General features: G+C 72.3%; 50 protein-coding genes and 1 pseudogene (1 of these 51 running past the window's edge). 18 read left to right on the forward strand and 33 right to left on the reverse strand.

Annotation, left to right across the window (positions count from 1 at the left end; all coding sequences use genetic code 11):
• Positions 1 to 233: 233 nt before the first annotated feature.
• The 7 genes from CLV43_RS40975 to CLV43_RS41005 form a co-directional block, all read right to left on the reverse strand.
• On the reverse strand, positions 234 to 881 hold the full coding sequence (locus CLV43_RS40975; protein WP_245887390.1) for an HAD family hydrolase: 648 nt from the start codon (positions 879 to 881) through the stop codon (positions 234 to 236).
• A gap of 10 nt (positions 882 to 891) precedes the next feature.
• Positions 892 to 2019: an AAA family ATPase gene (locus CLV43_RS40980; protein WP_106195388.1), complete on the reverse strand. Its 1128-nt coding sequence runs from the start codon at positions 2017 to 2019 to the stop codon at positions 892 to 894.
• Entirely contained in the window at positions 2006 to 2785 is a 780-nt protein-coding gene (locus CLV43_RS40985; RefSeq protein ID WP_106195692.1) for an RNA ligase family protein, read from the reverse strand. Before CLV43_RS40985 ends, CLV43_RS40980 begins: the two co-directional genes overlap by 14 nt.
• Before the next feature lie 63 nt (positions 2786 to 2848).
• On the reverse strand, positions 2849 to 3400 hold the full coding sequence (locus CLV43_RS40990) for a hypothetical protein (RefSeq protein WP_106195391.1): 552 nt from the start codon (positions 3398 to 3400) through the stop codon (positions 2849 to 2851).
• Positions 3401 to 3691: 291 nt separating this feature from the next.
• On the reverse strand, positions 3692 to 4282 hold the full coding sequence (locus CLV43_RS40995) for a regulatory protein RecX (RefSeq protein WP_106195394.1): 591 nt from the start codon (positions 4280 to 4282) through the stop codon (positions 3692 to 3694).
• Positions 4283 to 4290: 8 nt separating this feature from the next.
• Entirely contained in the window at positions 4291 to 5337 is a 1047-nt protein-coding gene (gene recA / locus CLV43_RS41000; protein WP_106195396.1) for a recombinase RecA, read from the reverse strand.
• Positions 5338 to 5503: 166 nt separating this feature from the next.
• Positions 5504 to 5698 carry a DUF3046 domain-containing protein gene (locus CLV43_RS41005; protein WP_106195399.1) on the reverse strand — a complete coding sequence of 65 codons (195 nt, stop codon included), beginning with the start codon at positions 5696 to 5698 and terminating at the stop codon, positions 5504 to 5506.
• A 23-nt stretch (positions 5699 to 5721) separates the two neighbouring features.
• On the opposite strand from CLV43_RS41005, the gene CLV43_RS50265 reads away from it, so the two are divergent.
• Positions 5722 to 5847, forward strand: coding sequence for a hypothetical protein (locus CLV43_RS50265; RefSeq protein WP_281262204.1), 126 nt, complete (start codon positions 5722 to 5724; stop codon positions 5845 to 5847).
• Here CLV43_RS50265 and CLV43_RS41010 read toward each other — a convergent pair whose 3' ends face one another.
• Together CLV43_RS41010 and CLV43_RS41015 are read right to left on the reverse strand one after the other, a co-directional pair.
• Positions 5848 to 7107, reverse strand: a complete 1260-nt coding sequence (locus CLV43_RS41010; protein WP_170156239.1) for an MFS transporter — start codon at positions 7105 to 7107, stop codon at positions 5848 to 5850. It abuts the gene before it with no gap.
• Positions 7108 to 7156: 49 nt separating this feature from the next.
• Complete coding sequence (locus CLV43_RS41015) at positions 7157 to 9298, reverse strand: Hsp70 family protein (RefSeq protein WP_106195404.1); 2142 nt, start codon at positions 9296 to 9298, stop codon at positions 7157 to 7159.
• Positions 9299 to 9549: 251 nt separating this feature from the next.
• Here CLV43_RS41015 and CLV43_RS41020 point away from each other — a divergent pair, with 251 nt between their 5' ends.
• Together CLV43_RS41020 and CLV43_RS41025 are read left to right on the forward strand one after the other, a co-directional pair.
• A complete protein-coding gene (locus tag CLV43_RS41020; protein ID WP_106195406.1) occupies positions 9550 to 14094 on the forward strand; it encodes an ATP-dependent helicase in 4545 nt (1514 codons plus the stop codon).
• A gap of 321 nt (positions 14095 to 14415) precedes the next feature.
• Positions 14416 to 14847 carry a hypothetical protein gene (locus CLV43_RS41025; RefSeq protein WP_146175111.1) on the forward strand — a complete coding sequence of 144 codons (432 nt, stop codon included), beginning with the start codon at positions 14416 to 14418 and terminating at the stop codon, positions 14845 to 14847.
• Positions 14848 to 14984: 137 nt separating this feature from the next.
• Here CLV43_RS41025 and CLV43_RS41030 read toward each other — a convergent pair whose 3' ends face one another.
• From CLV43_RS41030 to CLV43_RS41040, 3 genes are all read right to left on the reverse strand, one after another.
• Positions 14985 to 15983: a 1-aminocyclopropane-1-carboxylate deaminase gene (locus CLV43_RS41030; protein ID WP_106195410.1), complete on the reverse strand. Its 999-nt coding sequence runs from the start codon at positions 15981 to 15983 to the stop codon at positions 14985 to 14987.
• A 12-nt stretch (positions 15984 to 15995) separates the two neighbouring features.
• Positions 15996 to 16691 carry a GntR family transcriptional regulator gene (locus tag CLV43_RS41035; RefSeq protein WP_106195412.1) on the reverse strand — a complete coding sequence of 232 codons (696 nt, stop codon included), beginning with the start codon at positions 16689 to 16691 and terminating at the stop codon, positions 15996 to 15998.
• Positions 16692 to 16847: 156 nt separating this feature from the next.
• Positions 16848 to 17558 (reverse strand): VOC family protein, encoded by a 711-nt coding sequence (locus tag CLV43_RS41040; RefSeq protein WP_106195414.1) that lies wholly within the window; start codon positions 17556 to 17558, stop codon positions 16848 to 16850.
• 23 nt (positions 17559 to 17581) lie between these two features.
• On the opposite strand from CLV43_RS41040, the gene CLV43_RS41045 reads away from it, so the two are divergent.
• The gene (locus tag CLV43_RS41045; protein WP_211304807.1) at positions 17582 to 19201 is read left to right on the forward strand and encodes an alkaline phosphatase D family protein; all 1620 of its coding nucleotides are present in this window, start codon (positions 17582 to 17584) and stop codon (positions 19199 to 19201) included.
• Between the two features lie 294 nt (positions 19202 to 19495).
• On the opposite strand, the gene CLV43_RS41050 is transcribed toward CLV43_RS41045, so the two are convergent.
• Entirely contained in the window at positions 19496 to 20833 is a 1338-nt protein-coding gene (locus tag CLV43_RS41050; RefSeq protein WP_245887394.1) for an MFS transporter, read from the reverse strand.
• Between the two features lie 87 nt (positions 20834 to 20920).
• On the opposite strand from CLV43_RS41050, the gene CLV43_RS41055 reads away from it, so the two are divergent.
• On the forward strand, positions 20921 to 21814 hold the full coding sequence (locus tag CLV43_RS41055; RefSeq protein WP_106195416.1) for a LysR family transcriptional regulator: 894 nt from the start codon (positions 20921 to 20923) through the stop codon (positions 21812 to 21814).
• Positions 21815 to 21819: 5 nt separating this feature from the next.
• On the opposite strand, the gene CLV43_RS41060 is transcribed toward CLV43_RS41055, so the two are convergent.
• Together CLV43_RS41060 and CLV43_RS41065 are read right to left on the reverse strand one after the other, a co-directional pair.
• Positions 21820 to 22581: a maleylpyruvate isomerase family mycothiol-dependent enzyme gene (locus tag CLV43_RS41060; RefSeq protein ID WP_106195418.1), complete on the reverse strand. Its 762-nt coding sequence runs from the start codon at positions 22579 to 22581 to the stop codon at positions 21820 to 21822.
• On the reverse strand, positions 22578 to 23021 hold the full coding sequence (locus CLV43_RS41065; RefSeq protein WP_106195698.1) for an SAV_6107 family HEPN domain-containing protein: 444 nt from the start codon (positions 23019 to 23021) through the stop codon (positions 22578 to 22580). The genes CLV43_RS41060 and CLV43_RS41065 overlap by 4 nt, the downstream gene beginning before the upstream one ends.
• Positions 23022 to 23228: 207 nt before the next feature.
• Here CLV43_RS41065 and CLV43_RS41070 point away from each other — a divergent pair, with 207 nt between their 5' ends.
• Both CLV43_RS41070 and CLV43_RS41075 read left to right on the forward strand, forming a co-directional pair.
• Positions 23229 to 23729 (forward strand): YbaK/EbsC family protein, encoded by a 501-nt coding sequence (locus CLV43_RS41070; RefSeq protein WP_245887396.1) that lies wholly within the window; start codon positions 23229 to 23231, stop codon positions 23727 to 23729.
• Positions 23726 to 24292 (forward strand): GNAT family N-acetyltransferase, encoded by a 567-nt coding sequence (locus tag CLV43_RS41075; protein ID WP_106195422.1) that lies wholly within the window; start codon positions 23726 to 23728, stop codon positions 24290 to 24292. The genes CLV43_RS41070 and CLV43_RS41075 overlap by 4 nt, the downstream gene beginning before the upstream one ends.
• Before the next feature lie 415 nt (positions 24293 to 24707).
• On the opposite strand, the gene CLV43_RS41080 is transcribed toward CLV43_RS41075, so the two are convergent.
• Positions 24708 to 26402: a DUF885 domain-containing protein gene (locus CLV43_RS41080; RefSeq protein WP_106195425.1), complete on the reverse strand. Its 1695-nt coding sequence runs from the start codon at positions 26400 to 26402 to the stop codon at positions 24708 to 24710.
• 117 nt (positions 26403 to 26519) lie between these two features.
• Between CLV43_RS41080 and CLV43_RS41085 the strand changes: the two genes are divergently transcribed.
• Complete coding sequence (locus CLV43_RS41085; RefSeq protein WP_106195428.1) at positions 26520 to 27173, forward strand: DUF3153 domain-containing protein; 654 nt, start codon at positions 26520 to 26522, stop codon at positions 27171 to 27173.
• Between the two features lie 78 nt (positions 27174 to 27251).
• On the opposite strand, the gene CLV43_RS41090 is transcribed toward CLV43_RS41085, so the two are convergent.
• Both CLV43_RS41090 and CLV43_RS41095 read right to left on the reverse strand, forming a co-directional pair.
• Complete coding sequence (locus CLV43_RS41090) at positions 27252 to 27866, reverse strand: hypothetical protein (protein ID WP_106195431.1); 615 nt, start codon at positions 27864 to 27866, stop codon at positions 27252 to 27254.
• Positions 27867 to 27876: 10 nt separating this feature from the next.
• Positions 27877 to 28761 carry a methylenetetrahydrofolate reductase gene (locus CLV43_RS41095; RefSeq protein ID WP_106195433.1) on the reverse strand — a complete coding sequence of 295 codons (885 nt, stop codon included), beginning with the start codon at positions 28759 to 28761 and terminating at the stop codon, positions 27877 to 27879.
• A 105-nt stretch (positions 28762 to 28866) separates the two neighbouring features.
• Between CLV43_RS41095 and CLV43_RS41100 the strand changes: the two genes are divergently transcribed.
• The 4 genes and pseudogenes from CLV43_RS41100 to CLV43_RS41115 all read left to right on the forward strand — a co-directional run.
• Entirely contained in the window at positions 28867 to 29946 is a 1080-nt protein-coding gene (locus CLV43_RS41100) for a polyprenyl synthetase family protein (protein WP_245887398.1), read from the forward strand.
• A 2-nt stretch (positions 29947 to 29948) separates the two neighbouring features.
• Positions 29949 to 31469: a phytoene desaturase family protein gene (crtI, locus tag CLV43_RS41105; RefSeq protein WP_106195436.1), complete on the forward strand. Its 1521-nt coding sequence runs from the start codon at positions 29949 to 29951 to the stop codon at positions 31467 to 31469.
• A 164-nt stretch (positions 31470 to 31633) separates the two neighbouring features.
• Entirely contained in the window at positions 31634 to 33160 is a 1527-nt protein-coding gene (gene mptB, locus CLV43_RS41110; RefSeq protein ID WP_146175112.1) for a polyprenol phosphomannose-dependent alpha 1,6 mannosyltransferase MptB, read from the forward strand.
• Positions 33157 to 34047 (forward strand): annotated as a pseudogene (locus CLV43_RS41115) (phytoene/squalene synthase family protein); the annotation flags it as partial. The gene mptB and the pseudogene CLV43_RS41115, both read left to right, overlap by 4 nt.
• A 38-nt stretch (positions 34048 to 34085) precedes the next feature.
• On the opposite strand, the gene CLV43_RS48225 reads toward CLV43_RS41115, so the two are convergent.
• A complete protein-coding gene (locus CLV43_RS48225; RefSeq protein WP_211304808.1) occupies positions 34086 to 34451 on the reverse strand; it encodes an Rv2175c family DNA-binding protein in 366 nt (121 codons plus the stop codon).
• Between the two features lie 79 nt (positions 34452 to 34530).
• Here CLV43_RS48225 and pknB point away from each other — a divergent pair, with 79 nt between their 5' ends.
• Entirely contained in the window at positions 34531 to 36603 is a 2073-nt protein-coding gene (gene pknB, locus CLV43_RS41120; protein ID WP_106195442.1) for a Stk1 family PASTA domain-containing Ser/Thr kinase, read from the forward strand.
• A 326-nt stretch (positions 36604 to 36929) separates the two neighbouring features.
• On the opposite strand, the gene CLV43_RS41125 is transcribed toward pknB, so the two are convergent.
• Entirely contained in the window at positions 36930 to 38318 is a 1389-nt protein-coding gene (locus tag CLV43_RS41125; protein ID WP_106195445.1) for a class II 3-deoxy-7-phosphoheptulonate synthase, read from the reverse strand.
• A gap of 125 nt (positions 38319 to 38443) precedes the next feature.
• Between CLV43_RS41125 and CLV43_RS41130 the strand changes: the two genes are divergently transcribed.
• Complete coding sequence (locus CLV43_RS41130) at positions 38444 to 39451, forward strand: DUF2891 domain-containing protein (protein ID WP_170156240.1); 1008 nt, start codon at positions 38444 to 38446, stop codon at positions 39449 to 39451.
• Between the two features lie 51 nt (positions 39452 to 39502).
• Here the strand turns inward: CLV43_RS41130 and CLV43_RS41135 are convergent, their stop codons facing one another.
• The 3 genes from CLV43_RS41135 to CLV43_RS41145 all read right to left on the reverse strand — a co-directional run bounded on the left by CLV43_RS41135 (position 39503) and on the right by CLV43_RS41145 (position 41959).
• A complete protein-coding gene (locus CLV43_RS41135; protein WP_106195451.1) occupies positions 39503 to 40528 on the reverse strand; it encodes a 6-phosphofructokinase in 1026 nt (341 codons plus the stop codon).
• 137 nt (positions 40529 to 40665) lie between these two features.
• Positions 40666 to 41178 (reverse strand): polyadenylate-specific 3'-exoribonuclease AS, encoded by a 513-nt coding sequence (locus CLV43_RS41140; RefSeq protein ID WP_146175113.1) that lies wholly within the window; start codon positions 41176 to 41178, stop codon positions 40666 to 40668.
• 22 nt (positions 41179 to 41200) lie between these two features.
• Entirely contained in the window at positions 41201 to 41959 is a 759-nt protein-coding gene (locus tag CLV43_RS41145) for a lysophospholipid acyltransferase family protein (RefSeq protein ID WP_106195457.1), read from the reverse strand.
• A gap of 197 nt (positions 41960 to 42156) precedes the next feature.
• On the opposite strand from CLV43_RS41145, the gene CLV43_RS41150 reads away from it, so the two are divergent.
• A complete protein-coding gene (locus tag CLV43_RS41150; protein ID WP_106195703.1) occupies positions 42157 to 42618 on the forward strand; it encodes a hypothetical protein in 462 nt (153 codons plus the stop codon).
• A 474-nt stretch (positions 42619 to 43092) separates the two neighbouring features.
• Here the strand turns inward: CLV43_RS41150 and CLV43_RS41155 are convergent, their stop codons facing one another.
• The 6 genes from CLV43_RS41155 to CLV43_RS41180 form a co-directional block, all read right to left on the reverse strand.
• Positions 43093 to 44061, reverse strand: a complete 969-nt coding sequence (locus tag CLV43_RS41155; RefSeq protein WP_106195459.1) for an ROK family glucokinase — start codon at positions 44059 to 44061, stop codon at positions 43093 to 43095.
• Entirely contained in the window at positions 44055 to 44411 is a 357-nt protein-coding gene (locus CLV43_RS41160; RefSeq protein ID WP_245887403.1) for a hypothetical protein, read from the reverse strand. Before CLV43_RS41160 ends, CLV43_RS41155 begins: the two co-directional genes overlap by 7 nt.
• A 5-nt stretch (positions 44412 to 44416) precedes the next feature.
• Positions 44417 to 45649: an ArsA family ATPase gene (locus CLV43_RS41165; RefSeq protein ID WP_106195465.1), complete on the reverse strand. Its 1233-nt coding sequence runs from the start codon at positions 45647 to 45649 to the stop codon at positions 44417 to 44419.
• The gene (locus tag CLV43_RS41170) at positions 45646 to 46080 is read right to left on the reverse strand and encodes an SRPBCC family protein (protein ID WP_106195468.1); all 435 of its coding nucleotides are present in this window, start codon (positions 46078 to 46080) and stop codon (positions 45646 to 45648) included. Before CLV43_RS41170 ends, CLV43_RS41165 begins: the two co-directional genes overlap by 4 nt.
• Before the next feature lie 78 nt (positions 46081 to 46158).
• Complete coding sequence (locus tag CLV43_RS41175) at positions 46159 to 46947, reverse strand: metallophosphoesterase family protein (RefSeq protein WP_106195471.1); 789 nt, start codon at positions 46945 to 46947, stop codon at positions 46159 to 46161.
• Positions 46948 to 46957: 10 nt separating this feature from the next.
• Positions 46958 to 47338, reverse strand: coding sequence for a polyketide cyclase / dehydrase and lipid transport (locus CLV43_RS41180; protein ID WP_106195474.1), 381 nt, complete (start codon positions 47336 to 47338; stop codon positions 46958 to 46960).
• Between the two features lie 112 nt (positions 47339 to 47450).
• Here CLV43_RS41180 and CLV43_RS41185 point away from each other — a divergent pair, with 112 nt between their 5' ends.
• Together CLV43_RS41185 and CLV43_RS41190 are read left to right on the forward strand one after the other, a co-directional pair.
• Positions 47451 to 49262: an AMP-dependent synthetase/ligase gene (locus tag CLV43_RS41185; RefSeq protein ID WP_106195476.1), complete on the forward strand. Its 1812-nt coding sequence runs from the start codon at positions 47451 to 47453 to the stop codon at positions 49260 to 49262.
• Positions 49263 to 49556: 294 nt separating this feature from the next.
• Positions 49557 to 52619: an AfsR/SARP family transcriptional regulator gene (locus CLV43_RS41190; protein ID WP_170156241.1), complete on the forward strand. Its 3063-nt coding sequence runs from the start codon at positions 49557 to 49559 to the stop codon at positions 52617 to 52619.
• A 6-nt stretch (positions 52620 to 52625) separates the two neighbouring features.
• On the opposite strand, the gene CLV43_RS41195 is transcribed toward CLV43_RS41190, so the two are convergent.
• The gene (locus CLV43_RS41195) at positions 52626 to 53222 is read right to left on the reverse strand and encodes a TetR/AcrR family transcriptional regulator (RefSeq protein ID WP_106195482.1); all 597 of its coding nucleotides are present in this window, start codon (positions 53220 to 53222) and stop codon (positions 52626 to 52628) included.
• Positions 53223 to 53336: 114 nt separating this feature from the next.
• Between CLV43_RS41195 and CLV43_RS41200 the strand changes: the two genes are divergently transcribed.
• On the forward strand, positions 53337 to 54038 hold the full coding sequence (locus CLV43_RS41200; protein ID WP_106195485.1) for an SDR family oxidoreductase: 702 nt from the start codon (positions 53337 to 53339) through the stop codon (positions 54036 to 54038).
• Between the two features lie 6 nt (positions 54039 to 54044).
• Here the strand turns inward: CLV43_RS41200 and CLV43_RS41205 are convergent, their stop codons facing one another.
• From CLV43_RS41205 to CLV43_RS41215, 3 genes are all read right to left on the reverse strand, one after another.
• Positions 54045 to 55181 carry a glycosyltransferase family 4 protein gene (locus CLV43_RS41205; RefSeq protein ID WP_106195488.1) on the reverse strand — a complete coding sequence of 379 codons (1137 nt, stop codon included), beginning with the start codon at positions 55179 to 55181 and terminating at the stop codon, positions 54045 to 54047.
• 403 nt (positions 55182 to 55584) lie between these two features.
• Positions 55585 to 56844 (reverse strand): peptidase MA family metallohydrolase, encoded by a 1260-nt coding sequence (locus CLV43_RS41210; protein ID WP_106195491.1) that lies wholly within the window; start codon positions 56842 to 56844, stop codon positions 55585 to 55587.
• Positions 56845 to 56888: 44 nt separating this feature from the next.
• Positions 56889 to 57224, reverse strand: partial view of a C40 family peptidase gene (locus CLV43_RS41215; protein WP_245887405.1) — the end only. It continues 642 nt past the right edge of the window; 336 of the gene's 978 nt are visible here — the last part of the coding sequence; its start codon lies off the right edge, out of view — the gene reads right to left on this strand; the stop codon is at positions 56889 to 56891.

The raw sequence follows: 57224 nt of genomic DNA on the forward strand, positions 1-57224 counted from the left end.
ACTACAACACCCGACGGGCCCACAGCGCCCTCGGTGGTCGACCACCGATCAGCCGACTGGCCGCCTAACCGTCAACAACGTCACAAATCACTACACCTAGAGCCAGGAGCCGGGAGCCAGGAGCCAGGAGCCAGGAGCCGGGAGCCGGGAGCCGGGAGCGGAAAAATGTCGGTACCCCGCTGTAGGTTCGCAGTCGGGGGGCCCACCGGACCGGGGGACCCCTTCGTGGCGTGCTAGCGGACCAGGTGCAGCGCCTCGCTGATCGAGTCGGCCACGGGCACACCGGCGGCTTCGAGCTTGGCGCGGCTCATCACGCCGGTGGTGACGAGCACGCAGCTCGCCCCGACGTGCGCGGCGGCCTCGGCGTCGTCCACGACGTCGCCGATCAGCACGACGTCGGCCGGGTCGAGGTCCTGGGCGGCCAGGTGCTCGGCGAGGTGCGCGGCCTTGGACCCGCCGCCCACCACGCCCTCGCGCAGCCCGTCGATCCTGGTGAACAGCCCGGTCAGCCGGAACTCCTCGACCAGCGCGACCAGCTCGTGGTGGTACCACATCGACAGCAACGACTGGGTGCGGCCGAGGTCGCCCCACGCGTGCAGGTGCTCCGGCACGCCGTCCGCGAGCGTGCAGAGCGACAGCAGGTCGCGGTAGTGGTCGTGGTAGATCGCGTCGATGCGCGACCACGCCGCCGCGTCCAGCTCCTGGGCGAGCAGCTGCTCGTAGCACTGCTGCAACGGCCTGCTGAACGTCGAACGCCAGTGCTCCAGCGTGATCGCCGTGCGGCCGAACCCCGCGCACACCGCGTTGACGGCCGACAGGACGGCGTCGTTGTCGGCGAGCAGGGTGCCGTTCCAGTCCCAGACGACGTGCTTGATCTCCACGGCGAGCACCCTAACGCCCGGTGTCGACCCACCGGACCTCGTGCGCCTCGGTCGGATCGGGCGCCTCCCACTTGGCGATCAGCCGTTCCACGACGGCGGCGGGCACCGGTTCGGCTCGTGCCCGGTTGCGGGCCCGCAGCACGTCCGGCGGGGCTTCGAGCCCGACCAGCGTGACCCGTGCGCGGTAGTCGGCGGCCAGCCCGACGCACCGTTCCCGGAGCTGCCGCGACACGTTCGTCGCGTTCCACACGAACCGCTCCCCCGCCCGCAGGTGGACCCGCGCCTGGTCGAACGCCGCCGCGACCACGGCCCGCTGGTCGCCTCCGGGACCGATGCCCCGGCGCGCCCGGACCGCGTCCAGGCTCACCACCGGCCATCCCGCGCGGTGCTCGGCGATCCAGTGGTCCTTGCCGACGCCGGGCAGCCCGGACAGGACGGTCACGTCCACGCGCGTGTCGTCGTAGGCGGCGTAGGAGGGGTCGCGGCCGGGTGTGCGGAAGTACTGGAAGCGCGCGTGCGCCGACGGGAAGATGCGGGGCCGGTCGAGGCAGTCCAGCTCGCGGCAGTACTCGCGGAACAGCGCGATGTTCTCCACGATGCCCTCGGCGTCACCGCACACCCGGCCGAGGATGTCCGCGGTGGCCAGGATCGCCAGGTCGTCGTTGCGGGCGAGCAGGCTGACCCGGAACACGATGCGCTCCAGATCCGCCCGTTCCAATGCCCAGAACGGAACCTGGTGGTGGTGGACGAGCGCGGCGACGTGCTCCCGCCACGCGGGCGGCGCCCCGAGCTCCCACAGGATCCGCCGGGCCAACAGATCACCGTGCCGCGAGTGGCCGTGCGCGGTCACCCGCCCGTGCTCGTCGACCTGCGTCCGGAACGGCTTCGCGGAGTCGTGCAGCAGCACCGCCGCGAACAACAGCACCCGTTCGTGCGGCGGCCGGGCCCGCCACTCCGGCAACGCGGCCAGCGCCTCGCACGCCATCCGCGTGTGCGTGGCGACGTCGCCTTCGGCGTGGTGCACCGGGTCCTGGACGACTCCGCGCAACCGCCGGACCCACTCGAACGCCGCCTCGACCCGGTCCCACCGGACCGTCCACTCCGGACCGACCGGGCACAGTCGCTCAAAGACCTCCACGGGCGGCCTCCCCCAACCGGTTCGGCAGGATCGGCCGCGACGCCCAGTGGCTGCCCGAGTCCAGCACGGCGGTGAGGAAGCCGGGCCGCACCCACTTGTAGCGGTCGACGGTCTCGTCACCGACCTCGACCTTGATGTACAGCCCTTCCATGTGGTCGTCCCGGTCGGTCTCGGCCGCCACCTGAGCCGGGTCGAGCCCGGCGTCGACAGCCGTTTCCGCCAACGCGTCGCGCCACCGCGGGGTCCGGCAGGTCGACGGGCCCAGCAGTGCGGTGAGCGACGCCAGGTCCGACAACGGGCCGGAGTGCAGCACCGGGACCGACACCACCGACGTGCCTTCCAGCAGCCGCGCCCGCGCCGGTGTGGAGAGGAACGCTCCCGTCTCCCGGTCGAGGACGTCGAACTCGCAGAAGAAGTGCGGCAGCGCGTCGTAGAACACGGTGTGCTTGGCGTACAACCATTCCCCGTACAGCACGTACCGCGTGCCCAGCCGCTCCCACAGCACCGGCCGTACCCCCGCCGCCCAGGCCTTCAACCGCGCGAACTGCCGTTCGCGAGGCCCGCCGGTCAGGAAGTGCCCGCGACTCTGCAGCAACAACGACCCGTCGGTGTCGAAGCTGATCCCCGCGTTCGCCCCGTCCAGCTTCTCCTCGACCACGAGGTGGCACCCCGCGACCGCCGAGAACGCCACCGAGTCCAGGTCCTCGTCGCCGGGCTGGCGACGAGACCCTTCGAGGTGGCGGGTCCGGGGGTACTTGCGCAACATGGCGCCTTTGTAGCCGACCGGGCCGCGAGGGGCCATCGGATAACGCCGGACGTTTCCCTGAGTTCAGGCGACCCCGGCGGAGTCCACGTCCCAGACCAGGGTCTTCGGCGTGGCCAGGTTGAACTCGGCGGCGGTACCCAGCACCTCGAGGTGGATCGCGCGCCGCAGGAACAACGACCCGACCGCGGTGACAGCCCGGTCCGCCGTCTGCACGGCGATCCCCGTGACGGTGAACTGCCCGTACGGCTTCTGCTCGAACGTCGCCCGCACCACATCGCCGTGACCGACGCTGTCGATCAGCTCCCGCACCGACTCGTACTCGTCGTGGTTCGCGGAGACGGCCTCCCCGATCGACACCACGTCGTCCCCGCCGACGGCCAGCGCCAGAAGTCCCTTGTCCGGCTTGAGACCCGACTCGATGGTCACGCCGCCCACGAGGTAGTTCTTCACGCAGTCCGACCAGGACGCCTGGCCCTCGACGCGGAACACCCCGTACTTCTCGTACCGGATCGTCGCACTCACGTGGTGGCCCGCCTTGAGCTCGGCGAGCCGCGAGGTCATCGTCTTGACGTCCCGACGCGCGGGCGGCGTCAGCAGGTCAGCGGTCTTCACCATTCATCCCCCTTTTCGTTCCACGGCACGGTTCACCGCAGACGCGAAAGCCTAACGACCGACCGACCACCACCCCTGCGGTAGGCCTCGCCGCTGCCGACCGCCAGTGCCCGACCGACGACCAGGACCTGTTGACGGACAACGGCTACGACGTGCCGGACGTCGGCATGGGCGCGAACACGACGCCGGCCGGGACCCGCCAGGGAAACGACCGCACGCCAGGATCACCCAAGCCCGCTCCCACCGCGGCCGCGACTCGAGACCCGGATCACGACACCCCGGACGCAGCCGCCTTCACTCCGGAAGAGCGTCGTCCAACAAGGACGCGTCCCCACCCGCCGAACGCAGCTCCTCGCGCACCACCTGGTAGGCCATCCCGCCCGCGTACCCCTTGCGGGCCAACGCCCCCACCAACCGGCGGATCTTCGCGGCCTCGTCCACCCCGGCCATCCCGCGGAGCTTCTTGCGCACCAGCTCCCGAGCCCGGTCCTGCTCCGCCTCGTCGTCCACGGCGGACACGGCCTCGGCGACCAGCTCGTCCGCCACGCCCTTGCGCCGCAGCTCCATCGCCAACGCCCGGCGACCGAGCCCGTTGTAGGTGTGCCTCGACCGCACCCAGATCTCGGCGAACGCCGCGTCGTCGATCAGACCGGCCTTGTCGAACTTGCCGAGCACCAACTCGGCAAGTTCCTCGGCGATCCCCTTGCGCAGCATCGCGTTCTTCAGCTCGAGCCTGGTACGCGGTTGTGCGGCGAGTTGCGTGAAGCAGATCTCCTTGGCCCGCTTCTGCTCCTCGACCGGATCAGGGGGTGGGAGGTCGTGGCCCTCCTCGTCCGAGCCGAACCCGGCTCGTCGACCACGACCCCTGCCACCTCGATACGTCATGGTTCAGCTCAGAAGTCGACCGGGGTCGGTGCCGCGGTGACCTCGGCGTCGAGCGTGGCGCCGATGCCGAGCTTGTCCTTGATCCGCTTCTCGACCTCGTTGGCGACGTCCGGGTTCTCCAGCAGGAACTTGCGGGCGTTCTCCTTGCCCTGCCCCAGCTGGTCGCCCTCGTAGGTGTACCAGGCGCCGGACTTGCGCAGGATGCCCTGGTCGACACCCATGTCGATCAGCGAGCCCTCGCGGCTGATGCCCTTGCCGTAGAGGATGTCGAACTCGGCCTGCTTGAACGGCGGGGCCACCTTGTTCTTCACGACCTTGACCCTGGTGCGGTTGCCGACGGGCTCGCCGCCGTCCTTCAGGGTCTCGATGCGGCGGACGTCCAGGCGGACGGACGCGTAGAACTTCAGCGCCTTGCCACCGGTCGTGGTCTCCGGCGTGCCGAACATGACGCCGATCTTCTCGCGCAGCTGGTTGATGAAGATCGCGGTCGTGCCGGAGTTGCTGAGCGCACCGGTGATCTTGCGGAGCGCCTGGCTCATCAGCCGGGCCTGGAGGCCGACGTGGTTGTCGCCCATCTCGCCCTCGATCTCGGCGCGGGGCACGAGCGCGGCCACCGAGTCGATGACGAGGATGTCGAGGGCGCCGGAGCGGATCAGCATGTCCGCGATCTCGAGCGCCTGCTCACCGGTGTCGGGCTGGGAGACCAGGAGCGCGTCGGTGTCGACGCCGAGCTTCTTCGCGTAGTCCGGGTCGAGGGCGTGCTCCGCGTCGATGAACGCCGCGATGCCACCGGCCTTCTGGGCGTTCGCGACCGCGTGCAGCGCCACCGTCGTCTTACCGGAGGACTCCGGGCCGTAGATCTCGACCACGCGGCCGCGGGGCAGGCCGCCGATGCCGAGCGCGACGTCCAGCGCGATCGCGCCGGTCGGGATCACGGCGATCGGGGCGCGGCCCTCTTCGCCGAGACGCATGACCGAGCCCTTGCCGAACTGCTTGTCGATCTGGGCAAGTGCCAGCTCTAGGGCCTTGTCCCTGTCGGGTGCTGCGGGAGCCATCTGGTGTCCACCTCGGGTTGTTTCGGATCGCTTTTTCATGTCGGAGCCGACGCTACGGGGAGGGTCCGACAATTTTCGCGAAGGCCGGACGACGAGCGGATCGACCAGCCGGTCAGGACGGGATCGTAGCCGAACACGTGTTCGAGTGCAGCGGGGACACGCCCGGTCATCTCCGCTGCTCGGGAACGTCGAACGCGTCGCACACCGCGAGCCAGATCTCTTTCGGGGGAACGCCGGCCTCAAGGGCCTCGTCGGGTGTGAGTCCGCCGAGCGCGGACAGCACGTGGTCCTGGGCCACCATCTCACCGCGGACCGGGCCGAACTCCCCGGTCATCAACTTCCGGAACACCGTGATGCGCATCGGGTCCAGGCTAACCTCAGGGGGTGCCGCTGCTCCAGGAAGACCCCACCGGTCTGTCGTCCCCGGTCGGCCAGGTCGCGATGGTCGCCATGCTCCTGGTCGTCGTGGTCGTGGGGCTGCGCTTCTGGTGGGGCAACCGCCGGAAGTGATCAGGCCGGTCGGCGCAGGGTGCTGACGACGCACACCGCGAGCAGCGGCAGCGCCAGGAACCCGACGATCAGGCCGAGCGCCGCGAACGACCACGCGGTGACCACCAGGCCCGCCGTGACGCCGCCGATCGCGCCGCCGACGTTCATGCAGAGGTCCGACAGGCCCTGGGCCGCGGGCCGGTCGGGCACGGCGACGGACTCGGTGAGCAGCGCGGACCCGGACACCAGCCCCGCCGACCAGCCGAAGCCCAGCAGGGTGAGGCCCGCGGCGAGCTGCGGCGCGTTCTCCGAGGGCGCCATGCCCGTGATGCCGGAGGCCGCGACCAGCAGCGCGGCGCCGATGGCCAGCACCGGGACCCGGCCGAGGCGGTCGGCCATCCAGCCGAACAGCGGGCTGGCGCCGTACATGGCGGCGACGTGCAGGCTGATCACCACTCCGACCACCCGCAGCGAGGAACCCGCGTGGTTCATGTGCACCGGGGTCATCGACATCAGGCCGACCATCGCGGTGTGGCACAGCGCGATGGTGACGAGGGCGAGCTTCGCGCTCGACCGCAGCGACCGCCACACCGCGGCACTGCCCCTGGTCGGCGCCTGACCGCCCGCGCAGTGGGCGGGGACGACCGGCTCCGGTTCGGCCCGGCGGACGACGACCAGCGGGTCCGGCCGCAGGAACACTCCGATCACCAGCGCCGCCAGCCCGAACACGACGGCGGCCAGCAGGAACGGCCCCGAGCCGACGGGCAGTCCGACGGTCGTGGCGAGCCGTCCGGCGGGATCGGCGAGGTTGGGTCCGGCGACCGCGCCGATGGTCGCCGCCCACACCACGATCCCCACCGAGCGCGCGCGCCGGTGCGGGTGCGCGAGGTCGGTGGCGGCGTAGCGGGCGGCGAGGTTCGCGCTGGACGCGCCGCCGAACAGCACGAGCGCGGGCAGCAGCAGCTGCCACCACCCGAGCGCGACGGCGAGCGCCGCGACCACCGCCCCGAGCGCGCCGACGCCGTAGCCGAGCATGAGCGCCGGGCGCCTGCCCCGGCGTTGCGCCAGGCGGGCCGCCGGCAGCGCCAGCAGCGCCGCGCCGACGACGGCGCTGGTCTGGGCGAGGCCGCCGACCGCGTCGGACTCCGCCAGCGCCGCGGCGACCAGCGTGCTGAAGGCCAGCCCGATCGTCACGCCCGCGGCACCCAGGACCTGGGTGGTCGTGAGCACGCGGAGCACCTTGCGCTGCACGTGCTCGACCTCGGGCGCGGCGGTCTTCATGATCACGATGGTGACACGGCCGCGACCCCCGCTACCAGGGCCGTCCGGGTCAGGTACCGGGCTGGATGTGCTGCTCGAAGTAGGTCGCGATCTCGTCCGCGGTCAGCTTCTCGTCACCCGTCTTGGTGACGATGCCCAGCAGCGGCCGGTCCGTCGCGGTGAACGCGAGCAGCCCCACGCCGCCGTCGGCGGACGACCGGTACTTGCCCTCCAGGCCGTTGCCCGCCCACTGCGCCTCGACCACGTCGGCCCGCAGCGACTGCACGACGGCGTCGGCACCCTGCTGGGCACCGGTGACCGTGTCGGTGAGGACGTACTGGACGGCGTAGTCGTCGGCCAGCTCGCAGCTGACGACGCTGCCCTTGATCGCGTTGACGCCGGACACGCCCGCCGCGCCGCCGGTCTTGCAGGTGCTGCCGTCCGGCACGACGCCCGCGAGCTGGCGCAGGCACTTGGTGAAGCCCTTGTCGTCGGTCGCGGTGTCGGTCTTGCACTCCTGCGCGTTCGGGACGTCCGGGCCGCTCAGCGCGAAGATCCCGCCGACGACACCCAGCACCAGCACGACCGCGCCGCCCGCGGCCAGCAGCACCTTGCGGTTGGGCTGCTTCTTGGCGGGCTTGGCGGTGACGGTGCTGGGGAAGTTGAACTCCTGCGGCCCGGTCGTCGGGTACGGGGAGTTGACCGAGAAGGACGTGTTCACCGAGTACGGCGCGGTCACCGGGTGGCCGCCGGTGGTCGTGGGGTTGACCTGGTGGGGACCGCTCTGCACCTGGTGCGAGCCGGTGTGCACGGGGTGGGGGCCGCTGTGGACCGGGTACGGGCCGCTCAGCGCCGGGTTCATCGGATGGGGACCGCTGAGCGCCGGGTTCACCGGGTAGGGGCCGCTGAGCGCGGGGTTGACCGGGTACGGGCCGCTCAGCGCGGGGTTCGCAGGCAGCGGGCCGCTCTGCGCCGGGAACCCGCCGGTGGTGGGCATGTTCTGCGCCGGGAAACCACCGGTGGCGGGCATGTTCTGGGTCGGGTAGTCGCCGTCGTCGACGGGTTCCGTCACGACCGTGGGCACCTCGCTGTTGGACAGCGTCACGGTCGACGGCTCGTCGTCGGTCTCGCGGAGGTGGATGCCCTCCTTGGGCACGTGGTGCGCGCCGAGCGCGACGGCCGTCTCCGGCTGGTCGAGGCTGGTGGGCGCGACCCGGACCTGCTCGGTGATCATGGCGCTGATCAGCGGGATCCGGCTGGAGCCGCCGACCAGGTAGATGCCCGCGAGCTGGTCGGCGGACATGCCGGTGGACGCGATCGTGGAGGCCAGCAGCTCGGCGCTGCGCAGCAGGCGCGGCCGGACCAGCGCCTCCATGTCCGCGCGGGTGACGGCCACGTCGACGAACGGCGGCGGCATCGGCACCTCGGTCCGGAGGTGCCGCGACAGCGCCTCCTTGGCCGAGCGGACGTCGTCGAGCATGGCGCGGCGGGCGCGGCGGTCCGCGGTCGAGTCCGGCCGCATCAGCCGCTGCCAGTGGCCGGGGTCGCTGTGCGAGACCTGGCGGCCGACGTGCTCCAGCAGGGCCTGGTCGACGTCGAGGCCGCCGAGGTCGGGCAGGCCGTCGTTGGCGAGCACCTCGAAGCCGTGCCGGGTCACGCCGACGATGGCCACGTCGAACGTGCCCGCGCCCAGGTCGTAGACGGCCAGCGCCTGCCCGGTGACGAAGTCGCGCTCGATCGCCAGCGCGTAGTGCGCCGCGGCGGCCACGGGTTCCGGCACCAGCACGATCTCGGCGGTCACCCCGGCCAGCCGGGCGGCGGAGACCAGCACGTTGCGGCGGCTCGGACCCCACTGCGCCGGGTGGGTCAGCCGGATCTCGTCGAGCTGGGCGCCGTTGAGCTGGCGGGCGGTCTCCTCCAGCACGCGGCCGAGCACGGCGGCCAGCGCGTCGGTGACCGGCACGACGGTGCCGCCCAGGCGCAGCATCCCCTCGGCGATGCGGCGTTTCGGGTTCGGCTCGTAGCGCGACGGGTCGAGCCGGGCGCGGCGCTCGGCGTCGCGGCCGACGACGAGGGAGCCGTCCTCCTCGCAGTAGACCGCGGACGGCATCGCCGACGAGCCGTCCACCTCGACCACCCTGGGCGGGCGGCCGTGCGCGGAGAGCACCGCCACCGTGTTGGAAGTACCCAGGTCAACGGACAGGACGCGCACGTTCTCCCCTTAGTCGGTGGACCGGCTTGATGGTGCCACGTCGGGCACCGGCCGTGGTCGGCGGTTGACCGGATTGAGTCGTACGAGGTCACCGTGCGCCGAACCGGGCCACGAGGGCGTCCCGACAGGTGCTGGAAGGCCTCACCGCCGGCAAGTTCTCGTCGCGGACGCCGACACTTCCGGGGGACCTCGCCACCGGTGCTGAGCAGCCGCGACCGGAAAATGTCGGTGCTCTCGGTCAGGATGGGGGCATGGACGCGCTGGAGGCCTTCTCACCCGCGACCCGGCAGTGGTTCGCCGGGGCCTTCGCCGCACCCACGGACGCCCAGGCGGGGGCGTGGCGGGCCGCGGCCGCGGGCGAGCACACGCTGGTCGTCGCGCCGACCGGGTCGGGCAAGACGCTGTCGGCGTTCCTGTGGTCGCTCGACCAGCTGGCGTCGACCCCCGCGCCCGAGGACCCGAAGCTGCGGTGCCGGGTCCTCTACATCTCGCCGTTGAAGGCGCTGGCGGTCGACGTGGAGCGCAACCTGCGGGCGCCGTTGACGGGCATCCGGCAGGCCGCGCACCGGTTGGGGCTGCCGGAGCCGTCGATCGCGGTCGGCATGCGGACCGGCGACACGCCCGCGGACGAGCGGCGGGCGTTCATGCGGACGCCGCCGGACGTGCTGGTGACCACGCCGGAGTCGTTGTTCCTGATCCTCACCTCGGCCGCGCGCGAGTCGCTGCGGGGTGTGCGGACGGTGATCCTGGACGAGGTGCACGCGGTCGCGGGGACCAAGCGCGGCGGGCACCTGGCGCTGTCGCTGGAACGGCTGGACGCGCTGCTCGAGAAGCCGGCGCAGCGGATCGGGCTGTCCGCGACGGTGCGGCCGGTCGAGGAGGTCTGCTCGTTCCTCGCCGGCGGGCGCCCGGTGCGAGTGGTGCAGCCGAAGACCGCCAAGACCATCGAGGTGCGGGTCGAGGTGCCGGTGGAGGACATGTCGGTCCTCGGGCAGCCGACCGGCGAGGTGTCGGGCTCGGCGGCGGGGGCCGAGCAGAAGGCGTCGATCTGGCCCGCCGTGGAGCAGCGGATCCTGGACCTGGTCCGGGAGCACCGCTCGACGATCGTGTTCGCGAACTCCCGGCGGCTCGCGGAGAAGCTGACCGCGCGGCTCAACGAGCTGGCCGAGGAGGCCGTGGCGCTCGAGACCTTCCCCGCGGAGGCGATCGGGCAGTCCGGGCTCACCACGCAGACGGCCCCGGTCGTCGCGCGCGCGCACCACGGGTCGATGGCGCGCGAGCAGCGGACGGTGGTCGAGGAGGAGCTGAAGTCCGGGCGGCTGCCGTGCGTGGTGGCGACGTCGTCGTTGGAGCTGGGCATCGACATGGGGGCGGTCGACCTGGTGGTCCAGGTCGAGGCGCCGCCGACGGTGGCGTCCGGCATGCAGCGGGTCGGCCGGGCGGGTCACCAGGTGGGGGCGGTGTCGCGCGGGGTGATGTTCCCGAAGTTCCGCGGCGACCTGGTGTCGTGCGCGGTCGTCGCGGAGCGGATGCGCGACGGCGCGATCGAGGCCGTCCGGTACCCGCGCAACCCGTTGGACGTGCTGGCGCAGCACGTCGTGGCGATGGTGGCGCTGGAGACGTGGACGGTGGAGGCGCTGGCCGGGCTGGTGCGCAAGGCCGCGCCGTTCGCGGCGCTGCCGGAGTCGGCGCTGATCGCGGTGCTGGACATGCTGGCGGGCCGGTACCCGAGCGAGGAGTTCGGCGAGCTGCGGCCGCGGATCACCTGGGACCGGGTCACCGGTGAGCTGCGCGGCAGGCCGGGCGCGCAGCGGCTGGCGGTGACGTCGGGCGGCACGATCCCGGACCGGGGCATGTTCGCGGTGATGACACCGGCCGCGGAGAGTCGGCCGGGGTCGCGGGTCGGCGAGCTGGACGAGGAGATGGTCTACGAGTCGCGGGTGGGCGACACGTTCCTGCTGGGCACGTCCGCGTGGCGGGTGCAGGACATCACGCACGACCGGGTGGTCGTGGTGCCCGCGCCGGGGCAGCCCGCGCGGATGCCGTTCTGGAAGGGCGACGCGCCGGGCAGGCCGCTGGAGCTCGGGCGCGCGTTGGGGAAGTTCCTGCGGGAGATGTCCACGGCGGACGCCCCGCACGCGGCCGTGCGGGCGGCCGACGCCGGGCTGGACGCGTGGGCGGCGAGCAACCTGGCGAGCTACCTGACCGAGCAGCGCGAGGCCACCCGGCACGTGCCGAACGACCGGGTGATCCTCGTCGAGCGGTTCCGCGACGAGCTGGGCGACTGGCGGCTGGTCGTGCACTCGCCGTTCGGGGCGCAGGTCAACGCGCCGTGGGCATTGGCGATCGCGGCCAGGCTGCGGGAGCGGCGGGGTGTGGAGGTGCAGGCGGCGCACTCCGACGACGGCATCGTGGTGCGGCTGCCCGACGCGGTCGACCTGGACGGCGCGGACGTGGTGGTGGGCGCGGAGGACGTGCTGCTGGACCCGGAGGAGGTCGAGCAGATCGTCGTCGCCGAGGTCGGCGGGTCGGCGCTGTTCGCCGCGCGGTTCCGGGAGTGCGCGGCCCGGTCGCTGCTGCTCCCCCGGCGCGACCCGCGCAAGCGGTCGCCGTTGTGGCAGCAGCGGCAGCGGGCGGCGCAGCTGCTGTCGGTGGCGGCGAAGTACGAGAGCTTCCCGGTGGTGCTGGAGGCCATGCGTGAATGCCTCCAGGACGTGTACGACGTGCCGGGGCTGCGCGAGCTGATGGGTGACGTGCGGGCCCGCCGGGTGCGGGTGGTGGAGGTGGAGACGCCGACGCCGTCCCCGTTCGCGCGGAGCCTGCTGTTCGGCTACGTCGGCATGTTCCTGTACGAGACGGACACCCCGCTGGCCGAGCGGCGGGCGGCGGCGCTGTCGCTGGACTCGACGCTGCTGGCGGAACTGCTCGGGTCGGAGGCGATCCGCGAGCTGCTCGACCCGGAGGTGGTCGAGGAGGTCGAGCGCAGCCTGCAACGGCTGGTCGAGGACCGGCACGCGCGGCACGCCGAGGACGCGGCGGACCTGCTGCGGTTCCTCGGCGACCTCACCGAGGCCGAGGGCTCGCAGCGCGGGATCCGGCCGGAGTGGTTCACCGAGCTGGTGGAGCAGCGGCGGGCGATCCGCATCCGGATCGCGGGGCAGGAGCGGGTGATCGCGATCGAGGACGCCGGTCGCTACCGGGACGCGCTGGGGGTGGCGCTGCCGGTGGGGGTGCCGGAGGTGTTCACCGAGCCGGTGGCCGACCCGGTCGGCGACCTGCTCGGCCGGTACGCCCGCACGCACGGCCCGTTCCCGGCCGTGGAGGCGGCGGCCAGGTTCGGGCTGGGGATCGCGGTGGTGACCGGGGTGCTGGACCGGATGTCCGGGACGGGTCGGCTGGTGCGCGGCGAGCTGCGGCCGGGTGGCACGCACACCGAGTACTGCGACGCCGAGGTGCTGCGCAGGCTGCGGCGGGCGTCGCTGGCGCGGCTGCGGGCTGAGGTGGAACCGGTGGAGCCCGCGGCGCTGGGCCGGTTCCTGCCGAGCTGGCACGGCGTGGGCCGGAAGCCGCGGTCCGGGCCGTCGGTGGACGACGTGCTGTCGGTGGTGGAGCAGCTGGCGGGCGCTCCGCTGCCCGCGAGCGCGCTGGAGTCGTTGCTGCTGCCCGCGCGGCTGCCCGGCTACTCCCCCGCGCTGCTCGACGAGCTGACGGCGTCGGGCGAGGTGACGTGGACCGGGTGCGGTTCGCTGGCCGGTGGCGACGGGTGGATCGCGCTGGCGCCGACGGACGTGGCCGACCTGCTGCTGCCCGACCTGGTGCCGGAGGCGGCCCCGGAGTCGCCGCTGCACCTGGCGGTGGTCGAGGCGCTGGCCGGTGGCGCGCTGTTCTTCCGGCAACTGGTCGACCGGGTGTCGTTGCAGGGGCCGACGACGGACTCCGAGGTGGTCGGCGCGCTGTGGGACCTGGTCTGGGCGGGGCTGGTCACGAACGACACGCTGGCGCCGTTGCGGGCGCTGGTGTCCGGCAAGAGCGCCGCGCACAAGCCCCGGCGCACGGCACCGCGCGGCCGCTACGCCCGGATGCGGGCCGGGCGGCCGGACATGCCCAGCCGCAGCGGACCGCCGACCGTCGCGGGCCGGTGGTCGCTCGCCGTCGTGCCCGCGTCCGACCCGACTCGTCGAGCGCACGCCAGGGCGGAGGCATTCCTGGAGCGGCACGGCGTCCTGACCAGGGGCGCGCTGGACACCGAGCGGGTGACCGGCGGGTTCAGCGGGGTGTACCGGGTACTTCGGGCGATGGAGGAGTCCGGGCAGGTGGTCCGCGGATACGTGGTCGAAGGGCTCGGTGCCGCGCAGTTCGCCGCGCGCGGCGCGGTCGACCGGCTCCGCGCGCTGTCCAGGCCACCGGGCCAGGACCACCTGGGCACTCCGGAGTCGGTCGTGCTCGCCGCCGCCGACCCCGCCCAGCCCTACGGCGCCGCCCTGGACTGGCCCGACCTCGTCGGCGAGGGCAAACACCGACCCGCCCGCAAGGCCGGGGCGTTGACGGTGCTGGTGGACGGGGTGGCCGTGCTGTACGTGGAGCGCGGCGGGCGTTCGCTGCTGTCGTTCACCGAGGACGAGGAGGTGCTGCGGGTCGCCGCGCGCTCACTGAGCCGGGCCGTGCACGACGGCTGGCTGGGGCAGCTGGCCGTGCAGAAGGCCGACGGCGAGATCGCGCTGGGGTCCCGGTTGGCCGGGGTGCTCCAGGAGGCCGGGTTCCGGGCGACACCGAAGGGGTTGAGGCTGAGGACATGAGGGGCTGGGACTGCGCAGGCACCGGACCGCGAGGGGGGGCGGGCCGTGCCGTGGGCTCAGGGTGCGGGGGCCAGGCCGTGGGCTCAGGCTGTGGAGGGCCAGGCCGCGGGCTCGGGGTGCGGGGGCTAGGTCGTGGGCTTGTGCCGGCGGGCCGGGTCGCGGACTCAGGCCTGCGGGAGCCGGGCCGTGGGCTTGTGCCTGCTGGAGCGAGGACGCGGGTCCGCGGAAACCTGGCCGTGGGATTGTGCCCGCAGGGCAGGAGCGTGAAGGGCTGGGTTGTGGGAGTTCTGGGGGTGGGAGGGCTCTGGGAGACTGTGGGGCATGGGTAGACGGCGGGCGGTGTTGGCGGCGGTGGGCACTGTCGTGTTCACCGCCTTCGGTGCCATCGCCGCCAGTGCCGACTGGACCGACAGCGCGCATGTGGGTGCCTGCGAGTTCGGTATTTGCGGGACCGTCGTGAACGACCTGGACATCTCCGTCGACATCGCGTTGGACTGGTGCGAGTGGGAGTCGGCGCCGTGCGAGTCCAAGGGGGTTCGGACCTTGGGCGCCCAGACCAGCAGTGACGCGGCGGCGAAGGTCGACGTGGACGGGTTCCGGGTGCCGGACGGGCTGCGGTACCAGGTGGTGTTCACCTACGCGTTCAGCGGTGAGACCGTGTGGCTCGACCCCGGTTGGCACAAGATCAGCACCGACACCGTCGCCCGCATCGCCGCCTACCGGCCAGGCCCCGTGATCGGACCGGCCCAGTAGCCGGCCTTCCGGCACCGATCTCCTCAGCGCCGATCCTCAACACGGGCCCAGCGCTGGCTCTCAGCGCCGGCCCCAGCGCCGGCCCTCAGCCCTGACCTCCGACCTCACCGGCACCTGTCTTCCCCGTGCCACCTGTCTCAGGTGAACAGGGTGCTGTAGGCGTTGAGGGCGGGTTGGCCGCCCAGGTGGGCGTAGAGGACCTTGGAGTCGCGCGGGATCTCGCCGGTGGAGACCAGTTCGATGAGCCCCGCCAGGGACTTGCCCTCGTAGACCGGGTCGGTGATCATGCCCTCCAGGGAGGCACCCAGGCGCATGGCGTCCATTGTGGACTTGCCGGGGACGCCGTAGACACCCTCGTGGAAGCGTTCGTCGAGCAGGACGTCGGCGGCGGTCACCTCGGTGCCGATCAGGTCGGCGGTGGCGGTGGCGATCCTGAGCACCTGGGCGCGGGTCTCGGCGGGTTTGGCGGAGGCGTCGATGCCGAGGACGCGGCGGGCCGGGTTGGTGTCCGCGAAGCCGGCGACCATGCCCGCGTGGGTGCTGCCGGTGACCGAGCAGACGATGACGGTGTCGAAGAAGACGCCGAGCTGGGCTTCCTGGGCCTCGACCTCCTTGGCCCAGTTGGCGAAGCCGAGACCGCCCAGCCGGTGGTCGGAGGCGCCTGCCGGGATCGGGTACGGGGTGCCGCCCGCGGCGCGGACGTCGGCGATGGCCTGTTCCCACGCGGGCTTGACGCCGATGCCGAAGTCGGCGCGCACCAGGCGGATGTCGGCGCCCATCATGCGGCTGAGCTGGATGTTGCCGACCTTGTCGTAGCCGGGGTCCTCCCAGTCGACCCAGCTCTCCTGCACCAGCACGCACTTCAGCCCGGCCCGCGCGGCGGACGCGGCGACCTGGCGGGTGTGGTTGGACTGGACGCCGCCGATCGAGACGAGGGTGTCGCAGCCCGTGGCGAGGGCGTCGGCCACGAGGTACTCGAGCTTGCGGGTCTTGTTGCCGCCGTAGGCGAGACCGGAGTTGCAGTCCTCGCGCTTGGCCCACACCTCGGCGCCGCCCAAGTGGTGGGTGAGGCGTTCCAGCTTGTGCACGGGCGACGGGCCGAAGAGCAGCGGGTAGCGGGGGAAGTCCTGGAGCACCGGGGTTCTCCTCTAGTCGTCGGACTCGGGCGGGGCGGACTCGGCAAGGCCGGACTCGGGCGTGGCGGACTCGAGCAGGTCGGCGAGCGTGGCCCAGTTGAGGGACACCCGGTCGGCCGCGAGAGCGGGGTCCGCGGCGGCGCAGGCGGCGATCACGTCGGCGTGCATCGCCACCGAGTGGCGGCCGGGCGGAGTGGCGAAGCGCAGGCGTTCGAGCCTGCGGACGAGCGGGGTGTAGCGGTCGATTGTGGCGGTGACCGCGAAGTTGTCGGCACGGCGGACCGCGACGTCGTGGAACTCGTCGTCGGCGGCCAGCGCGGCGTTCACGTCGGCGGTGCGCAGCGCCTCCGCGAACCGGGTGTTGGCCGCGCGCATGGCGTCGAGGTCGGCGGGGGTCATCCTCGGGACGGCCAGTCGGGCGGCCAGTGCGTGCATGGCCTGCACCACGGCGTGCGCCTGCCGGACGGCGGCGGTGTCCAGCGGCGTGACCCTGGTGTAGCTGTGCGGCTTGGTCTCCACCAGGCCCTCGTCGGTGAGCCTCGCCAGCGCCTCGCGGACCGGGGTGCGCGACAGGCCGAGCTCCTCGGCCAGGTCGACGTCCTTGATGGGCGTGCCGGGCGCCAGGTCGCCGCCGACGATGGCCTCGCGGATCGCCGTCAGCGCCCGGTCGCGGTAGAGCGAGCGGTCCAGACGACCAATATATTGCATATCAGGACTGTCGCCGATGAAGCGCGCCAGGTCAAGGGGGTGCCCCAGTCCGGGAGGTGCGGGTTAGTGCGCTGACCGCGAACCCTTGCCGGAGAGTTCCGTCGTCCAGGCGGTCACTCGGCCCGGAAATGCCCGCCAAGGATCGTGGTCACCGCGTTAACGGGGCGAGAGGACGCAGAACTCCTGGCCCTCGGGGTCGGCGAGGACGACCCACGTCTGCTCGCCCTGGCCGATGTCGACGGGCTTGGCGCCCAGGGCGAGGAGGCGGGCCACCTCGGCCGCCTGGTCGTCGTGCGGGCCGGGGGCGACGTCGAGGTGGAGGCGGTTCTTGACGCGTTTGCGGTCGTCGCTGTGCAGGAACTCCAGCCACGGCCCCGACTCCTGGCGCAGCGAGGCGAACTCGGCGGTCCGGTTCACGATCGGCAGCCCGGTCGCGGCCGACCAGAAGTCGGCCTGGGCGCCGGTGTCGGCCACGTCCACGACGATCGCGGCGACCGGTCCGGTGGCGCTGTACTCGGGTCGGGGTTCGAGGACGCAGAACTCGTTGCCCTCGATGTCGGAGAGCACCACCCAGGGCACGCCGCGCTGACCGAGGTCGACCGGCCGGGCACCGAGTGAGACGGCCCGGTCGACGATCGCGCCCTGGTCGTCGAGGGAGGTGCTGGCCAGGTCGAGGTGCAGGCGGTTCTTGGTGGTCTTGGGGTCGGTGACCGGCACGAACACCAGTTCCACGCCCCCGGCGACGGCCACGTCCACCTCCTCGGCGGACTCGCCGGTGATGGGCGTCCCCAGCAGTGCCGACCAGAAGCGGCCCAGCGCGGCCGGGTCCGCGGCGTCGACCACGACGTCGTTCAGCCTCGTTGCCATCCACCAACGGTAACGTCTGTCCAATGGTGAAGCTGGTTCTCGGTCCGGTGCTGCGACACGTCAACGCGACGTCCGCGACGGTGTGGGTGGAGACGGACGCCTCTACCGAGGTGGAGATCGCCGGGCACCGGGCCCGGACGTTCCGGGTCGGTGAGCTGCACTACGCGTTGGTGCGCATAGAGAACCTGGAACCGGGGACGACCACCGAGTACGACGTGCGGCTCGACGGCGAGGTGGTGTGGCCCGAGCCGGGCTCGGAGTTCCCGCCGTGCCGGATCAGCACGAAGTCCGATGAGGACCTGACGCACCGGATCGTGTTCGGGTCGTGCCGGGCGGCGAAACCGGTGCAGCCCGCGACCGACGACAAGCTGGGTCCGGACGCGCTGGACGCCTACGCGCTGCGGATGGCGAAGCAGCCCCAGCACGACTGGCCGGACGCGCTGCTGCTGCTCGGCGACCAGGTGTACGCCGACGAGCCGACGTCGAAGACGAAGGAGTGGCTGCGCAGGCGGCGCGGCGGCAAGGACCCGGTCGACGAGGTGCTGCACTTCCGCGAGTACGCGCAGCTCTACCACGAGTCGTGGGGCGACCCGGAGATCCGCTGGCTGATGTCGACCGTGCCGACGTCGATGATCTTCGACGACCACGACATCCGCGACGACTGGAACACCTCCCGCCCGTGGCGCGAGCAGATGGCGGCCACGTCGTGGTGGCCCGAGCGCATCCGGGCCGGGCTGGCCTCGTACTGGGTGTACCAGCACCTGGGCAACCTCGGGCCGGACGAGCTGGAGCGCGACGACCTGTACGCGAAGGTGCTCGCCGCCGGGTCGGACACCGACGTGCAGCCGATGCTGGAGGAGTTCGGGGCGCGCGCCGACGCCGAGCTGGACGGCAAGAAGTCGACGTGGTGGAGCTACCGCCGCGACTACGGGCGGGTGCGGCTGCTGGTGATCGACACCCGGTGCGGCCGCATCCTGTCCGGCGACACCAGGCTGATGGTCGGCGACGAGGAGTTCGACTGGATCGAGCGCAACGCCGAGGGCGACTACGACCACCTGGTGATCGGCTCGTCGCTGCCGTGGCTGATGCCGCACGCGATCAGCCACGCGCAGTCGATCAACGAACGCGCCGCCGCCCGCCCCGGCCTGCGCGGCCGGTTCGGGGAACGGGTCCGCCAGGTCGCCGACCTCGAGCACTGGCCCGCGTTCCGCGACTCGTTCGAGCGGCTGGCCGGGTTCCTGGGCCGGATCGGCCGCGGCGACGACGCGCCGAGCACGATCTGCGTGCTCTCCGGCGACGTGCACCACAGCTACGCGGCCCAGGGCCACTACCCGGAGCCGACGGACAGCGCCGTCATGCAGCTCACCTGCTCACCGGTGCACAACGACCCGCCGAAGTTCTTCCGCCCGGTGTTCCGGCTGGCCTGGTGGCCGCCGATGGGCCGGGTGCTGCGCAGGCTGGCCGACCGCGCGGGCGTGCCCGCGGACCCGTTGAGCTGGACGCGGTTGACCGGCCCGCACTTCGGCAACTCGATCGCGGTGCTGGAGGTGGACGGACGGCAGGCCCGGTTCGTGCTGGAGTCCGCGACACCCGACGGCAGGGGTCTGGTCGAGGTCGCGAACCTGGGCCTGCCGCCCGCCTAGCGCGGTGGCCACCTTCCTCGGCGGGCATGTCCGCGTCTGGGCGGAACTCCTCGGCAAGGGGGGCACCGCGTCGGGAACCCGCCCCCGGTCCGCGGCTCGGCCTCCGTCGAGCGGGATCCGGGCGGCGGGCCGTGGCGCGGTGGGCAGGTAGTCGATCTTGAACGCGGTCGGGCACCCGGTTTTGTCGGTACCCGCCGGTAGAATTGACTTCGGGGGACCCCCTACCAGCGGTGGAGGGCATGGGGCTCCGATCATGACGGTAGTGGTGGGGTCCGACAGTTCCGCCGGGTTCGGCTACTCGACGGCCGCGCCCGCGATCACGGCACCGACCACGAGCACCGCGGCGGCTGTCGCCAGGGCGGTGCGCGGGCCTGCGGGGAGCAGGGTGCCGAGGACCGCGACGCCCAGCACGGCGCCGGTCTGGCGGGCGGCGTTGACAGCGCCGCCGCCGACACCGGCCAGGTCCTTGGGCACCGCGCCGAGCACGGCGGTCATCAGCGACGGGATGGCGAACGAGACGCCGAAGCCGAGCAGGGCGAGGCCGAGCGCGGCGAGCAGCGGGTCGGTGGTCGCCGCCTGCGCGGCCGTGCCCGCCGCCATCAGCAGGAACCCCGCCACCGCCGGGACTTTCGGGCCGGTCCTGGCGACGAGCCGTCCGGTGAGGACGGGGTTCAGCGCGGTGGGGATGGTGAGCGGCAGGAACGCGAGCCCGGCGGCCGACGCGGAGTAGCCGCGGGTGCCCTGCCAGGACAGCGACAGGACGAAGAGGACACCGGACAGCCCGAAGTTGACGATCGCGCCCGCGGCCAGGCCCCAGCCGAACGTCCGGTCGGCGAACAGCCGCGGCGGCAGCATCGGCGCCACCGGACCGGTCTCGGGGCGGCGTTGGGCGAGCACGAACACCACCGCGGCGAGGACGGCGACGGCCAGCGCGCCGAGCACGTCGGGGGCGGACCACCGCGCGCGCACCAGCCCGTAGGTCAGCGCGCCCAGGGCGACGACGGCCGAGACCTGGCCGGTGACGTCGGTACCACGCCCTGACGAGCGCGGGGTCTCCGGCGCGCGCCGCGCGACGACCACGACGGCAGCCAGCGCGACCGGCACGTTCACCAGGAACACCGACCGCCAGCCGAACGCGTCGGTCAACAGGCCGCCCGCGACCGGCCCCGCGACCAGTCCGGTGCCGCTGAGCGCGGCCCAGACCCCCGTCGCCCTGGCGCGGGCGGCGGGCTCGGTCCAGGCGGTGGCGACCAGCGCGAGCGACGTCGGCACGAGGAGCGCGCCCGCGACGCCGAGCAGCGCGCGCAGTCCGATGAGGACACCGACCGACCACGCGACCGAGGTCGCCGCCGAGAGCACCGCGAACGCGCACAGGCCGACCAGGAACACCCGGCGCGCGCCGTGGCGGTCCGACCACGCCCCCGCGGTGAGCAGCAGGGCGGCGAAGGCGAGCGGGTAGCCGTTGGAGACCCATTGCAGCGCACCGAGTCCGCCGCCGAGGTCGGCGCCGACGGCGGGCAGGGCCACCGTGATGACGGTGGTGTCCAGCAGGACGAGGAAGTAGCCGAGGGAGAGGCCGAGCAGCAGGAGCGCGCCGGGGCCTCGAGTGGTGGTAGCGGCGGAGGAGGTCACGCGGTCCAGCCTCGTGACAGGAGGATCTTCGCGGAAGCGGGGAGTTACGATGGCGGCGATCGGCCGGACCGATGGGAGTGGGGACCCGTGGAGCTGCGCCACCTCCGCTCGTTCAGCGTCGTCGCCCGCACGCTCAACCTCACCCGCGCCGCCGAGGAGCTGCACTACGCGCAGTCCAGCGTCACCGAGCAGATCCAGGCGCTGGAGGCCGAGCTCGGCACCCCGCTGTTCGACCGCACGGGCCGTCGACTGCGGCTCACCGCCGCGGGCGGACGGCTGGTCGACTACGCGCACCAGGTGCTGGCGCTGGTCGAACAGGCACGGGCCGCGGTCGACGAACAGCCCGACGAGCCCACGGGCGCGCTGGTGCTCGGCGCGCTGGAAACCCTGTGCGCGCACCGGGTTCCGGCGTTGTTCACCGACTACCGGACCCGCTGGCCCAAGGTCGGGGTCACCGTCGAGCAGGGCGACCGCGGGTACCTGTACGACGCGGTGCGCCGCGGCGCGGTGGACGTGAGCCTGACCTTCGGCGCGGCACCGACCGACCCGGCGCTGGCGAGCGAGGTGCTCGCCCACGACCGGCTCGTGGTCGTCGTGCCGCCCGGCCACCGGCTCGCCGCGCTCGACGAGGTGGGCGCGGAAGACCTGCGCGGCCTGGGTTTCCTCGCCACGCCGCCCGGCTGCGGGTTCCGCGCGATGCTGGAGGACGCGCTGCTCGGCGACGTCGTGATCGAGGCCGAGGTCGCCAGCCTCGCCGCCATGTGCGGCTGCGTCATCGCGGGCTCGGGCTGCGCGCTCGTGCCCGAGACGGCGGCCCGCGACCACGTGGCGGCCGGACGGCTGACCGCGATCCCGTTGCGGGGCAAGCACTCCCGGACCGCCGTCACGATGACCTGGCAACGCCGCTCGGCGGGCAGGCCGAGCGTCGCGGCGCTGCTGGTGTCGGCGCGCGCCGCGTTCGCCCGGCAACCCGTGGCCTAGGGCGGTCACTTGGTCGCCAGCCTGAGCAGCGCCCAGAGCTGGGCGATGGCGTCGTGGTCGCCGTTCACCTCCACCTCGCGGTCGGAGATGCGGCCCCACAGCCACTGGTAGACCTTGATCGGGTCACCCGTGACGTCGGCGTCGGCCGGTTCGGCCTCCTCCGGGGTGGCCCGCCACGAGGTGGAGCCGCGCTGGCCGGACGACGCGAGCCAGACACGGCCCGCGGTGCGAACCGCGACGACACCGTCCCTGGTGCCGCGCACGCCCAGCACGTTCAGCCGGTGCACGAACCACAACGACAGCACCTCGTCCACGCCGTCGGCGACCACGTCGTCGGCCACGGGGTCGAGCGGGATCATCGCGGCGGCCTGGACGTCCATCCGGTGCACGGTCGTCTCGTGCGCCAGCCTGCGCGCCCAGAAGCCGTAGTTGGGCTCCTCGGGCCACCACGTGCCGCACAGGTCCTCCGCTTCGTGCGCGGCGAGCTCGTCGAGCAGGGGCTCCACGCCCGCCCGGACGAAGTCCGCCAGGTCCTCCCCCGGCGCGGGGTTCTGCTGCCACGTCACGGGTTGACGGCCGTCGCGCAACCAGGACAGGGTCATCCGGTAGGTGCTGCCGACGTGCCTCGCCGTCTCGCCGAGGTTGAGGCCGGGGCAGGCGGGGACCTGGCGTTCGGGGCGCTGCCCCTCGGCGGCCGAGGCGAGCGTCTCGGCCTCGGCCGCGAGGACGTCCAGGAGCCTGCCGTAGTCGATCAGGGCCTTGGTCACGTGCGCGCCTCGTGCATGATCCGGTCGACCAGGGCGGTGAACTGGGCGGCCTGGCGGACCAGGTCGTCGGCGGAGCGGGCGGTGACCACGCGGGTGATGCCCGCCTGGACCGCGGCCCTGGTGGAGGACGCGGACGCGAAGAACGCCGCCCACTCCGCCAGTTCCGGCGCGATGCCCGCGAGCAGCACCCACACGCTGGTGGGCTTGGCGCGGCCCCGGTGCGGGCGGCCGCGCAGGGCGAGCACAGCGGCGCCCGCCCGCAGCGCGGCGAGGTAGGCGACGGCGAACCGGTCGGCCGCCTGGTCCGCGCGCTCGGCCTCGGCGATACCCTCGCGGGCGTGCTCGAGGAGTTCGACGGCCGCGGCCGGGGGCTGGGGAAGCGGGACGGGGACCGGGATCCTGGTCCTGCTGGGCTTGGGGAAGTCGATCGAAGCTGACATCGGCGGCCTCCTCGCGGCGTCGGTGAACTCGACGACCACCGCGGGGAGACGGCGGCTCCTGGCGGTGGGGCGCTTCCCCCGCCCCACCGCCAGGGCATCACTGATCGAACATACGTTCGATCGACCGAAGCCTAGCGCCTGGCGCGGGGATTCCTCAACCCAGGACCCAGCGACAACCCGATCGGGATCCGTGGTCTGATTGGACGTGTGAGCGAACTGGCCCATCCGGGCATGCAGAAGGTCGCCGCGGCACTGACCGAGGCGGGCCACCACGAGGCCGCGCAGGGCATCCGGGTGCTCGAGGATGCGGTCCGCACCGCGGCGCAGGCCGCCGAAGCCGTGGACGTCCCGGTCGGCGCGATCGCGAACAGCCTGGTGTTCACGGCGATCCGCGCGGACGTGCCCGCACCGCTGCTGGTGCTGACGTCGGGCGCGCACCGCGCCGACACCGACCTGCTGGCCGAGCTCGCGGGCGCCGACCGCATCGAACGGGCCACACCGGACTTCGTGCGGGAGCACACGGGTCAGGTCATCGGCGGCGTGTCGCCGATCGGCCACCCTTCGCGGATCATGACCTTCGTGGACACGGACCTGGAGCAGTACCCCGTCGTGTGGGCCGCGGGCGGACACCCGCACGCGGTGTTCCCCACGACGTTCGCCGGACTGGTCGAGCTCACCGGCGGCACACCCGCGCGGGTCGCCCGATGACCGCCGCGCCGTCGCCGCGCACCGAGCGGCTGGTGGAACTGACCCCGCAAGAGCTCAACGCCCGGCTGCACGAAGCCCTGCGGCTGTACGTGACGGCGATGAACTACCCGCCGGGGACGGTCGAGCAGCGGGCACCGATGTGGCTGGCCCACATGCTGCGGGAGGACTGGCGGTGCGTGGCCGCGCTGGACGACCGCGACGAGCTGGTGGGGATCGGGTACGGGTACCGCGGATCCGTCGGGCAGTGGTGGCACGAGCAGGTGCGGCGGGGGCTGACGGCGGTCGCGGGGGCGCAGGCCGTGGACGAGTGGATGGACGACTACTTCGAGCTGACGGAACTGCATGTGCTGCCGCGTGCGCAGGGGAGGGGGCTGGGGGAGGCCCTGTTGCGGGAGCTGCTGGGTGGGGTGCCCACGTCGCACGTGCTGTTGTCGACGCCTGAGGGACCTAGTAATGCTTGGCGGTTGTACCGGCGGGTGGGGTTCGTGGATGTGTTGAGGCATTACCAGTTCACGGGGGACCCGCGGCCGTTTGCTGTGTTGGGGCGGGAATTGCCGATGTAGGGGGATTTGGTTTGTGGGTCGCTCCTGGCGAAGCCCGGCCCCCGGCGCGCGATTGTCTCAATGCCCGATCTTCGTTGTCAAGACGATAAAGCCATCTTGACAACGAAGATCGGGCAGGAGGGCGCTGTGGATCGGGGGCAGAGGGGAAGTCTGGCTTCGCCAGCATCGGCTGCGCCGACTCAGGCATCAGGCTTCGCCTGACCAAGCATCCTCGGCTTCGCCGTCGGACGGGGCATCCGCGCTTCGCGGCGGACAGGACATCCCCGCTGCGCGTCGGACAAGGCCCCAGGCGCTTCGCGCCGGATGCGCGCTGGCGGGCTGCGCCCAATGTGGCTGGGGTGGGTGCTCGCTGTCGTTGTACAAGTAAAGGGCTGCCTGGGGTGGGCAGCCCTTTACCTTGCTTGTCTTGGTGTGCTTACAGTTCTGCCAGGCGTTCGCGGAGGGTGTCCAGGCCCATGGCGCCCATTTCCAGGGCTTCCTTGTGGAAGCGCTTGAGGTCGAAGGCGGAGCCGTGGCGGGTGCGGGCGTCGTCGCGGGCGGCTAGCCAGAGGCGTTCGCCGATCTTGTAGGACGGGGCCTGGCCGGGCCAGCCGAGGTAGCGGTCGATTTCGTCGTGGACGTGTGAAGGGTCCGTGATGGTCCTGGTGAGCATGAACTCCAGGCCGAGTTCGGGGGTCCAGCGTTCGCCCTCGTGGAAGCCGGTGCCCTTGGGGATCTCCAGCTCCAAGTGCATGCCGATGTCGATGATGACCCGCGCGGCGCGGAACAGGTGGGCGTCGAGCATGCCCAGGAGGTTGCCGTCGTCGTCGAGGTAGCCGAGCTCGCGCATCAGGCGCTCGGCGTAGAGGGCCCAGCCCTCGCCGTGGCCGGAGACCCAGCAGAACAGGCGCTGGAAGTCGTTGAGCTTGTCGGAGTTGTAGACGGCGGTGGCGACCTGGAGGTGGTGGCCGGGAACGCCCTCGTGGTAGACGGTCGTGAGCTCGCGCCAGGTGGAGAACGTCTCGCGGTCGGCGGGCACGGACCACCACATGCGGCCGGGGCGGGAGAAGTCGGGGGTGGGGCCGCTGTAGTAGGCGCCGACGCCGCCGCCGGGCGGGGCGATGCGGCACTCGAGGCGCATGAGCTCGTCGGGGAGCTCGAAGTGGACGTCGCGCAGGTCGAGCAGGGCCTTGTCGGACAGCTGCTGCATCCACGACTGGAGGCCCGCCTGGCCCTGCACGAGGTAGCGCGGGTCGGCGTCGAGCGCGGCGGCGGCCTCGGCGAGCGTGGCGCCGGGCTTGATGCGGCCGACGATCTGCTTCATCTCCGACTCGATGCGGGTGAACTCCTCCCAACCCCACTCGTAGGCCTCGGCGAGGTCGAGGCGGGAGCCGACGAAGTAGCGCGACGCGAGCCGGTAGGCCTCCTCGCCGACGGCGTCCTTCACCGGGGCCTTGGCGGCGAGGTCGTCGCGCAGGAACGCGGCCAGGTCGCCGTAGGCCTCGGCGGCGGCCGTCGCGCCCTTCTCCAGGTCGGTGCGCAACGCGGCGTCGACCTGCGTTCCACCCTTCTGGGCACCCTCGACCAGGTTCGCGAAGAACGAACGGCCACCGCGGCGACCGGACCAGGTGTCGCACTGGTCGGCGACCTTGGTGACCTGGCGCAGCGCGGAGACCCGCCCCTTGTCCGCGGCGTAGGACAGGCCCGCGCGGAGCTTGGTGACGGCGTCCGGCATCGCGGCCAGGCGGCGGGCCACGACGGCCCACTGCTCGGGGGTGTCGGTCGGCATGTGGTCGAAGATCTCGCGCAGGGACTGCACGGGGCTCGCCAGCACGTTCAGGTCGCTCTCGACCCGGCCCGCCTCGTACAGGTCGACCGAGACGGAGCCGCGCTCCAGGAAGACGGCCTTGGCGTCGCTCTCCGACTTGTCGGCGGGCTCGGCCGCGGAGACCTCGCGGATCGCGCGCACCTCGAGCTCGTGCCGCGCGGCATGCCCCTCCGGCGAGTAGTCGGTGAGCTGGTCCTCGCCCCCCGGCAGCCCGAGCTGGGTCGCCGCGAGCGGGTCCAGCGCCACGTAGTCGATCACGAACCGGTTGCTGATGTCGTGCACACCAGCCGAAGAGGAAGCCATGCCGGGCACGCTACCTGCCGCCTCCGACGCGGCAAAGGTCTTTAGGCTTGCTCACGATTACCAGTCGAACGGCTGGCGGACAAGGTCAACATTGCTCCCTACTGGCAGGATGACCGCGTGTCCAGAGCCCGTGTGCTCCTCCTGCCGGTGTTCCTGCTCCTCGCGGCGTTCTCGCTGACGGGGTGCGTCCGCCTGCACGCCGCCATGGCGGTCTCGGAGGACGACCGCGTGTCCGGCGAGATCATCGCCGCGACCCCGCCGACCGCGGACAACGACCCCGGCCCGCAGCTGCGCGTGCCGTCGGAGCTGGCGAGCCGGGTCACCACCAAGCCCTACCGGGTCGACGCCTACGCGGGCACCCAGCTGTTCTTCAACGGCCTGACCTTCGACGAGGTCCGCACCCTCTCCGCCGCCACCAGCTCCTCCAGCAGCCGCTACACCCTCAACTTCCGCCGCTCCGGCGACCTGGTCACGATGTCCGGCTCGGTCGACCTCACCCAGGTGCCGATCGACCGCGCGGACATCCAGGTCAAGATCAGCTTTCCCGGCGGCGTGGTCAACACCAACGGCCGCGAGGAGGACGAGGGCACCATCGCCTGGAGCCCCAAGCCGGGCCAGGCGTCGATGCTCACGGCCACCGTCCAGTACGCGGGCGCGGACTCCGAGGGCTTCTTCGGCTGGGTGATGCTCGTCGGCGCCCTCACCGGCGGGGCGGCGCTCATCGTCGTCGTGCTGGCGCTCGTCGCGCACCGGCGCAGCCTGGTGGCCTGACGCCCGGTGCGGCACCGCCGACGTCACCGCAACGGGTGATCATCGGCGGGTGGCGCGCACCGGCGCGTCCCGGCCGCCCTAGCGGCCGCGGTGCTCCCACGCGTGCACCAGTGCCGTCGCCGCGCGGTTGCCGTACTCCGAGAACGGCAGCACGGTCGGCCGGGCACCCTGGTCGCCCGCGCACACGAACAGCACGCGGGTGTTGCGGTCGAGCACCAGCCGGTGGGTCATGCCGAAGTCGGCCTCCAGCGTGGTCGCGGCGAGCGCGTTCACGTCGCTGACCGCGATCGCCTGGTGGACGGCGCGGACGCGGGCGTCGCGCTCGGCGCCGCGCTCCTTGCGGACGCTGGACTTGTACCTGTCGCTGAGCAGGGCCGCGTCCGGGGTGAGGGTGGCCCAGGACTTGGTGGCCAATCGCAGGTCCCAGCGCTTGCCGAAGCGGTCCGCCGCGACGTAGCGGGGCGGTGTCGCCAGCACCGACGGGAGGTCCGGCAGGGACCAGCCGTCGTCGTTGGCGACGGGCACCTTGGCCACGCGCAGCAGCGCGGCCATGTCGCGGCAGACCCGTGAGATCACGGGCTCGGCCGAGCGCACCTTGGCGGCGAAGTCGTCGGCCAGCCCCCGCTTGTGGGCCTCCGAACGGGCTCGCTTCGCCTCGGCTTCCCTCTTGAAGTTCTCGTCGAACGTGGGCATCCGCGCCTCCTCACGCACGCGCGGGGACCAGGCCCAGTCGGGCCACCACTTCCCTCGTCGCCTTCGAGCGGTTCAGGGTGTAGAAGTGCAGGCCCGGCACGCCCTCGGCGAGCAGCCGGTCCCCCATCTCCGTCACCAGGTCGACACCAGCCTTCCGGAAGCCCTTCGGGTCGTCCACGAAGGGGTCCAGTCGACGGGCGACCGACGGGGGCACGGGGGCCCCGGACAGCTCGATCGTCTTGGCGAGGGTGCGCGGGGTCGTCAACGGCATCAGGCCGGGCAGCAGCGCGGTGTCGCAGCCCAGCGCGTCGACCCGGTCGCGCAGCCGCAGGAAGTCCTCCGGCTGGAAGAACAGCTGGGCGATGGCGAAGTCCGCGCCCGCCCGCAGCTTGCGCACCAGGTACTCCGTGTCGGTGTCCACGTCGCCGGAGCGCGGGTGGCCGTAGGGGAACGCGGCGACGCCCACGCAGAAGTCGCCGAGCTCGCGGCAGAGCCGCACCAGCTCCTCGGCGTAGGTGAGGCCGTCGGGGTGGGCGACCCACTCGCCGTTGGGGTCGCCGGGCGGGTCGCCGCGCACGGCCAGGATGTTGCGCACGCCGACGGCGGCGTACCAGCCGATGACGTTGCGCAGCTCGGCGACGGAGTGGTCGACGGCGGTCAGGTGCGCCATCGGCACCAGGGTGGTCTCCTGCGCGACCCGGCCGGTGGTGCGGATCGTGAAGTCGCGGCTGGAGCCCCCGGCGCCGTAGGTGATGGACACGAAGGCCGGGTCGAGCGGCTCCAGCTCGCGGATCGCGCGCCACAGGACCAGCTCGTCCGCGCTGTCGCGGGGAGGGAAGAACTCGACGGAGAACACGGGACCCCGCCCGTGCAACCGTTCGACCACCGTCGTCATGCGCCACAGCCTAGTGGGGTGCCCGGGTGCTGGGAGAGGGCTTTCACTTGCTGGGAGCAGGCCCCCGGTGCGGCGGCGACGGGCCGCAGAGGTGACGATAGGCGGGTGTCCGCTCCAGAGCTGCTCCACCCGTTGGACCTCGCGCTGCCCACGCACGTCGACGAGGCGCTGGCGACCTACCTGGCCGACCGGCGCACGCTGGGCGCGCTGATGGACGAGAACTTCACCGGGGCGGTGGACGGTCTCGCGGCGTTCGTGCTGAGCGGCGGCAAGCGCATCCGGCCCACGTTCGCCTGGTGGGGCTGGCGGGCCGCGGGCGGTGACCCGGAGGGGCCCCTCGCGGAGTCCGTGCTCACGGCGGTCAGCTCGCTGGAGCTGATCCAGGCCTGCGCGCTGGTCCACGACGACCTGATGGACGCCTCCGAGGTGCGCCGGGGCAAGCCGACCGTGCACATCGCGTTCGCCCAGGAGCACCGCGACCGGCGCTGGCTCGGCGAGCCGGAGCGGTTCGGGCTCGCGGCGGCCGTGCTGATCGGCGACATCGCGTTGGCCTGGGCGGACGACATGCTGTTCGCCGCCGGTCTGCCGACCGACGCGCTGCAGCGGCTGAGCCTGCCGTGGCGGGACATGCGCACCGAGATGCTCGCGGGCCAGTACCTCGACGTGCTCACGCAGGCGCGTGGCGACTCCTCGCCCGACGCGGCGCTGCGGATCGACCGGCTCAAGACCGCCGCCTACACCGTGGAACGGCCGCTGCACATGGGCGCGGCGCTCGGCGGCGGCTCGCCGGAGCTGATCGACGGGCTGCGCCGGTTCGGCGCGGACATCGGGGTCGCGTTCCAGCTGCGCGACGACCTGCTGGGCGTGTTCGGCGACCCGGCGGTGACCGGCAAGCCCGCGGGCGACGACCTGCGCGAGGGCAAGCGGACGCTGCTGGTGGCGCTGGGCATGGAGTACGGCGCCGACGTGCTGCACAAGGCGCTGGGCAACCCGGAGCTGGACGTGGAGACCGTCGACGCGGTGCGCGACGCGCTGGTCGGCGTCGGCGCGGTGGACGCGATCGAGGACCGGATCACCGAGCTGACGACGTCCGCGCTGGCCGCGCTCGACGCGGCGCCGGTGACGGCCCCGGCGGGCGACCGGCTGGCCGAGCTGGCCGTCAGCGCCACGAAGCGGACCTACTGACCATGAGGGTGCTGCCGGGCCGCACCGACCACGTCGTGGTGGTGGGCGCGGGACTCGCGGGCCTGTCCACGGCGCTGCACCTGCTGGGCACGGGCCGGTCGGTGACGGTCGTCGAGCGCGACGCCACCCCCGGCGGCCGGGCGGGGCGGCTGGACCTGGACGGCTACCGGATCGACACCGGGCCGACCGTGCTGACCATGCCGGAGCTGGTCGAGGACGCGCTGGCCGCGGTCGGCGAGTCGCTGGCCGACCGGCTCGACCTGGTCCCCGTCGACCCCGCCTACCGCGCGCGCTTCGCCGACGGCACGTCGCTGGACGTGCACGCCGACGCCGAGGAGATGGAGGCGGAGGTGCGGCGCTTCGCCGGTGCGGACGAGGCCGCGGGCTACCGCAGGCTGCGCACCTGGCTGACCGAGCTGTACCGGGTGGAGAAGGACTCGTTCATCGGCGCCAACTTCGACTCCCCCGCCGACCTGCTGGGGCCGTCGCTGGCGAAGCTGGCCGCGCTGCGCGGGTTCGGCAGGCTCGGGCCGTCCATCGCCCGGTTCCTGCGCGACGAGCGCCTCCAGCGGGTGTTCTCGTTCCAGTCCCTCTACGCCGGGGTGCCGCCGCGGCGCGCGCTCGCCGCGTACGCTGTGATCGCCTACATGGACACCGTGGCGGGTGTGCACTTCCCGCGCGGCGGCATGCGGGCCCTGCCCGACGCCATGGCGGGCGCGGTGGCCGACGCGGGCGCCGCCCTCCGGTACCGCACGACCGTGGCCTGGCTGGAGCGCATCGGCAGCCGCGTGACGGCCGTGCGCACGACCCAGGGCGAGCGGATCCCGTGCGACGCGGTGGTGCTGACCCCGGACCTGCCGGTGGCCTACCGGCTGCTCGGCAAGGCCCCGCGCCGCCCGCGCGCGGTGCGCTGGTCGCCCTCGGCGGTCGTGCTGCACGCGGGCACCACCCGTACGTGGCCGGAGCTGGCGCACCACACGATCCTCTTCGGCGGGGCGTGGGACCGGACGTTCGACGAGATCACCTCGACCGGTCGGCTGATGAGCGACCCGTCGCTGCTGGTCACCCAGCCCACCCAGGGCGACCCGTCGCTCGCGCCGCCGGGGCGGCACCTGAACTTCGTGCTCGCGCCGGTGCCGAACCTGGAGGTCGGCCCGGTCGACTGGGAGCGGGTCGGCCCCGCCTACCGCGACGAGCTGCTGCGCACCCTGGAGGCGCGCGGGCTGACCGGGTTCGAGGCGTCGGTCGAGACGTCGCACCTGGTCACGCCGCGGGACTGGGCGGACATGGGGCTCGCCGCGGGCACCCCGTTCTCGGCCGCGCACACGTTCGGGCAGACCGGTCCGTTCCGGCCGCGCAACCTGGTCGACGGCGTGGAGAACGTCGTGCTGGCGGGCTGCGGCACGACGCCGGGCGTGGGCGTGCCGCCGGTGCTGATCTCCGGGAAGCTGGCCGCGCAACGGGTCGCGGGCACCCCGCTCGGGGCGCTGCGGGCGCGGAACCGGACGGCGATCGTCACCTGATCGTGGAGTCCCGAACCGCACCCGGCCGATGTCCGAATACTCCACATGGGCACTGCCCGCGGTGATCTTCACGTGCGAGGATCGTCACGGGTGTTACAAGCCTGTCACGCGTGCCCGCCATCGCGTGCCGAGGCGCGCGAGCGCTGTGCAACGATGTTGCCGCGATGGCTTCGACTCCGTCCCTTCCCCGCTCGAGCGCCGCGTCCGCGCAGCAGGCGCCGACCGCTGATACCCGCACGCCGTCGGAACCGACCGGCATCCCGATCCGGACCATCCTGCTCGGGGTCGCGGGCGTCACCCTCATCTCGCTCGGCGGCGCGGGCGCGGGCGCGGTCCTCAAGACCGACCCGCTGCTGACGGACCTGTCGCTCAGCTGGGTCCGCTACGGGCACGGCCACGACCTGGCAACAGCGCTGCTGTACGCGGGTCTGGGGCTGGTGATCTGGGCGTGGGTGCGGCTGGGGCGGATGGTGCACCACCGCTTGGTCGGCACCGCCGCGGTGCTGATCGCGATCGTCGCGTGGACGTTGCCGCTGCTGCTGTCGCCGCCGTTGTTCAGCAAGGACGTGTACAGCTACCTGGCGCAGGGGCAGCTGGCGCTGCACGGGTTCGACCCGTACCGGGTGGGTCCGGCGGCGTTGCCGTCGCCGTTGAGCGACAACGTGAGCTGGGTCTGGCAGAACACCCCGGCCCCGTACGGACCGCTGTTCATCCTGATCGCCAAGACCGTGGTGTGGGCGACCGGCGCCAGTGTCATCGGCGGCGTGGTCCTCATGCGGCTCGTGCTGGCCGCGGGGCTCGCCCTGATGTGCTGGTCGCTGCCGGGGCTGACCCGCCACCTCGGTGGACGTCCGGCGGTCGCGCTGTGGCTGGCCGGGGCGAACCCGTTGATGCTGGTCCACCTGATCGGCGGCGGGCACAACGACATCCTGATGGTCGGCCTGATGGCCGCGGGCGTGCTCCTCGTGCTCGACCGGCGCCACGTCCTGGGCATCGTCCTGGTGGCCCTCGCGGTGGCGGTGAAGGCCACGGCCGCGGTCGCGCTGCCGTTCCTGGTGCTGGTCTGGGCCGCCCGGCTGGACGGCTCCCAGCGCGCCCGGCTCGCCAAGGCGATCGGCGGCGGGGTCGCGGTGTTCGTCGCCGTGTTCGCCGTGTGCTCGCTGGTCGCGGGCGTGGACCTGGGCTGGATCCCCGCGCTCAGCTCGTCCTCGACGATCGTGAACTGGCTGTCGCTCCCCAGCGCGGTCGGCGACTTCGTGTACACGCTGGTCAGCCTGGTCGTGAAGGTCGAGCCGGGCGTGTTCATGACCGTCGCCCGCGGCGCCGGGTCGCTCCTGCTGCTCTACATCGCCTGGCGGCAGTGGCGGGCCGCCGAGGACGGCGGACCCAACGCCATCCGGCACGCCGCGCTCACCATGCTCGCCGTCGCCCTGCTCTCCCCCGCCACCCTGCCCTGGTACTTCAGCTGGCCGCTCGTCCTCGGCGCGGGCCTCGCCTGGACCGCGACCAGCCTCACCGCCGTCGTGTTCTTCTCGTCGGTGCTGCTCCTGGTCACGTTCCCCAACGGCGACACGGCCCTCTACTCGTGGGGCTACCTGGCCCTGACCGCCGCCGTGTCCGCGCTGGCCGCCGTGTCCCTCACCCGACCCGATCCCCTGGAGCTGTCGAGCAGGTACGGGCCGCGTCCGTGAGCGGTCGGGAACTCGACGCCGCCGGGGTCACCGACCCGGCCGTGCGGCTGGCCTACGCGCGCTGCGAGCGCGTCAACGCGGCCTCCGGCAAGACGTTCTACCTCGCCACCAAGCTGCTCGCCCCGGCGCAGCGACCGGCCGTGCACGCCCTGTACGGGTTCGCGCGGTGGGCGGACGAGATCGTGGACTCCAGCTCGTCGGCGGGACGCGGGGCGCAGCTCGACGAGCTCGAACACCAGTTCGACGACCAGCTGTCCGGACGGCCGGTGGACCACCCCGTGCTCGCCGCGCTGGCCGACACGATCACCCGGTACCGGATCGACCGCGGGCTGTTCGCCGACTTCCTCGCGTCGATGCGGATGGACCTGGAGGTCGACGAGTACGCCGACCTGGACGCCCTCGGGCGGTACATGCACGGGTCCGCGGCCGTGATCGGCCTGCAGCTGCTGCCCGTCCTGGGCACGGTGGCGCCCCGCGCGGAGGCCGAGGCGGGCGCGGCGGCGCTGGGGGTCGCGTTCCAGCTGACGAACTTCCTCCGGGACGTCGGCGAGGACCTCGACCGGGGGCGGCTGTACCTGCCGCTGGACGTGCTGACGGCGTTCGGCGTGGACCGCGACCGGCTCCTGGCCTGCCGGGACACCGGCCGGTCCGACCTGCGGGTGCGGCGCGCGCTGGCGCACCTCGCCGCGCACACCTACGCCGTCTACCGGGAGGCCGAGACGGCCGTGGCGCTGCTGCGGCCCGTCTCCAGGCCGTGCGTCACCACGGCACTGACCCTGTACCGGGAGATCCTGGACGGCATCGTGGCCGCCGACTACCAGGTGTTCGCCCGACGGGTGGTCGTGCCGAGGTCGCGGCGGCTCGCCGTCGCGCTACCCGGTCTGGCCCGCGCCGCGGTGGCGCGGGCCGTCCGTCCGACGTCGGGTCAGAAGGCCAACGCCTGGGCCCGGCGCTTCACCTCGCGGCCGCGGTCACCGCGGAGCGCCTCGATCGGCGATCCGGGCAACGTCTCGTCCTCGGTGAACAGCCAGGTCAGGATCTCGTCGGTCGAGTAGCCGGAGTCGCGCAGCACGGTGATCGTGCCGAACAACCCCTTCACCACTCCGCCCGCCGCGATGAAGTCGGCGGGCACGACGAGGACACCGGCACGCCGTTCGGCGAGCAGCTGCCCGTCGCGGAGCAGCTGGTGGACACGGGTGATGGGTAGGCCAAGGCGGTCGGCGACCTCGGGGAGGTCCAGGACCTCCAGGTCGGGGGCCAATACATCCGCAGCGGCGGGAATCGCACTCACGGGGGTCACGATGCCATAACCTCTGATTCGACGCCCTGCGCCAACCGGGTCATCCTCGTCCTCCGTACGATCGGTAGTTGTGGAGAGGTCTGGTACGAAAGTGATCGGCGGATTGCTGGAACACCGCTACCGGGTGGACCGCGTGCTCGCCCGTGGCGGCATGTCCACCGTGTACCGCGGCGTGGACACACGCCTGGACCGCGCCGTGGCCATCAAGGTGATGGACCCGCAGTTCTCGGCGGACCGGTCCTTCGTAGCCCGCTTCGAGCAGGAGGCCCGCGCGGCCGCCCGGCTCCACCACCCCGGCATCGTCGCCGTGCACGACCAGGGAGTCGACCGAGGCGAACCGGGCGGCGAGCACGTATTCCTCATCATGGAACTCATCGAGGGCGGAACGCTCCGCGACCTCATCAGTGAGCGCGGCACGCTGAGCACCCCGCTCGCGCTGAGCGTGCTGGAACCCGTGCTGTCGGCGCTGGCCGCCGCGCACCAGGCCGGGCTCGTGCACCGGGACGTGAAGCCGGAGAACGTCCTGATCGGCCTGGACGGCCGGGTCAAGGTCGCCGACTTCGGGCTGGTCCGCGCCGTGGCCAGCGTGAGCACGACCAGCGACAGCACGATACTGGGCACCGTGGCCTACCTCTCGCCGGAGCAGGTGGCCACCGGCGCTTCGGACGCCCGAAGCGACGTGTACTCGGCGGGCATCGTGCTCTACGAGATGCTGACCGGCGTCACGCCCTACCTCGGCGACACGCCCATCTCGGTCGCCTACCGGCACGTCAACGAGGACGTCCCCGCCCCCAGCACCATCGTCCCCGGCATCCCGGCGGAGCTGGACCAGCTGGTGGTGCGCGCGACCCGCCGCGACCCCGCGCAGCGCCCAGCCGACGCGGCGGCGTTCCTGGCGGAGGCCGAACGGGTGCGCGCCGCGCTGGGCGTGCCGAGGATGGCCGTCCCCGCCCCGGCGCCGGGCCAGCACGACCAGACCGTCCGGGTACGCCCCGTGCAGGCGCCGCGCGACTCGGCCGCCGCCGAGCTGACGATGCCCGTGCTGGCCGCCGCGGGCGCCGGTGCGGCCACGATCAGCCACCGGGTACCCGGAACGCCCGGCGGGGCCGGTGGCGGCCCCCAGGGCACCGTGGCGCTCAACCGCACCGCCTACCAGCCGCCGCCCGCCGCTCCCCCGCCGCCGAAACCGGCCGCGAAGAAGCGGGTGCCGCGCAAGACCGCCGCCGAGGTCTACGAGGAGGAGCGCAAGCGCAACAAGCGCCGGTTCATCCTCTGGGCGGGCCTCGTCGCCCTGCTGGCCGTCCTCGTCGGCGTCACGGCGTGGTGGATGGGCAGCGGCCGCTTCACCACCGTGCCCGGCCTCATCGGCGCGGAGGAGGAGACCGCGGTCGTCCTGCTCAAGGACGCCTCGCTCAAGTCCACCTTCACCCAGGAGGCCAGCGACACCGTCCCCAAGGGCAAGGTGCTGCGCACCGACCCCGCCGAGGGCACGGAGAAGCTGCGCGGCGACGCGGTCAAGGTCTACATCTCGCTCGGCAAGCCCGTCGTCCCGATCGTGCGCCCCGGCAGCGAGAGCGCGGACGTGGAGAACGACATCAAGAAGAGCGGCCTGAAGGCCTCGCTCGACGCGAACGCCGACGTCTTCAGCGACACCGTCACCAAGGGCAAGGTCGTCACCTCCAAGCCCGCCCCCGGCACCGAGGTCAAGCTCAACTCGACCGTCACCATCGTGCTCAGCAAGGGCTCCGAGCCGAAACCGGTCCCGGACCTCACCGGCAAGACCAAGGACGAGGCCTTCGCCGAGCTCACCTCCCTCGGCTTCGAACCCGTCGAGGGCAAGGGCGAGCCGTCCGGGAACGTCGAGGGCGGCAAGGTGGTCCGCACCGATCCCCCCGCGAACACGACGATCCCCGCCGGGTCGAGCAAGAAGGTCAGCGTGATCCTGTCCACGGCCAAGGCGCAGGTCACCGTGCCGAAGGTCGAGGGGCAGAAGGTGAAGGACGCCAAGAAGAGCCTGGAGGACCTCGGATTGCAGGTCGAGGTGCTGTTCAACCGGAACTCGAACTCGAAGGTGCTCAACCAGTCGATCCCGCCGAACACGAAGGTCGACAAGGGCACGAAGATCACGCTCATCGCACCGTGAGGAGTGGCCGGTGGAATTGACTTTTGGTCAATTCCACCGGCCGGTTCGCACAATAGGCGTCACGGGGATGTCCGATTGCCGGAACGGTTCCCGGACGAGGCCCAGCGCACCGGGGAACGCGTCCGGCTCGGAGACCGTCGTCGACATGCGCGACGAGGAGCGGTCTTGATCCACCTGGACTCGTGCGCGCTCATCAAGCTCGTACTCGACGAGCCCGAAAGCCGAGGGCGTCAGGTCGTGACGCCCGGCGCGGGCATCTGACCCGTGCCCCGACGTAGAGCGGCCCCCGACAACCGAGGTTGTCGGGGGCCGCTGTGCGGAACGGGTCAGGAGCGGAGCATCTCGGCGACGAGGAAGGCGAGCTCCAGGGACTGCTGGGTGTTGAGGCGGGGGTCGCAGGCGGTCTCGTAGCGGCCGGCCAGGTCGGCGTCGGAGATCTCCTGGGCGCCGCCCAGGCACTCGGTGACGTCCTCACCGGTCAGCTCGATGTGGATGCCGCCGGGGTGGGTGCCGAGGCCGCGGTGGACCTCGAAGAAGCCCTGCACCTCGTCGACGATGCGGTCGAAGTGCCGCGTCTTGTACCCGGTGGACGCCTCGTGGGTGTTGCCGTGCATCGGGTCGCACTGCCAGATGACCTGGTGCCCGGAGGCGGTGACCTTCTCGACGATGCCGGGGAGCAGCTCGCGGACCTTGCCGTTGCCCATGCGGGAGATGAGCGTGAGCCGCCCGGCCTCGTTGCGCGGGTCGAGGCGTTCGACGTACTCGACCGCCATCTCGGGCGTGGTCGACGGGCCGATCTTGAGGCCGATGGGGTTGGACAGCATCTCGGCGAACGCGATGTGGGCGCCGTCGAGCTGCCTGGTCCGGTCGCCGATCCACAGGAAGTGGGACGACAGGTCGTAGAGGCGCGGCTCGTCGTTGGTGGTGTCCAACCGCAGCAGCGAGCGCTCGTAGTCGAGCAGCAGCGCCTCGTGCGAGGCGAAGATCTCGGTCGTGTGCAACGACATGTCGTTCACGCCGCAGGCCGACATGAAGCGCAGGCCGCGGTCGATCTCGGCGGCCAGCGCCTCGTAGCGCTCCCCGGCGGGCGAGGTGCGCACGAAGTCCTTGTTCCAGTCGTGCAGGCGGTGCAGGTCGGCCATGCCGGCGCTGGTCATGGCGCGCAGCAGGTTCATCGCCGCGCTCGCGTTCGCGTACGCCCTGACCAGGCGCGACGGGTCGGGGATCCGGGCTTCCGGAGTCGCGACCAGCGAGTTGACGATGTCGCCCCGGTAGGACGGCAGGCCGAGCGCGTCGATGTTCGACGAGCGCGGCTTGGCGTACTGACCGGCGATGCGGCCGACCTTGACCACGGGCACGCTGGCGCCGTAGGTCAGCACGACGGCCATCTGGAGCAGCGTCCGGATGTTCGCCCTGATGTGCGGCTCGGTGTTGTCGGCGAAGGTCTCCGCGCAGTCGCCGCCCTGGAGCAGGAAGGCGTCGCCTCGGGCGACCTCGGCGAGGTTCGCGCGCAGCCGGTCGATCTCGGCGGGCACGGTGATGGGGGGAACGCTCTCGAGCACGGCGCGCACCCGCCGCACCTGCTCCGGGTCAGGCCACTCCGGCTGCTGGGCAGCCGGGCGGGCCAGCGCGTCGTCCAGGCGAGAGCGCATCTCGGGAGGAAGAGGCGGAAGCTCGGGAAGCGTGTCCACGGGCACGTCCACGGTCCAGTTCACAGTGAACAGGGTATTCGCTCGACCTCGAGTGGCGCTCTGGGGGTTTCCGCAGTCGGGAAGCCAACGTACGGCGTATGCGCGGACCCGGTCCCCACCTGCATTATGAACCTATGAATTCCACCCGATTGGATGATGGTACGGCGGCACGGCTGCTGGCGACCGCTGTGGCGAACGTCCAACGGGACCACCCCGTGCACTGGACCCACATGGTGAGCTCCGACGCGGAGCTGGTGCCGCAGCGGACGTTGCACCCGGTGTTCGCCGGGTCCTACGACTGGCACTCGTGCGTCCACCAGACGTGGCTGGCGGTGCGCCTGGTCCGGTTGCGGCCGGACCTGGAGGGCTCGGCCGAGGCGGTCGCGGTGCTGGACTCGTTGCTGACGCCGGAGAAGTGCGAGGTCGAGGCCGAGTTCTTCCGCGGTCCCTGGGGCAAGCACTGGGAGCGCCCGTACGGCTGGGCGTGGCTGCTCGTGCTGGACGCCGAGCTGAAGACGTGGGGCTCGGAGACCGCGCAGCGGTGGTCCACGGCGCTGGCACCGCTCGCCGACGTCCTGCGCGACCGGTTCCTGACGTGGGCGAGCACGGCGCGGCTGCCGATGCGCGTCGGCACGCACGGCAACACCGCGTTCGCAACCAGCATGGTGCTGGACGCGGCGCGCGCCGTGGACGACGTGGAGCTGACCGAGGTGTGCGTCGAGGCAGCGCTGCGGTGGCACCGCGAGGACGTGGGCTACGGCGGGTTCGAGCCGGACGCGGCGGACTTCCTGTCCCCCGCGCTCGTCGAGTCCGACCTGATGCGCCGGGTCCTGGACGCCGACGAGTTCGCCGCGTGGTTCGAGGCGTTCCTGCCGAACTTGGACGAGGCGCGCTGGAAGGTGCTGCGCGAGCCGGTCCCGGTCGACGACCCCGCCGACCCGTACGGCTCGCACCTGTCCGGGCTGGCCCTGTCGCGGGCGTGGAACTGGCAGGCGGTCGCCGAGGCGCTGCCCGCCGGCCACCGCTACCGCGACCTCGCGCTGACCTCCGCGGAGGCGCACCGCGAGGCGGGCTGGCGGTACGTGTTCGGCCACGGCTACGCCGCCGAGCACTGGCTCGGCACGTTCGCCGCCTACCTGGACCTGGGCGCCTACTGAGACGCGAAGAGGGCCCCGGGTCGCCTCGGGGCCCTCTTCGGGAAACGGTGATCAGCCGAAAAAGACTTCGGCCTCGGCCAGGCGGTGCGGGGGCACGGTCTTGAGCTCGGCGGTCGCCTCGGAGAGCTTCACCCGGACGATCTCGGTGCCGCGCAGGGCGACCATCACGCCGAAGTCGCCGTCGGCGACCGCGTCGGCCGCGTGCAGGCCGAAGCGGGTGGCGAGGACCCGGTCGTAGGCGGTCGGGATGCCGCCGCGCTGGGTGTGGCCCAGCACGACCGCGCGGGACTCCTTGCCGGTGCGCTGCGCGATCTCCTCCGCGAGCCACGTGCCGACGCCGCCGAGGCGGACGTGGCCGAACGCGTCCTTCTCGCCGGAGTGCAGGACCTCGGCGCCGCCTTCGGGCACAGCGCCCTCGGCCACGACGATGATCGGCGCGTACTGCTTCTCGAAGCGCCGCTCGACCCAGTTCACGACCTTCTCGACGCTGAACGGGCGCTCGGGCACGAGGATGACGTTCGCGCCACCGGCGAGGCCGGAGTGCAGCGCGATCCAGCCCGCGTGGCGGCCCATGACCTCGACGACGAGGGCGCGGTGGTGCGACTCGGCGGTGGTGCGCAGCCGGTCGATCGACTCGGTCGCGATGTGCACGGCGGTGTCGAAGCCGAACGTGTAGTCGGTCGCGCCGAGGTCGTTGTCGATGGTCTTCGGCACGCCGACGACGCCGATGCCGTCGTCGGTGAGGCGCTTCGCGACGCCGAGGGTGTCCTCGCCGCCGATCGCGATCAGCGCGTCGACGCCCTCGTCGGAGAGCACCTTGCGGATCTTGTCCACGCCGCCGTCGACCTTGTACGGGTTGGTCCGCGACGAGCCGAGGATGGTGCCACCCCTGGTGAGGATGTCCTCGACGTCCGCGAGGCCGACGGACTTGGTCAGTCCCTCGATCGGCCCCTGCCACCCGTTGCGGAAGCCGACGATGTCCCAGCCGTGGACCTCGACGCCCTTGCGAACGACGGCCCTGATGACCGCGTTCAGGCCAGGGCAGTCCCCGCCGCCAGTGAGCACACCGATGCGCATCTGCTTCGCCCAATCTCTCTCGAAGACCGTTGTGGTCGAGTGCCGCCCCGGCTCCAGCGCCCGGCGTCACTACCTCGGAGCTTGAAGCGTGTCACGGACTGGATCGGTGCAGCAACACCGAGGTCACAATTCTGTGCTCAGGCGACCGGGAACCCGCGCTTGCGGCGCTCCTGTTCGATCACCTTCCACCGCGCCAGGTTGTGCCTGGCGTCGGCGAGCGCGTCGTGCGCGTCCGCGGGCGGCTGGGGCAGCCGGGGCTTGCCGACGTCGTCCCAGCGCTGCCGCAGGTCGCGGGTGAAGCGGGGCAGGCTGCGCGGCAACGCGGGCATCGCACCCCAGAGCTGGGCCAGCGCGACGTGGTCGTACGCCGCGAACCAGGCCCACAGCTCGACCTCGTCGCGGGCCGCTTTCGGCCCGCCGAGGAAGTCGAGCAGGTCGCGCTTGATCTTCTCCCGACTGCGCCAGCACTTGTCGGAGGGCGGCGGGAGCTGGTTGAGCACGTTGTTGCGCACCCAGGGACCGGCCTTCGCCGGGTCGAACTCGGTCGAGACGGCGTAGAACTCGTCGCCCTGCTCGGTCACCACACCGATCGAGATCAGGTCGATGGTGGTGCCGTCCTCGATGAATTCGCAGTCGTAGAAGAAACGCACCGGGCCCACCCTAAGTGCCCGCTCAGCCCGCCTTCGTCTCGGGCACGCGATCGACGGACTTGGCATCCGGCCGGCCGGGCACCTCCACGGCGGCCTCCGCCGCGGCCTGGTCCTCCTTGGCCTTGGCCGCGTAGACGTCCACGTACTCCTGGCCGGTCAGCTCCATCAGGGCGTACATGATCTCGTCGGTGATCGACCGCAGCACGAACCGGTCGCCGGAGAGCCCTTCGTAGCGGGAGAAGTCCAGCGGCTTGCCGATCTTGATCGAGATCTGGGTCGGCTTCCACATTCGGGAGCCGATCGGGTTCGCCTTGTCGGTGCCGAACATCGCGACCGGGATCACCGGCACGCCCGCTTCCAGCGCGATCCAGGCCACCCCGACCTTGCCCTTGTACAGGCGGCCGTCCGGCGAGCGCGTGCCCTCCGGGTAGATGCCCAGCAGCTTGCCCTCCCGCAGGATCCGCACGCCGGTGGACAGCGCGCCCTGCGCCGCCGAGGCGCTCGACCGGTCGATCGGCACCTGCCCGACCCCGGACATGAACGCCTTCTGCAACCAGCCCTTCACGCCGGTACCCGTGAAGTACTCGATCTTGGCCGGGAACGTCACCCTCCGCGACAGCTTCAGCGGCAGGAAGAAGGAGTCGGACACCGCCAGGTGGTTGCTCGCCAGGATGGCGCCACCTTCCTTCGGGATGTTCTCGGCGCCCTCGATGATCCGGGGGCGGAAGAACACCTTCAGCAGGGGTCCGAGAAAAATGTGCTTCATCAACCAGTACAGCACTGCTGGGAGCGCCTCCCTCACCGACCTTGATCCGACCTCAGCCTACGTAGCCGACGGCACAAGGCACAACGAACACGCGCACCCGGTCGATACGGGCCCAGATCCCTCCGGTTGCCGGGACCCGGAACGCGGGGCGGACGTGGGACGATGTCAGGGAAGTGGACGACGCCCGGACACGGGAGGGCTGGAGCACGCCGATGGATTCCCGACGCGACTCGACCGACGGCCCCGAGGACGTGGACGCCGCCTTCGCCGAAATCGTCGCCAGCCTCGAACGGGACGGTATGGGCGCCAACTGGCCCGACCCTCCCGACTTCGACGACCCCCAGGACGAACCCGTGGCCGCCGGCATCCGCCCCGAAGGCCAACCCCGCGTCCCCACCCCCGACCCGGACGCGGACGACGAGGACGACAACGAGCACTTCGTCCCCCCAGAACCCCCACCACTGCCGAAGCTGCGCGCCGGCACCATCGCCGCCCTAGCCGTCATCCTCGTCGGCGTAGCACTGCTCTTCATCCCTCAACTCTTCGGCATCTCCACCCAACTAACCGTCCCAGCCGCCCTGGTCGTCCTCTGCGCCGGCGTCGGCTGGCTAGTCCTCAGAATCCGCCCCGACCCACCCCAGGACTCCGGCTGGGACGACGGCGCAGTCCTCTAACAACAGCAAAAACAACAAACAAAGCCACCACCACCAACTTGCCCCTCGCGGAGCGAGGAACACCGACCCGACGCAGCCGCCACCTCGCATCCGGCGCGGAGCGCCCGCCGCTTCGTCCGACGGCGAAGCCGAGGATGCCTTGTCGGGCGGAGCCCGATGCCCTGTCGGACGTAGTCCGATGCCCTGTCGGGCGGAGCCCGATGCTGGCGAAGCCAGACCTACCCCTGCCCCCGATACACAGCGCCCTCCTGCCCTGCCCTGCTTTGTCAAGACAGCTTTATCGTCTTGACAAAGCAGGGCAGGGCATTGAGACAATCGCGCGCCGGGGGCCGGGCTTCACCAGGGGTGGGCACCACGAAACCGACGGCCAGGCTCCGCCGGGAAACGACGGTCAAACCTCACCGAAGGACGGACGGAAAGCACCACCAAGGCCTCGCCTGGGGACGGGAACACCCCACACCAACCCCCGCCCCCCTACCTCCGCCCGTTCCTAGCCGCCCGATCCCCCAGCTCCCGAGCCAACGTAGCCACCCCCACCAACCCCGCGTCGTCCCCCAGCTGCGCCGTCCGGATCCTCGCCAACGGCCGGTGCCCCGCCCCCGTCACCACCGCCGCGTACCTCTCCCGCGCCTCGTCCAGGAACAGCGGCGCCGACTCCGACACCCCTCCCCCGATCACCACCATCTCCGGGTCGTACACGTCCGCGACCAGCGCCAACCCGTCTCCGAGCCATTTCGCCAGGTCGGACATGGCGCGCAGGGCCAACGGGTCCCCGTCCCGCGCGGCCGCCGCCACCCGCCGCCCGGTGACCGCCCGCGAGTCCTTCAGCGCTTCCCGCACCAGCACCGTCGACGCACCGGGGTTCTTCGCCAGCAGTTCCACGGCGGTCGTGCTCAGCGCCGTCCCGCTGCAGTACCTCTCCCAACACCCGTTCTTCCCGCAGGGGCACGGCCGCCCGTCCGGCACCAGCCTCAGGTGCCCGAGCTCGGGCGCGACCCCGTAGGCGCCCCGGTACACCTGCCCGTCGATCAGCAGCGCCCCGCCGATCCCGGTCCCCAGCGCCACCAGGACGGCGAGCTTCGCCCCGCGCGCGGCGCCGAACCGGTGCTCGGCCAGCGCGGCGGCGTTCGCGTCGTGCTCCAGCACGACCGGCATCCCGATGCGTTCCGACAGCCGCTGCGCCACCGGCGCCTGCCGCCACGCGAGGTGCGGTGCGAACCGCACCGTCCGCCGGTCGGTGGCCACGAAACCCGCGACGGCGAGTCCCACGGCCGAGATGTCGTGCCGGGTGGCCAGCTCCGACACCGCGGACGTGATCGCGTCCTCCAGCGGTCCCTCGTCGCCCGGTGTCAGGGCGCGGGTGATGTCCAGGACGGCACCGTCGGCGTCCACCACACCGGCGCGGACGCTCGTCCCGCCGATGTCGACACCGACGGTCAGCACTGCGAACCCTGGTCGGACCTCCGGCGCACCACCTGGATGTGCTGGACCCTCGGCTCTTCGGCAGCGGGCTCCGGCGGCGCGGCCGCGGCGGGCTCGCCCAACGCCATCCGCAGCACCGTGAGCAGCCCGGACACGTGCTCGGCGGCCTTCGAGGCCAGTTCCGAACGGTCACCGCGCAACAGGGCGGCGCCGTTGCAGAGCGGGCACCAGCCGCAGGTCTGCGGGGTGTGCTCGCCCGTCGCCTCACCGGCCGTGGCGACCTTCTGCAGCCACGGCTGCGCGCGTTCGGCCGCCACGTCGATCAGCAGCCGCAGTTCCTCGACCAGCTTGGCCGTCTTGTCGTCCGCCACAGGGTTCACCGCATCCACAGGTTGGGGTCGGGGCGGAAGCTGACTGCCAAACCCGTCTCGTCCATCTCGGCTCCGGTCACCACGCAGCGGCGCAGCAGCGACGGCAGCGCGACGAGCCTGCGCCTGCCGTCGACGGTCACCGCGAGCTCGTCGCCGACGCGGGCCAGGTCGAGGGCGGTGTCGTCGCCGAGGGGCAGCGCGATCCGGAGCGTGTACTCGGCCTCGGTACCGCGACCGCCGCCGGTGACCACCAGCATCGGGGCCGTGGACGACTCGACGCCGCCCAGCGGGTCGGCGCCCTGGTAGAGCTGGGCGGCCACGTCGAGCAGCGCGGGCACGCCGACGGGCTCGGCCGCGCGGTGGTCGACGACGCGCAGGACGACCTCGCCCATGCCGGTCAGCTCGGCGGACCGGCGCAGGTCGGCGAGCACGGCGTCCTGCTCGGCGCGGCGGGTGCGCAGCCACGCGGCGGACTCGCCAAACTCGGCGCCCGCGTCGGGCACGAGGCGGTTCGCGACGACGCCGTCGACGCGGATCCCCTGCAACGCCAACGCGGTCAGGGTCCGCCGGGTCTCGGCGGCGACGACGCGTTCGGGCGTCAGGACCAGCCGGACGCTCGTCGCGGTCCGGTCGGTGAGCATCGCGCGCAACGCGTCGAGGTGCTCGGCGAGCCTGCCGAGGGCGTCGGCGGTGGCGTCCCACTTCTCCACGGTGGCCGTGCCCGCGACACCCGCGAGCAGGCCGCGGACCACGCGCCGGTGGGTCGGGAAGAGGCGTTCGAGGTAGCCGGCGAAGGCCTCGGGGAGCGAGAGCAGCCGCAGCGTCTCGGCGGTCGGACCGCAGTCGACGACCACCGTCTCCCACGGGCCCGCGTGCGCGAGCCGGTGCACCTCGGCGAGCGCGAGGAGCTCCTCGACGCCGGGCAGGACGGTCAGCTCCTCCGCGTCGAGCTCGTCGACTCCGGCGCCCGCGAGGATCGTGCGGAGGTGGCCGCGCAGGTCGTGCCAGGCGTGGTCGACGAGGTCGCGCGGGTCGATCTGGGCGGCGAACAGTCCCGAGTCCACTTCGGACGGTCGGCCGCCGAGCGGGACGCCGAGCGCGTCGCCGAGGGAGTGCGCGGGGTCGGTCGAGACGACCAGCGCCTTGCGGCCGTCCGCGGCGAGCTGGGCGGCGGTGGCGGCGGCCAGCGTCGTCTTGCCGACGCCGCCCTTGCCGGTGAAGAGCAGGACGCGCGTCATCCAGCGTTCTCTACGCGCCGCTTGAGCTCCTTGAGGGCGGTGTCCATGATCATCTTCTCGGCCTTGCGGCGGAAGAGGCCGATCATCGGCACGACCAGCTGCACGGACAGCGTGTACGTCACCTCGGTGCTGCCGCCCTTGGGCTTCAACGCGTAGCTGCCCTGCTGGGACTTCTGCATGTTGCCCTTGACCAGGGTCCAGCCGACACCGTCGGCGGCCCAGTCGTAGGCCAGCACGTACTCGTCCTTGATGGGGCCCTGGTCGATGTTGAACTTCACCTGCGCCGCCCGACCGTCCTCACGGGATTCGAGCACCTCGGTGCGCTTCACCCCGTTCGCCCAGTCCGGGTACGACTCGAAGTCCGCGATGACCGCCAGGATCTGCTCCGGCGGCGCGTCGATCACGATTGACTGGGTGGACTCGTCGGCCATGCGCAGCAGGTTACAGCTTTTGGCGGTCGCTGCTCCGCGGGCTCCGGCTCCGCCGTCGGGAGTCGGCACGCCGGGGGTTCACCAGGTGAGGGCGTAGGGCCTGCCGACCTGTTGGAAGTGGCCGACGTTGACGCATTCGGTGCGGCCGACGCGGACGCGGCGGGCCATGGGCTGGTGGACGTGGCCGAAGACCGACCACCGGGGCTGTTCGCGGTGCACGGCCTCCAGCAGCGCGGTCGAGCCCGCCTCGGCGCGGCGGGCGACCACGTCGTAGGTCAGCTCGGCGACCGCGGGCGGGATGTGCGAGCACAGCACGTCGACGTCCGTGAGCTTCGCCACCACGTCGGCGAAGTCCTCCTCGGGCCGCAGGTACGGCAGCCACGGGGCGTCCGGCGGGAGCACCTGGCCGCGGGCGAGCAGCGCGCCGCCCGCGAAGCCGAACCGCAGCCCGCCGATCTCCACCACCTCGCCGTCGACCGCGTGCACGCCGTCGCGGGCGAACTCGGGCCAGATCGCGGGCGAGTCGACGTTGCCGGGGATGGCGTAGGTCGGGGCCGTCATCGCGGCGAACATCGCCGCGTACTGGGTGCGCACGGCCTCGTCGACGACCTTGCGCGGGTCGTCCAGGCTCCCCCACAGCGAGCGCAGGAAGATCCCGGCGTCCGGCCCCATCGGGCCGCGCCGCAGCTCGGCGAACACGCCGACCTTCTCCGCGCCGAAGACCTGGCCGAGGATGCCCTTGGAGTGGTCGTGGTAGTCGACGAAGTCGACCAGGTCGCCGAGCACCACCAGCGCGTCGGCGCCGTCACCCGCGCGAGCGAGTGCCTCGGTGTTGCCGTGGACATCGGAGACGACGTGAACCCGCACACGTCCAAACCTACGACACGGGCGGCGGGCACCCCGGAGCACGACCGGCTTCCAAGGTCGACTTCAGGCCGAGCGAGACCGCCTTGGCCGCGAGCTGGCGCCGCCGCAGCTCCTTGCGGATCCGCTTCGCGGGCACGTCACCGGGCAGGTCGGCGCGCAGGAAGTAGTGCAGCAGGGTCCCGTCGAGCATCGGCTCCAGCCACACCTCCATGGTGCCGACCAGCGCACCCCCGACGGTCCACCGCAACCCTTGGTCACCGCGGTCCAGGTAGACCTCGACGTCGAGGTCGGGCCAGAATCGGCGCCAGGCGGACGGCGGCGCGAAGGCGGCCGCCACGGCCGACCGCGGCACCGCCAGGAAGGTCTCGTCAACGACGTCCACACTCGCCACGGCTGGGAAGAGTGCCACGACACGGTCACGGAACACCCCACCGGCCTGGTGTATCGCCGGAATCACAGGCTAAGTTTCCCCACCGGTAACAAACAATCGTCCGGAGGTTGACGTGCGCGAGTTCAGCGTCCCCGCAACCAGCCCTGTGGCTGCCGAGGAGAACCTCACCGACATGGTGTGGGCGAACGCGGAGCGCTTCGGCAACGCGGTCAGCTTCCGGCGCCGCGTTGACGGCACCTGGGTCGACGTCACCGCGCGTGACTTCGCCGCGCAGGTGCTGGCCGTGGCCAAGGGGCTCATCGCGGCGGGCATCGGGCCGGGTGACCGCATCGGCCTGCTGTCCAAGACCCGCTACGAGTGGTCCCTGCTCGACTTCGCCATCTGGTCGGTCGGCGGCGTGACCGTCCCGATCTACGAGACCTCGTCGGCCGAGCAGGTCGAGTGGATCCTGTCCGACTCCGCGGCCAAGGCCGTGTTCATCGAGACCGCCGCCCACCGCGGCACCGTGGACGGCGTCGTGGACCGGCTGCCCGAGGTGCGCCACGTGTGGCAGATCGACGGGCCCGGCGCCGACGGCGCGGCGGGCGCGATCGACGAGCTGACCGCGCTGGGCGCCGAGTCCTCGGACGACGACGTGCGCGAGCGCAGGCGCCTGGTCGGCGCGGACGACACCGCGACCATCGTCTACACGTCCGGCACGACCGGTCGCCCCAAGGGCTGCGAGCTGACCCACCGCAACCTGCTGTCCGAGGTCCGCGGGGCGCTCGTGGCGTTCCCGGAGCTGCTGATCGCGGGCAACTCGCTGCTGGTGTTCCTGCCCCTCGCGCACATCCTGGCGCGCGCCTTGGCCGTCTGCGGCGTGTACGCGCGGGTGACGCTGGGCCACACCTCCGACGTGAAGAACCTGCTGGAGGACCTCGCTTCGTTCCGGCCGTCGTTCGTGGTGGCCGTGCCACGCGTGTTCGAGAAGGTCTACAACGGCGCGAAGCAGAAGGCGCACGCGGGCGGCAAGGGCAAGATCTTCGACGCGGCCGAGGCGACCGCCGTCGAGTACAGCCAGGCCATGGACAAGGGCGGCGTCGGACTGGCGCTGAAGGTCAAGCACGCGGTGTTCTCGAAGCTCGTCTACGCGAAGCTGAAGGCGGCGCTCGGCGGGCGCTGCATCGCGGCGGTGTCCGGCGGCGCGCCGCTGGGCGAGCGCCTGGCGCACTTCTTCCGCGGCGTCGGCGTGCCGGTGCTGGAGGGCTACGGGCTCACCGAGACCAGCGCGGCGGCGGCGGTCAACACGCAGAAGGCGTTCCGCGTCGGCACGGTCGGCCAGCCGCTGGGCGGCACCTCGGTCCGGATCGCCGACGACGGCGAGATCCTGATCAAGGGCGGCGTGGTGTTCCGCAGCTACTGGAACAACCCCGAGGCCACCAAGGAGTCGCTGGAGGACGGCTGGTTCCACTCCGGCGACATCGGCGAGCTGGACTCCGACGGCTTCCTGCGGATCACCGGGCGCAAGAAGGAGATCATCGTCACCGCGGGCGGCAAGAACGTCTCCCCCGCCGTGCTCGAGGACCGGCTGCGGGCGCACCCGCTGATCAGCCAGTGCATGGTCGTCGGCGACGCGCAGCCGTTCATCGGCGCGCTCGTCACGATCGACCCGGAGTTCTTCCCCACCTGGCGCAAGCAGCACGACAAGGGCGACGACGTCACCGTGGCCGACCTGGTGACCGACGCCGACCTGGTGGCGGAGATCCAGGCGGCGGTGGACGACGCGAACCTGGCTGTGTCGAAGGCCGAGGCGATCCGGAAGTTCCGGATCCTGCCCGCGGACTTCACCGAGGCGAGCGGGGAGATCACGCCGAGCCTCAAGCTGCGCCGCACGATCGTCGCGGGCAAGTACTCCGACGACATCGCGGCCATCTACACGAAGTAGTACGAAAAAAAAGGGGGGCGGCCTGGCCACGGCCGCCCCCGGCGAGGCCGTCTTCCGCAAGAACGGCCGAAATTTAAGACGGGTGGCTCACGTCCGCGAGGACGTGAGCCACCCGACCCCCAGTGGATCGCGTATCCGCTGCTCAGCGGACCCGATGAAGTTCGCGTCCCGATCTCCCGACCGGGATGTCCCTAGACTGCCGTACCGCTCTGTCGTATCGCTGACGCCGTAATGACACCTGCCGTCAGCACCGCGCATAGGCTTGGGGACCGCGGCGAACTCGAGGGGATGCGCATGGGGTCGGCTGGCGAGTTCCGGCTGCTGGGACCGATGGAGGTCCTGCGGGACGACCGGGTGGTCCCCGTGCGGGCGGGCAAGCACCGCGCCCTGCTCGCCTGCTTGCTGTTGCGCGCCAACAAGGTCGTCCCGGTCGCCGACCTCGTCGAGGCGCTGTGGGGCGACAGCCCGCCCGCCAGGACGCGCGGCACGCTGCAGACCTACGTGATGCGGCTGAGGCAGGTCCTCGGCGACCCGACGCGGATCGTCACGACCCCGGTCGGCTACCGGCTTTCCGTTCCGCTGGACCGGATCGACGTCCACCTGTTCACCGCGGGCGCCACGCGGGCGCGGGAGCTGGCGGAGGCGGGCGACCTCACCGGCGCGCGGGACGCGTACGCGGAGACGATCGCGCTGTGGCGCGGGCCCGCGTTGGCGGACGTGCCCTCGGAGTCGCTGCACCGCGACGAGGCGCCGCGGCTGACCGAGGTGCTGATGCTGCTGCACGAGCAGCACGTGGACGTGGAGCTGGCGCTGGGCAACCACGAGCAGCTCGTGTCGGTGCTGCGCGGGCTGACCGCGGACCACCCGCTGCGGGAGCGGTTCTGGGCGCAGCTGATGCTCGCGCTGTACCGCAGCAGCCGCCAGGCCGAGGCGCTGGAGGTGTTCCGCCGGGTCGGCCGGGTGCTCGACGAGCAGCTGGGCATCGACCCAGGCGAGGACCTGCGGGCCGTGCACCAGGCGATCCTGACCGGCGACCCGCAGCTGGCCGCCCCGAAGGCCCAGCCGGTCGACGAGCAGCAGCCGGGCAGGCTGCCGCACGACCTGGCCGACTTCATCGGCCGCCAGGCACTGGTGGCCAGGCTGAGCGGGCTGTTCGCCGAGGACGAGCCGGGCACGGCGGTGCCGATCGTGACGCTGTCCGGGCTGCCGGGGGTCGGCAAGACGTCGCTGGCGGTGCACGTGGCGCACCGGCTGCGCGACCGGTTCCCCGACGGCACGCTGTACGTCGACCTGCGCGGCTACGGGCTAGGCCCGCCGACGGCGACCGTGGACGTGCTGGCGCGGTTCCTGCGGGCGCTGGGCGTGCCGTCGGAGCAGATCCCGCTGGACGTCGAGGAGTCGAGCACGCTGTTCCGGTCGCTGCTGACCGGCAGGCGGATGCTGCTGGTGCTGGACAACGCCTCCGCGCCCGACCAGGTGCGGCCGCTGCTGCCCGGCGCGGCCAGCTGCCCGGTGCTGGTGACCAGCCGGGACGACCTGCGCGGCCTGATCGCGATGAACGGCGCCCGGCGGATGTCGGTGGACGTGCTGGAGCCCGCCGAGTCGTGGGAGCTGCTGACCGCGATGCTCGGCGGGGACGAGGACCGCGCGGCCGTCGAGGAGCTGGCCCGGCGGTGCGCGCACCTGCCGCTGGCGCTGCGGGTGGCCGCGGCGAACGTGGCGTCGCGCCCCGGTGGCACGGTCGCGGGGTACCTCGCCGAGCTGCCCACCGACGAGCCGCTGGCCGCCGTCGACCTCGCCTACTCCGCGCTGACCGAGGACCAGCAGCGGCTGTTCCGGCTGCTCAGCCTGGTACCGGGCACCGACTTCACGGCGGAGGCCGCGGCCAACGTGGCCGACATCGAGGTGCCGAGGGCGTCGACGCTGCTGACCCAGCTCACCGAGGCCCACCTGCTGCTGCGGCCGCGGGCGGGGCGCTACCAGTTCCACGACCAGCTGATGCTGTTCGCGGCACGGCGGCGGGCCGCCCAGGACGGCGAGCGGGAGCAGGGCGACGCCCGCGCCCGGCTGCTGGAGTTCTACGTCAGGTCCGTCGACCAGTGCGCGATGCTGCTGTACCCGGACCTCGGCAGGCTGCCGAGCGAGCCCGCGCCGTGGGTGCGGCTGCCGAGGGTGACCTCGGCCGCGCAGGCCACGCGGTGGCTGGACGGGGAGCGCGCGAACCTCTCGGCGGCGATCCGGTCGGCCGCGGACGAGGGACCCGTGTCGATGGCGTGGCGCCTCGCGGACGCGATGCGCGGGTACCTGTGGATCGGCAAGCACGTCACGGAATGGCTCGCCACGGCCAAGTACGGCCTGCACGCCGCCCAGGAGGAGGGCGACCAGGCGGCCGAGGCGGCGATGGTGGGCAACCTGGCCCTGCTGCACTGGAAGCTGGGCGAGCTGGGGACGTCCGAGGAGCTCTACGGGCAGGCCATGGCCCTGCACCGGGCCATGGGCAACAAGATCGGCCAGGCGGGCACGCTGAACAACCTCGGTCTCGTGCTGATGGAGTCCGGTGACCTGGCCGCCGCCAGGGACGCGCTGCACCGCAGCCTCGACCTGATGAGCGGCCCGGACGGCGTCACGACGGCGCGCAGCACCATCCTGTGCACCCTGGGCATGCTCGCCATCGACACCGGGCACCTCGACGAGGCCCACCACCACCTCAGCGAGTCGTTGAAGATCAGCAGCGCGCACCGGCTGCGGGGCAGCGAGGCGACCTGCCGCAACTTCTTCGGCGTCGTGCTGCGCCTGCGCGGCGAGTACGAGGAGGCGTTGGAGCACCTCTCGATCGCGCTGGAGATCAGCCAGGAGGCGGGGTTCCGGGAGGTGACGGCGCGCGTGCTGGAGAGCACCGCGGTCACCAAGGTCGACCAGGGCGACCCGCACGCCGCGCTCGCGCTGGCCGGGCGCGCGCTGGAGGAGCTGCGGGAGAGCGGCGACCAGCAGACCACGACGAACGTGCTGGTCGTCATGGCCGAGTCCAACCGGCGGCTGGGCAGGCTGCGCACCGCGGACGAGCAGTTCCAGCAGGCGCTCACCAAGGCCAACCGGATCGGCTACCAGCCCACCGCCGCCAGGGCCCTGACCGGTCTGGCCACCACCCGCAGGCTGATGGGCGTGCCCGCCGAGGCGCTGGACCTGTGCATGCGGGCGGTCGCGATCGCCGTCGACATCGGCCTGCCCGTCACCGAGGCCGCGGCGCGGACCGAGCTGGCGGCCGTCCACCTCGCGCTCGGTGACGGCGGGGCCGCGGCCGAGCAGAGCGGACTGGCGGCGGCGATCTACCGGGAGACCGGCGCCAAGCCCGCCTGAGGGCGGTCAGGGGCGCGGGGCCGCCATGCGCCGGGCGGCCTCGACGACCGCGGCGCGGCGGGCGGCCCGCTCGCTCTCGGGGTCGGTGTCCGCGCCCGCGAACAGCCGGGCGATCTGCGGGGTGGCCGACCACCAGCCCGCCAGGGCGAGCAGCAGGAACACCAGGTGCGGTGCGGCCGGGGTGTCGGCGACCAGGCCCGCCCGCTGGGCGGCGGCCATGACGGCGACCTTGTCCTCGTAGTGCGGGCCGCGGTTGGCCGCGTCGTGCACGACCCCGGTGTCGGCGAGCCCCTCCCACAGCACGAGCCGGGTGAGGTCGGGGTGGTCCTGGTTGTAGTCGAACGTCCGGCCCGCGAACTCCGCGACGTCGTCGAGGGACGTGGCCACCAGCGGGACCGCGGCCGTGACCTTGTCGACCTCCTCGACGACGATGCTGGTGAACAGCGCCGTCTTGTCGCCGAAGTAGCTGTAGAGCCGCTCCTTGTTGACACCCGCTCGGGACGCGATGCGCTCCACGGTGGTCCCGTGCAGGCCGTGTTCGGCGAACTCGGCCAGCGCCGCCTCGCGCAGCCGCCGCTTGGTCTGCTCCACATCCCGCACCATGCCGGACAACCTACCTCTGCCAACGGCAACGTTGACGTTGGTAACGGCCCGCAGTACGGTCTGAGCCGTTGGCCAACGCTCGCGTTGGAAACCCGATTGGACCCAGGAGCAACGATGACCGACCGCACCACCGACAAGTCCGCCCTCGTCTTCGGGGCCTCCCGCGGACTGGGGCTCGCGCTGGTCGCCGAGTACCTGGACCGCGGCTGGCGGGTGACCGCCACCGCCCGCGGCACCGCGCGGACGGGACTGCACGACCTGGCGGACTCCTCCGGCGGGCGGCTGACCGTCGAGGAGGTCGACATCACCGTGCCCGAGCAGGTGGCCGCGCTGCGCGAACGGGTCGGCGACCAGGCGTTCGACCTGGTCTTCGTCAACGCCGCGATCACGCTCGGGAACCTCCCGGTCGGCGAGGTGAGCACCGAGTCGTTCACCAAGGTCATGATCACCAACGCGCTGAGCCCGATGCGCGTGGTGGAGGCGTTCCAGGACGTCGTGCCACCGACCGGGACCATCGGGGTCATGTCGTCGCGCCAGGGCAGCGTTTCGTTCAACACCAACGGCGGCCACGAGATCTACCGGGCCAGCAAGTCCGCGCTGAACCAGCTGATGCGCAGCTTCGCCGCCCGGCACGCCGACGACCCGCGCACCCTGCTGCTCATGTGCCCGGGCTGGGTGCGGACCGGGCTCGGCGGCCCGGACGCGCTGCTCTCGATCGACGAGAGCATCCCGCTGGTGGTCGACACGATCGAGAAGCAGGCGGGCCACGGCGGCCTGCAGTACCTGGACCGCAACGGCCAGGCGCTGCCCTGGTAGGTCCGGTCAGCCGTCGACCAGAGCACGCAGCCGGGCGGCGAGGTCGTCCCAGCTCCACTGCTCGGACACCCACTCCCGGCCCTGCTCGCCCATCTTGGCCGCGTTCTCGGGGTCGGCCAGCAGGTCCCCGATCGTCTCGGCGACCTCCTCCACGTCCTGACCGTCGACGACCATGCCGGTCTCGTGGTCCAGCACGGTCTCCGGCGCTCCCCCGGAGTCGCCCGCGACCACCGGCAGCCCGGTGGCCGAGGCCTCCAGGAACACCAGGCCGAGCCCTTCCACGTCGAGCCCCTTGCCCCTGGTGCGGCACGGCATCGCGAACACGTCACCCGCGTTGTAGTGCGCGGGCAGCTCCGCCCACGGCACCGAGCCGGTGAACACGACGTGCTCGGCGACACCGGTCGACGCGGCGAGCGCCTCCAGCCTCCTCCGGTAGGGACCGCCGCCGACGATCAGCAGCGCGGCACCCGGCACCTGCCGCCGGATCGCGGGGAGAGCGCGCACCAGGACGTCCTGCCCCTTGCGCGGGACCAGCCGCGACACGCACACCACGACCGGCCGGTCGCCCAGGCCGTAGCGGGCGCGCATCTCGGCACGGGCGGCCGGGTCCGGGGCGAACACGGAGGTGTCCACACCGGACGGCAGGTGCTCCAAGGCCGCCATCCGACCGAACGCGGCGGAGAAGCGGGACCGGGTGTACTTGCTGACGTAGGTGACGACGTCCACTTCGGACCCGATGGCGCGCAGCGACTGGCGGGCACCGGGCAGCATGGACCAGCCGACCTCGTGACCGTGGGTGGACGCCAGGACCCGCTCGGCACCGGCCTTGCGCAACCACGGGGACAACAGGGCGAGCGGGGCGGCGGCACCGAACCAGACGGCCTCGCAGCGCTCGGCCCTCATGATGTCGGCGGCGCGGCGCAGGACGTCCGGGGTGGGGAGCATGAGGGTGCCGGGATGGCGGACGACCTGGAACGGCTGGGCGGCGTCGAACTCCGGGTGGGACCCGGTGGGGGAGGTCCAGGAGGGGGCGTAGACGACGAGGTCGTCGGAGGGGAGGTGGGAGGCGAAGGAGTGCAGGTAGGACTGGATGCCGCCGGGGCGGGGCGGGAAGTCATTGGTCACCAGGAGGGTGCGACGCATCGGGGTGAGGTTACTGGATCGGGGGGGTGGGGTCGGGTTTGCTGTGGGGGTGCTGGGGGGCGCGTCCGCCGTGTGTTGGTGCTGGGTTGCTTGAACGGGGTGTCGCCGTCGAGGTGAGCGGGGTGTCGCTGCGGCCGTGGGGGGGTGCGGCCGGCTTGACTTGGGGCCCCTTTTTTGGGCTTCGTCGGGCGAAAAAGGGCAGGTGGTAGAGCCTGCCCGCCGCCGCAAGTTTAAGCCCAAAAACCCCAAGTCAAGCCGGCCGCCAGCGGACGGGCGCGCTCGCTGTGAGCTGAGTTGGCCCCTTGGGCTCGCTTCCAGCGTCGTTGGGCGGCTTGTGTTCGCTTCCAGCTTCGTTGGGCTCTCGGGAGCACTTCCAGCGTGGTTGGGCAGGTGGTCGTTTGCGCTAGCGGAAGAATTCCGTGCGCAGGAATTCGCGCCAGCCTTCGGTCAGGCCTGTGCGGTCGACGCCTGCGGTCGTGTGGAGGGCACTGTCCACATCGGACTTGTCCGCGGCCATCGCTCGGTAGAGCCTGACCAGTCCTGCCTCGCCCAGCTGGTCTGCCAGGTAGCGGTTGACGGACCAGGCTTCCTGGTAGGCGAGGTCCATCTTGGGGCCGCGGAAGTCGGTGTCGGAGGGGAGGGTGGCTGGTGGGCCGTCTTGGGTGAGGTGGGTGGCCAGGGCGGGGGCGGCTTTGGTGGGGGGGATGTCGGTGTTGCGGAAGCCGATGTAGTCGGCGAAGCCCTCGAGAAGCCACATGGGGGCGCTGTCGGCGGTTTCGCCGCGCACGGCGACGTGGGTGATCTCGTGGCGGAGCAGGACCCGCAACGACAGCGGTGACAACGCGGTGGCGCTGTCGGGGTTCAGGACGACCCGTTGGCCGCGGGCGGTGTGGGCGACGGGGTCGATCTGTTCGGCGACGGCGACGCCCGCGATGGAGTCGACGGCGAAGGCGGGGCCGACGAGGGAGCGCATCTCGTCCTTGGTGGAGGGGACGATGACGGCGACCTGGCGGGGCCAGGCGGGGCCCCAGACGTCGGTGACGGTGGTGACGGCGCTGTCCAGCTCGGCGAGCACGCGGGCGGCGAGCGCCTCGCCGCCGGGGTGGCTCAGGACCAGGCCGGAGGGGGAGGTGAGGACGTGGCAGGGGCCGAAGTCCCAGGGGCCGCGCCAGGTCTCGCCCGCCGCCGTGTCGGAGGCGAGGAGCCACTGGTCGCCGTGGCGGGCGAACAGGTAGCCCATCGGGCGGGTGCTGGGTTCGGTGTCGACGCCGGCGAGCCGGTAGCGCAGCCGGACGGCGGGTGCCCACAGCTCGTCGGCGGCGGGACGGGAGGTCGGGGTGGTCTGGTCGGTGTCGTCGACCTGGTAGCCCCACTCGGCGAGCGGCACGCCCGCGAGGTTGCGGAACACGTCGCGCTGGCGGTCGAGGAACGCCGGGTCGGCGAGGTCGACGGTGGCCAGGAAGGCGGTCTCGTCGCGGTCGCGCAGGGCGGCGGCGCGGCGGTCGAGCAGGTCGTGGACGGCGTGCGAGCGGGCGGCCGAGACGGCGGCGGGCGGTGGTGTGGAGGCGCCGACGGGCTGCACGACCTGGGCGAGGCCTGCCAGGAAGGTCGCGACGATCGCCGCGACGAGCAGCGCCCGTACCCGTGATGCGGTGAAGGCCACCTCCCCGACAGTAGTCGGCGAGGTGGCCTTCGACAGCGTGGAGATCAGCCCGCGATGCGCCGCATGGCCGAGATCGACCCTGGGCTCTCCAGGGGCACGATCTTGACCGGCACACCGTCGGTCGAGGCGTGGACGACCTCGGTGTTGCTGATCGCCAGCGCGACGTGGCCGAAGCCGTTGTAGGCGATGATGTCGCCCGCGGTGACCTCGCCGCGGGTGACCGGGCGGCCCGCCGAACCCTGGCCCTGGCTGGTGCGGGGCAGGTTCACGCCCGCGGCGCGGTAGGACATCATCACCAGGCCGGAGCAGTCCCAGACGTCCGGTCCGGTCGCGCCGTAGGAGTACATGTCGCCGCGCTGGGCGAGCGCGAACGCCACCGC

Origin of the sequence: Umezawaea tangerina (genome assembly GCF_003002815.1) — a bacterium.
Lineage (GTDB): Bacteria > Actinomycetota > Actinomycetes > Mycobacteriales > Pseudonocardiaceae > Umezawaea > Umezawaea tangerina.

Bases quoted from the DNA above. Each gene is read 5' to 3' on its own strand.
- CLV43_RS41150 (WP_106195703.1), top strand. From the start codon at position 42,157: ATGGATTCCCGACGCGACTCGACCGACGGCCCCGAGGACGTGGACGCC.
- CLV43_RS41020 (WP_106195406.1), top strand. From the start codon at position 9,550: ATGGACGCGCTGGAGGCCTTCTCACCCGCGACCCGGCAGTGGTTCGCC.
- mptB (WP_146175112.1), top strand. From the start codon at position 31,634: ATGGCTTCGACTCCGTCCCTTCCCCGCTCGAGCGCCGCGTCCGCGCAG.
- CLV43_RS41010 (WP_170156239.1), bottom strand. From the start codon at position 7,107: ATGAAGACCGCCGCGCCCGAGGTCGAGCACGTGCAGCGCAAGGTGCTC.
- CLV43_RS41075 (WP_106195422.1), top strand. From the start codon at position 23,726: ATGACCGCCGCGCCGTCGCCGCGCACCGAGCGGCTGGTGGAACTGACC.
- CLV43_RS41195 (WP_106195482.1), bottom strand. From the start codon at position 53,222: ATGGTGCGGGATGTGGAGCAGACCAAGCGGCGGCTGCGCGAGGCGGCG.
- CLV43_RS41090 (WP_106195431.1), bottom strand. From the start codon at position 27,866: ATGCCCACGTTCGACGAGAACTTCAAGAGGGAAGCCGAGGCGAAGCGA.
- CLV43_RS41190 (WP_170156241.1), top strand. From the start codon at position 49,557: ATGGGGTCGGCTGGCGAGTTCCGGCTGCTGGGACCGATGGAGGTCCTG.
- CLV43_RS41065 (WP_106195698.1), bottom strand. From the start codon at position 23,021: ATGTCAGCTTCGATCGACTTCCCCAAGCCCAGCAGGACCAGGATCCCG.
- CLV43_RS41040 (WP_106195414.1), bottom strand. From the start codon at position 17,558: ATGGCAACGAGGCTGAACGACGTCGTGGTCGACGCCGCGGACCCGGCC.
- CLV43_RS41025 (WP_146175111.1), top strand. From the start codon at position 14,416: ATGGGTAGACGGCGGGCGGTGTTGGCGGCGGTGGGCACTGTCGTGTTC.
- CLV43_RS41095 (WP_106195433.1), bottom strand. From the start codon at position 28,761: ATGACGACGGTGGTCGAACGGTTGCACGGGCGGGGTCCCGTGTTCTCC.
- CLV43_RS41005 (WP_106195399.1), bottom strand. From the start codon at position 5,698: ATGCGCATCACGGTGTTCCGGAAGTTGATGACCGGGGAGTTCGGCCCG.
- crtI (WP_106195436.1), top strand. From the start codon at position 29,949: ATGAGGGTGCTGCCGGGCCGCACCGACCACGTCGTGGTGGTGGGCGCG.
- CLV43_RS41205 (WP_106195488.1), bottom strand. From the start codon at position 55,181: ATGCGTCGCACCCTCCTGGTGACCAATGACTTCCCGCCCCGCCCCGGC.
- CLV43_RS40985 (WP_106195692.1), bottom strand. From the start codon at position 2,785: ATGTTGCGCAAGTACCCCCGGACCCGCCACCTCGAAGGGTCTCGTCGC.
- CLV43_RS41165 (WP_106195465.1), bottom strand. From the start codon at position 45,649: ATGACGCGCGTCCTGCTCTTCACCGGCAAGGGCGGCGTCGGCAAGACG.
- CLV43_RS41135 (WP_106195451.1), bottom strand. From the start codon at position 40,528: ATGCGCATCGGTGTGCTCACTGGCGGCGGGGACTGCCCTGGCCTGAAC.
- recA (WP_106195396.1), bottom strand. From the start codon at position 5,337: ATGGCTCCCGCAGCACCCGACAGGGACAAGGCCCTAGAGCTGGCACTT.
- CLV43_RS40995 (WP_106195394.1), bottom strand. From the start codon at position 4,282: ATGACGTATCGAGGTGGCAGGGGTCGTGGTCGACGAGCCGGGTTCGGC.
- CLV43_RS41045 (WP_211304807.1), top strand. From the start codon at position 17,582: ATGGTGAAGCTGGTTCTCGGTCCGGTGCTGCGACACGTCAACGCGACG.
- CLV43_RS41080 (WP_106195425.1), bottom strand. From the start codon at position 26,402: ATGGCTTCCTCTTCGGCTGGTGTGCACGACATCAGCAACCGGTTCGTG.
- CLV43_RS41035 (WP_106195412.1), bottom strand. From the start codon at position 16,691: ATGCAATATATTGGTCGTCTGGACCGCTCGCTCTACCGCGACCGGGCG.
- CLV43_RS41170 (WP_106195468.1), bottom strand. From the start codon at position 46,080: ATGGCCGACGAGTCCACCCAGTCAATCGTGATCGACGCGCCGCCGGAG.
- CLV43_RS41200 (WP_106195485.1), top strand. From the start codon at position 53,337: ATGACCGACCGCACCACCGACAAGTCCGCCCTCGTCTTCGGGGCCTCC.
- CLV43_RS40990 (WP_106195391.1), bottom strand. From the start codon at position 3,400: ATGGTGAAGACCGCTGACCTGCTGACGCCGCCCGCGCGTCGGGACGTC.